This is a genomic window from Vibrio sp. 10N.261.46.A3, from assembly GCF_041472995.1.
GTDB classification, from domain to species: Bacteria; Pseudomonadota; Gammaproteobacteria; order Enterobacterales; family Vibrionaceae; genus Vibrio; species Vibrio coralliirubri.
This window is the reverse complement of sequence record NZ_JBFRRH010000122.1, coordinates 1-57,671: the sequence shown is the minus strand read 5'-3', so window position 1 is coordinate 57,671 and position 57,671 is coordinate 1. Positions and strand designations below refer to the sequence as shown.

Below are 57,671 nucleotides of genomic sequence, written 5' to 3'. Positions count from 1 at the left end.
AGTAACGGAATAACACAGTTTGTAGGGTATTTTTTATATGAATATCCAATATAACCGGCATAAATTAGCTAAATTCATGTCCGTTAAGTAAGTTTAAGTCAGTAAAGTAAATTTGAGCTAGTCACGAAAATTTATTGAGTAGCCATCAATTAGTTTGAGAGAGATTTTATGAGCAGTCGTATTCAACAGGGAAGCTTGAACATTGATAGCACCCTCTACCAATTAATTAATGAGCAGGTGATTCCTGGAACAGGCATTGTCGCTGAAGACTTTTGGCAATCATTTGCAACCATCCTTGAAGATTTGGCTCCAAAAAATCGCGCATTGCTTATCAAGCGTGAAGATCTTCAACATCAAATTGACGTCTGGCACCAAGAGCGTGCTGGGCAAACGCTAGATCCTGTGGAGTACAAACAGTTCTTACAGCAGATTGGTTATTTGGTTCCTGAAGGCGATGACTTTCAAGTGACGACAGCCAGCGTAGAGCCTGAGATCGCAACACAAGCAGGGCCGCAGCTTGTTGTACCTATTATGAATGCACGTTTTGCACTTAACGCAGCCAATGCACGTTGGGGCAGCCTATATGATGCGCTCTACGGAACGGACGTGATCAGCGAAAGTGATGGCGCGGAAAAGGGCGGAAGCTTTAATCCTGCTCGTGGCGCTAAAGTAGTGACTTATGCTCGTGAGTTCCTTGATGATGCTGCACCGCTAAACGGTGTCTCCCATAAAGACGTCACCAAATACAGCATCAGCAACGTCAGCATTGGCAATACACTGACAGCGACCTTAGATAACGGCGAAGAAGTCACTCTGATTGATCGCAACCAGTTCATTGGTTATCAAGGTGATGCGAGTGCCCCTTCAAGTATTCTGCTGAAACACAATAATTTACATATCGAAATTCAAATTGACCCAAGCGCACCGATTGGTAGCGTCGATGTAGCTGGCATTAAAGATGTGTTGGTAGAATCGGCTCTCACCACCATTATGGATTGTGAAGATTCGGTAGCAGCGGTTGATGGTGAAGACAAAGCATTGGCTTACCGTAACTGGTTAGGCTTGATGAAAGGTGACTTACAAGAGTCGCTAGAGAAAAACGGCAAAACCATCGTTCGTAACCTAAATCCCGATCGTCAATACACCAGTGTGACGGGAGGCGAGATCTCGCTGAAAGGTCGCAGCATGTTGTTCATACGCAATGTGGGCCACCTAATGACTAACCCTGCGATTATTGATGCTGAAGGTAATGAAGTGCCTGAAGGTATCATGGATGGCATGGTTACCTCGCTCATCGCGATGCACGATTTAAAGGGTAATAGCCCTTACCAAAACTCGACCGCGAACAGCATCAATATTGTAAAACCTAAAATGCATGGCCCTGAAGAAGTGGCTTTCACCAATGAGTTGTTTGGTCGCATTGAGGATGCACTAGGTTTAGAACGCTTCACCATTAAAGTCGGCATTATGGACGAAGAGCGTCGTACCTCTGTGAACTTGAAAGAGTGTATTCGCGCAGCCAAAGACCGTGTCGTGTTTATCAACACCGGTTTCCTAGATCGAACGGGTGATGAGATCCACACTAGTATGGAAGCGGGGCCTTTTGCTCCTAAAACACAGCTTAAAACCATGACTTGGATTGGCGCATACGAAGATCAAAACGTTGATCTTGGCTTAGCTTGTGGCCTGCAAGGTAAAGCCCAGATTGGTAAAGGTATGTGGCCAGAACCAGATAACATGGCGAAGATGATGGACGCGAAAATTGGACACCCACAAGCGGGTGCTAATACTGCTTGGGTTCCTTCTCCAACCGCCGCGACTTTGCATGCGCTGCACTATCACAAGGTGAGTGTACCAAGCCGTCAGAAAGAGCTTCGTGAGCGAGTGAGAGCCAATGTCGATGATATTCTTACTATCCCATTACTAGGCAACCAAAAGCTGACTGCGCAAGATATTCAAAGTGAACTGGATAACAACACCCAAGGTATTCTGGGTTACGTGGTTCGTTGGATTGACCAAGGCGTTGGTTGTTCGAAGGTACCAGATATTAACGATGTCGGCTTAATGGAAGACCGAGCGACGCTGCGTATTTCAAGTCAACACATCGCTAACTGGTTACGTCACGGTATTTGCGAGGAAGCCCAAGTAATGAAAACCATGAAGCGTATGGCCGCAGTGGTGGATGAGCAAAATGCTGGCGACCCGAGTTACCGTAACATGGCGCCTGATTTTGAAAACAGCATTGCATTTTCAGCGGCGTGTCAGTTGGTATTCGAAGGCTGTGCTCAGCCGAGCGGTTACACCGAGCCAGTACTGCACGCGATGCGTCTAAAACTGAAAGCACAGGAATAGCGAAGCAACCGAATAACAAAAACAGAGAATGTAAAATACTAAAAAAAGAAACCCCCTTTAACCGAGCCCAAGGTGCCGCGCTTTTATAGCGCGGCTTTTTTTTGATTCATTTTTGTGAAGGGAAAGGGGGATAATGGGGCAGGTTAGTGCTCACTAAGACTTAATTATTTCCGAGCCCTAATCACTGCCAGAACTTAGTTACTACCAACCTTATTTTCCGCCAAAGCAAAGATACTTAATGTCCATGTACTCATCGATGCCTTCTTTCGCACCTTCACGGCCAATACCTGATTGTTTCACACCACCGAAAGGCGCAACTTCGGTTGAGATCAGGCCATCATTAATACCGACCATACCGTACTCAAGCGCTTCTGCGATGTCCCATACTCGGTGGATGTTCTGACTGTAGAAGTAAGACGCCAAACCATAAATCGTATCGTTGGCCATCTCGATAAGCTCTTCGTCCGTGTCGAATTTCATCACAGGCGCGACTGGGCCAAAGATCTCTTGTTGAACGATGTCCATGCTGTGTTTTACATCTTTAAGAACAACAGGTTGAATGAAAAGCCCATTAAGCTCCTGAGTTGGCGTGACAGGCGCAGCACCTTGTTCAATCGCTCGGTTTATCAAAGCTTGGATGTTGTTCTTCGCATTAAGGCTGACAACAGGTCCAATCGTGACACCCTCATCTAAACCGTTACCAATCTTAAGTTGTTGAACTGCTTGATCGAATTTAGCCACAAACTCATCGTACACTTTACTGTGAACGTAGAATCGGTTTGCACAGACACAAGTTTGGCCCGCATTACGGAACTTCGAGGCCATTGCGCCTTGAACGGCCGCGTCGATGTCAGCATCGTCAAACACAATAAAAGGTGCATTGCCACCGAGCTCCATAGAGGTGCGTTTGATGCCTTTTGCAGCTTGAGCCATCAAAATACTGCCCACACGGGTCGACCCAGTGAAAGAGATTTTTTTGATCAACGGATGCGAAGTGAATAGGTTGCCCACTTGTTCAGGGCTTTCACCAAGAACGACTTGAAGTAGATCTTTAGGGATACCCGCTTGATAAGCCAGTTCAACCACAGCAAACGCAGAAAGCGGTGTCTCATCCGAAGGTTTCACGACAAAGCTACAACCCGCAGCTAAGGCAGGAGCCGCTTTACGAGTGATCATTGCAATAGGGAAGTTCCATGGCGTAATCGCACACGCCACTCCGATCGGTTGCTTGATGGTCACCAAGCGTTTGCCAGCGACTGTGCTAGGAATGGAATCACCATAAGTGCGCTTCGCTTCTTCTGCAAACCACTCAATGAAGCTCGCGCCATACATCACTTCGCCCGTAGCTTCTGCTAACGGCTTGCCCTGTTCGATTGTCATGATTCGAGCAAGGTCATCTTTGTTTTCGAGGATCAGCTGGTGCCAGCGATGAAGTAGTGCAGCACGAGATTTAGCCGGGATTTTTGCCCACTCTTTCTGCGCTACATGAGCTCGTTCAATCGCGCTCGTTAACTCTTTTTCTGATGATACCGGTGCGTGCCCGATGAGTTCACCCGTTGCTGGGTTTGTGACTGCAACTGCGTTGTTCGCTTCTGTCACCATAAAAGAGAGTAAGTGCTGGTTATCAATGTTTAGCATCGTGATTCCTTTGTCGTGATTACTTTAGACGTGTTGCTGATGTGCGGGTTGGCGAGTGTTCAGAACACTTCGACCAAATGTTGATTAGTCGCAGATTGTGGTTGTTAATTCGATAGTTTTGAAGCCCTTGTTTGCGCAAGCATTGTTTACCAAATCATTGTTTATCAAAGTAGCATTTTCGAAATCCATGATCAGCTAAGCCATGGACTTCGAAATTCTCTAAGAAAGTGCTTACTGCTGACTCCAATTATCAGCTTCGATCTTCGCTAGCGCTTTTGCTGCTTTTTGAAGTGAAGGTAAGAACTTTATTGCTTCATCCGGTTTCACTCGAATCACAGGTGCTTGTATCGCTAGGCCTAGGTTTGATTGACCTGTTGGTGAGGGGATCAGCACAGCGATACAGACTAAGCCTGGTAAAAACTCTTCATCATCAATAGCAAAACCTTGGATTTTTGCTTCTTCGATGTCTTTCTCTAGAGTCGAATAGTCGGTAATCGTGTTTACTGTGTATTGAGTCAGCGGCACATTTTCTATTAATCGTCTGCGCTGCGACTTAGTCATGTGCGCTAAAAACAGTTTGCCAGTAGCCGAGCAGTGCACGGGAACGCGAGAGCCGGGGTGCAGGTGAAAGCGAAGGGGGGCTTCAGTTTCTGCGCGATCAAGATAGATGATTTCACCACTTGAAAGAGCCGTCAGGTTACAGCTCTCGCCAACTTCTGCTCTTAGATTTTCAAGGATAGTACGTCGCGCGCTGTGCATGGTGCTATTCAAAAGTAGGTTTTCGGCAAGTTTTCTGAGTCGAATGCCAGAGCTGTAATGCTTTTCGTCACCATCTCTTTGGATAATGCCCGCAGCTTCTAATTGTTGCAGCATTCGGTGCAGCGTGGGTTTTGGCAATCCGGTCTCTTCGACTAAACCTTGCAGAGAAATAAACTCGTCTTTTTGCGCTATCACCTCTAATAGTGCAAAAAGTCGGAGGGTCGGTGTATCCCCTTGAACTTGTGGTGTTTCTGTTTGCATACAGTGATTCATCCTTGCGATATGTCTATGCCTAAGAGTGTACATACCAAATCATTATTCTTCAATTATCTGAATAAAATTTGACCTTTTTTATTATTTCAATAATATAAATGTAAATTATGGAACAATTAATCTCAATAAATGGAATTTAAAGATGAAGGCGATTGAACGGATTATTGATAAAGCTCATTTAGATCGTAAGCGTGTTGTTTTGAGTGAAGCGGAGGACCCGCGAGTGCTAGCTGCTGCAAGAATGGCAATCGACAAACAGCTCGCTCACATCACATTAGTCGGCGATGAACCGTCGATCATCGCTGCTGCAGAACTGCATCACATTAACCTCGCAGGCATTCATATTGTTTCTCCACAGGCGTCGTCACTCAAAGAGGTGCTCGCTGAGCGGCTGTATACATTACGAAAAGCCAAAGGCATGACTTATGATGACGCCCTAGAGCTGGTTCAAGATCCACTTGTTTTTGCCAATTTGATGGTCAGAGAAGGGCTGGTAGACGGCACAGTTAATGGCGCGGTTTATACCACGTCTGATGTGGTGCGAGCTGCGCTGCAGATTATAGGCCCTGCACCGGACAGCGAATTGGTGTCGAGTTTCTTCTTGATGATGTTGTGTGAGCCTTTCCATAATCTTAAAGGCGGTATGATTTTCAGCGATTGTGGTTTGGTTATTAACCCCAATGAAACCGAGCTGGCATCGATTGCCGTAGCGGCATCAAACAGCGCTCAAACGCTCCTGATGGAAGAACCTAAAGTCGCGATGCTGTCGTTTTCGACCAACGGCAGTGCCAAACACGAATCGGTCGATAAGGTTCGTAATGCCGCTCAACTTGTGAAACAACGTTGTCCCGGAGTCGCCGTCGATCAAGATGTCCAACTTGATGCGGCGATTGTCACTGAAATAGCGGCGAAAAAGTTGCCTGATTCAGAGGTGAAAGGCCAATCAAACGTGTTGATATTCCCTAACTTAGAAGCGGGGAACATAGGCTATAAGCTTGCGGAAAGGCTAGGTGGTGCGATTGCGATTGGCCCGTTGCTGCAAGGGTTAAATCAACCAGCGAATGATTTGTCCAGAGGCTGTAGTGCCGAAGATATCTTTAATGTCATTGCCGTTACCGCGGTACAAGCGCAGCAAGGGAAAGCGTCTGACTCTAAGGCTGACTTTGAAGCTGATGTTGAAGAAAGAGAAGAGTCGGAGTTTGAATTTAGGTATTAACATTAGTTGCTTAAACTAACGCTGATATGCGCTCATATTTACCCCAAACAACCTAATTAGGATAGCTAATGGAGTTACCTGTTTTACTCGCCATTCTTGCCACGATTGCGGTGGGTACCTATTTCCAAACTGTCACTGGATTTGGTCTCGGTATCATCGTGATTGGGTTAACGGTCAGCCTTAATCTGGTATCCCTACCCGTTATAGCCGCGGTGGTTAGTATTGTGACCTTGTTCAATTGCTTGGTGGCGTTGATGGGTAAGCTACTGCTTGGGGAGCTCAAGATTCTGGTGGTGTTAGTCATCGGTATTATTCCCGGCGTATCGATGGGCGTGTACTTACTGGATGAGTTGAGCGAGTCTGCAACCCAAATCCTACGAGGGCTATTGGGTGCCATGGTGTTGTTCGCAGGCTTGAGCTTTATGTTTAAACCTAAAACCAGAACGGTCCGTTCGGCAACCGTATCTTTCCTTGTCTCAGGATTTAGCTCTGGGTTAGCGGGAGGGTTGTTCGGGATGGCAGGTCCACCGATTGTTTATCATCTTTATCGGCAACCTTTTACGCTCGATTTGGTGCGAAGCACACTGCTGATGGTTTTCGCTTGTACGTCGATGTCCCGTACGGTCAATGTCTACGCTGCAGGCGACATGGAACAGAGCATGCTGTGGTTATCAGCGATCGCTGTTCCCTTGGTAGCGCTTGTCACGATGTTTGCTCGACGTTTTCCACCACCGTTATCCAATGATCAACTCAGAAAGCTAGTGTTTATTGTGCTGATGTTGATTGGTGGGTATTTAATGGCTGTCTCTGCATGGTCTTTGTTTGCAGCTTAGAACGTCTTCTTTATCAAAGTCACCTTTGAAGGAGGAGGGCTTGATTCTCGTTTGATGCTTGATGAAACCCTCCTCACTGACACGTCAGCGCTTTAGCATCTCAAAGATGCTCCTAGATAGCCCAAACAAGCAGCTCTCTTGTACGTCCAAGGTAATGTTGTTGCGGTAATATGGGCTCAAATCCACTCCCATTCCCACGCCATGAATCTCAATCCCGTTTTTGGTCGACTCACGTTCAATCACTTGTTTGAGGTGGTTATCCAAATAGAACTGATCGTTGGCGGTGCTGGTGGCGGTATCCATTGGGCAGCCGTCTGAGAACACAATCAAAACCTTTCGCTGGGCGGTGTGCTGCTGCAATCGATGGCTCGCGAACTGCACCGCTTCGCCATCAATCCCTTCTTTAAAGATGTCGGCTTTACGAAGACTCGCAATGCCAAGGCGAGAGCGTCTCCAATGCGTATCAAAATCCTTGAATACAATATGACGAACTTCGTTTAAGCGGCCCGGGTGCTTTGGTTGGCCTTGTTTAAGCCACTGCCGATAGACCTTGCCACCGTTCCAGTTATTGGTAGTAAAGCCAATGATCTCGAAAGGGATGTTGGCCAGTCCAACAGATTTGAGAATGGTATCCATCAACAAACTTAACTTGTGACTGTGCTTTTGCATTGAGCCTGAGCAGTCCATCAAAAATGTGATGGCACATTGATGAGATGCGCCAATGTCTGGTTGATAAAAGACAGTGCGATCTAATGGCGATGTGATGAGCTTGGTGATGGTAGTGGCGTTAACAATGCCTTCTTCTAAATGGTCCTGACGTCGGTTCGTTTGTGGCGTGGCAACAAAGCGAGTGAGCATCGCGGCTAAACGGCGAGTGTTGACTTGTCTCGCCATGATGTCATCGGTAAGTTTCTGCCTCAGTTCGAGTAATAGGGCGCGCCTGACGAGTTTGTCTGCCGCGATGACTTGATCAAATTTTGAATTAAAGACCTGATAATTGGCACCCGACAGTTCGAATACCTTGCTACTGCCTGTGATGTCGGTATCGACGTCTTCATCTTGAATGTCACCATCAACAATCAAGGCAAGCTGCGCGAGGATCTTGATGTCTTCTTCAACGGTTGGCGTGGGCGAGTTATCGCTCTCTTGCTCTTGGTTGATGAGCTCTTGTGCAAGGGTTGCCAACTCGTTGGCGCAGTGTGCAAACAGTTGTTGGTCGGCTCGATGTTGCTTTAAACGTTTTAGGCTGTGCCCAAAAGTAGGCACGATGCCGGCGCGAGTCGATTCGATGGTTTCAGCAATGGGTTCAGACACCGGAACGCCAGTTAAGCGTGTGTGGATGACCTGCATCAGTGTAAACAGCAACATGCCTATTCGTGATTCAGTAAAGCCATTCTGATGATATTGGTTGCTCCAATACGCAAAGTTGAATTGGATACTGGTGGTCACGCCTTTTAGATAAGGCGGGACTTGAGATTCAATTCGGACCTGTTCGCAGAAGTCGTAAAGCAGACGTTCTATTTCGTTTTGAGGGCGCAATGAATAATGGAGATCAGCGTCTGAAAGCAATAATCGCAGTGCCGATGAATCGATCTTGCCCTGCATCGATAGCTTGCTATTTTTTAGCTCGTGGCGAGACACAAAGGTGAGATCGTTGGTGTGTGCAGACTGGTAATAACAGGGGCTATTGCCTTTATAGAGACGTTCTCCCCGATAGTTCAGCTCGAGTTCACCACTGATTGCTCTGGCGACAGACACACCAATATCGAGGATCTTTTTCTGCTGAGAAGAAACATTGGCCATAGTTTACGACTCCGAGTGCGAATAATTTTGAGTATGCGCTTCCAAGGCTTCACCAAAGCAACGGAAATAGTATTCGCTAACCAGTTCTTTCTCTTCGTCTTCACAGCGATTTAAGAATGAAAGCCTAAATGCCGTCGCTACATCGTCGAATATTTGGATGTTTTCAGCCCAAGTGAGCACTGTTCGCGGAGACATCACAGTCGAAAGGTCACCAGCCCTGAATCCATTGCGTGTGAATCCTGCGGTTGCGATCATTTTCTCTACTAACTGTTGGCCACTTTCATTATTCAACTCTGGAAGTTTGGATAACACTATCTTGGTTTCATGTTGTGGGTCTAAATAGTTGAGCGTAGCGATGATGTTCCATCTATCTAACTGACTGTGGTTAAGCACTTGAGTACCCGAATACAAACCTGAAAAGTTACCCAAGCCAAGTGTGTTGCAGGTAGCAAACAGGCGGAAAGAAGGGTGAGGCGTGATCACTCGGTTTTGTTCTAAAGAGGTGTATTTCCCGTCTTGCTCTAATAGCTGCTGAATCACAAACATCACATCAGGGCGACCAGCGTCGTATTCATCTAATACCAGCGCGATGGGCTGTTGAATGCTTTGTGGAAGAATGCCTTCTTTAAACTCTGTCACCTGCATTCCATCTTTAATGGCGATGCTGTCTTTACCAATGAAATCCAATCGACTTAAGTGCCCGTCTAGGTTGATCCTCAAGCATGGCCAGTTCAATCTCGCGGCAATTTGTTCAATGTGAGAAGACTTGCCCGTCCCGTGCGTACCTTGTATCAAGGTGCGACGATTGGAAGTGAACCCCGCCAATATGGCCAGCGTCACTTCAGGATAAAAACAGTAGTTAGGATCGATTTTTGGCACATACTCTCCCGCATGCTCAAACGCCATCACCGTTAGGTTGCTGTCGATCCCAAAGCACTCTCTCACACTTACCTGTCGCGTTGGTATCAATTCCGACTCTTTCATCATTCTTCCCTCTATATAACCCATTATTTGTCGATGCTATTGCGCTATGTCGTCGATTATTAACAGCTCAACCTAAGTTAACGGCACTTTTTGTACGAAAAACTACCAATAATGTGATCCAGTTTTATTAATTAGAATGAATTGTTCCAATTTAATATAAAAAGTTGACGCGCAAAAATTCTACTACTAAGGTGAAATTGAATTCGAAAAAGAGACAATTCATTCCGAAAAATGAAATTTTGGTTAACTCAAGGAGAATGGAAGAATGAGCGAGCAAGAAAAACGTACGGTTGTTTCCGGCACAGTAACAATGACACCATCAGAAGCGTTCGTTGAAACTATGGTTGCTAATGATGTTACCGACATGTTCGGCATCATGGGGTCAGCATTTATGGACGCAATGGATATCTTTGCTCCTGCTGGCATTCGATTGGTCCCAGTAGTACACGAGCAAGGCGCGGCCCACATGGCAGATGGTTACTCTCGTGTATCGGGTCGCCACGGTGTAGTTATCGGGCAGAATGGCCCGGGTATCAGTAACTGTGTGACTGCGATTGCAGCGGCGTTCTGGGCACATAGCCCAGTCGTAATTGTGACGCCTGAGACAGGTACAAAAACAATGGGCTTAGGTGGTTTCCAAGAGTGTAACCAGCTTCCAATGTTCCAAGAGTTTACTAAGTATCAAGGACACGTAACGCACCCAGACCGTATGGCGGAATACACAGGCCGATGCTTTGACCGCGCAATGAGCGAAATGGGTCCAACTCAACTGAATATTCCACGTGACTATTTCTACGGTGAAACTCAAACTGAGATCCCTAAACCCGCGCGTTTAGATCGTGGTCCAGGTGGCGAGAAATCTCTGAATGAAGCAGCAGACCTGATTGCTGAAGCGAAATTCCCAGTCATCATCTCTGGTGGCGGCGTGGTTATGGCAGATGCCGTTCAAGAGTGTGCGGCACTGGCAGAAAGACTGGGCGCACCCGTTGTGAACAGCTACCTGCACAATGACTCGTTCCCTGCTAGTCACCCATTATGGTGTGGTCCTTTAGGCTACCAAGGTTCGAAAGCAGCAATGAAGTTGATGGCTCAAGCGGATGTGGTTATCGCTTTGGGTACACGTCTTGGTCCATTTGGTACGTTGCCTCAACATGGTATGGACTACTGGCCGAAGAACGCGAAAATCATTCAGATTGATGCCGACAACAAGATGCTAGGTCTGGTTAAGAAAATTTCAGTTGGTATCTGTGGTGATGCGAAAGCAGCTGCGGTTGCTCTATCTGAAAGATTGGAAGGCCGTGCATTGTTGTGTGATGACAATAAAGGTGCTCGCCAAGACACCGTCGCAACAGAAAAAGCGTTATGGGAAAAAGAGCTTGATGAGTGGACACACGAACGTGACTCTTTCAGCTTGGATATGATTGAAGAAAACTCACATGAGACTCCGTTCTCTGGTGGTGAATACCTACACCCGCGCCAAGTATTGCGTGAGCTAGAAAAAGCGATGCCTGAAGACGTAATGGTCTCGACCGATATCGGTAATATCAACTCGGTGGCAAACAGCTACTTACGCTTTGAAAAACCACGTAGCTTCTTTGCGGCAATGAGTTTCGGAAACTGTGGCTACGCGTTCCCAACTATCATTGGCGCGAAAGCAGCAGCACCTCATCGCCCAGCTATCTCTTATGCAGGCGACGGTGCGTGGGGCATGAGCCTGATGGAAACCATGACATGTGTTCGTCATAACATTCCAGTGACAGCAGTGGTATTCCACAACCGTCAATGGGGTGCAGAGAAGAAGAACCAAGTCGACTTCTACAACCGACGCTTTGTTGCCGGTGAGCTAGATAACCAAAGCTTTGCTGAAATCGCACGAGCAATGGGCGCTGAAGGTATCACGGTTGATAAGCTAGAAGATGTAGGTCCAACCTTGCAAAAAGCCATCGACATGCAGATGAACGAAGGCAAAACAACCATCATTGAAATCATGTGTACTCAGGAGTTGGGTGACCCGTTCCGCCGAGATGCGCTATCAACACCGGTTCGTTTCCTAGATAAATACAAAGATTACGTATAAGTCGTAGAAAGTTTGTCCGGCCACGGTATTTTCGAGAGTGTTAGAGAAAGTGCAATCGAGAATGTGGTCGGGCAATATTAACGGGTATTGGCAATGTACTTAAGTGAATACCGGCAACCCGTATTTCAATAATCCTTAGTCAAACGTTAGAACATGAATTAAATGACTGTTGTACATATAAGTGGTTTTAGTTATATAAACTTTGTCGTTCCTTATTAATCGACCCTTAGCTAATTGCTCCTTAGTTAATGGTTTTATAACTGTTAGTTATTGATGAGGATATATGGCCATTGATAAAGATATATACCTATTGTCATTTTTAAAATCATTCGTAACGATACTGATTAACCATGATAGTTAATTTTTAATTGTAATAAATTTAAATTAAGTGACCTATTACATGCATGCTGTGAACAATAAATGTTATATAAGCTCACTCGAAGAGCTGTATGAAATAATCGATTCACTTATCACGGGGTGTAGTGGAGAGCGTGGTTTAATTTATAACGTGTGTGATTATGACAACCGTAATCTGATGCCAAGCTTAGGCCGGTCAAATCGTAAAAACATTCGCCGAGTCGAACAAGAGTTGCTTTCAACCGTGAGAGTTTACGGTGGGCATTCACTGAGTTCACACGAGATAAACGATTGGTTATTGATGTGCTTAGCCAAGAAGCAGGGGTTTCCAACCCGGTTACTTGAATGGACAGATAGCCTGATTAATGCGTTGTGGTCTGTGTGCCATAGCCAAAGTAAAGACTGCATCAATATTGTTAAAGCGATTAATTATCATAGGGTTAGTGTTTTTAACTCACCCTATGAACTTGAAAGAACTCAGATCTTTAAAGTAGCCGACTGCGATAAGCAGGAGCAACGAACGGATAAGTGGTATTCCATTCATCCATTTAAGGACGGCAGTAATGATGCCATTCAGTCTTTGTACGATGAGAAAGAATATTCAAACGGTCTAGTATCCGTTCATATTCTTCCGTCAGCGAAAGTAAACCTGATAAAGGAGTTAATATCCATGAATGTTTTAAATGAACCGACTGATTATATCGAAGAGAAGCTAACCGATATAAAAAATGAAGCCCATGTAGATAACAATCAAGTTATTAATAAAGGTGAGGGTAATATTGAATTACAAGTGAATACCCATAACCGTAAACTTGAGCAGTATGGCCGAAAGTACCATCAAGATTTTGACTTCGACTAAAGGCTAATATCTATATCAATTTAAATTAGTTTTAGACTTAACGTAGTTGTTTTTCTGGTAAATAAAATTAGAACACTAATTAGTTTATAAAAAGATGAAATCTGTGAGCTTAGAGATTGTTTATAAAGCAACTCGAAGTTAGAGTGGCGAAGCTTGTTATCAAGTTGTTAAATTTCCACAGATCTAGTTTAAACACTCTAATAAAAAAGTGGCGCAAAGCCACTGAAATTTAAACCAATAACGAAAACATAAAGGATTCTGGAATATGAATATGCAAACCAATGCAGCGACATTCGTGCTGGAAAACCAAGTCGACACCGCCTTTTTACAGTCTTTCAGTGATGCGTGGAATAACCACGACATCGAAGCACTGATGTCGTTTATGACTGAAGACTGTGTCTTCCACACCGTGGCAGGAGAAGGCTTGCTTGGAAATACTATTGAAGGGTACGAAGCCGTTCGCAATAGCTTTGAATTGGTTTGGCAGAACTTTCCAGATGCAGCTTGGAGCGACCCTGTCCATTTTGTGTGTGGTGACCGTGCGGTGAGTGAATCGACGTTCTCTGCGACTAACCCTGATGGCAGCATCATCGAAGCTCGCATGGTCGACGTGTTTACCCTGAAAGATGGAAAAATCAGCGTAAAAAATGCCTTCCGTAAAACACGACCTCTTTTGACTCCCAACAATACTCCCAAGAGCTAGACACGAAACCACAACCCGTTCACGTGTTATGACTAGGAGAGTCGAATTATGAGTTTAGTAATGGAACAACCGGCAGCCGATGTGCTGCCAAAGGTGAAAAGCACCCAAGCAAAAGAAAGTACCCAAGCAAGAGATAAATACGATCCAAAATACGATCCACTTAAAGACAAGAGCCCTGGTCACGGTAAGGAATACGCACCAACGTACTGGGTAGATACGGCAGGCGCGCCACCTGAAGATGATGGTCCAATTACATCGGATATGGATGTTGATGTGGCGATAATCGGTTCAGGTTACACAGGCCTAAGTACCGCGATACACCTTGCTGAAATGTACGGCATTAAAGCGACTGTGATTGAAGCTAACCGTATGAGTTGGGGTTGCAGTACCCGAAATGGTGGTCAGGCTCAGTGTGCGTCAGGACGCTTAAAACGCTCTCAGTGGATTGAACGCTGGGGACTAGAAACTGCGCTGAAAATGCACCGCGAATGCGTCGATGGCATGAACACCTTTAAGTCTCTAATCAAAGACATTGATTGTGACCCACAACCGGGCGGCCACTTATATGTCGCTCACCGTCCAAAAGTGATGGCAACACTTGAGAAAGAAGCCAAGTTGCTGCGTGACACGTTCGATTACGATGCGCAGATCTTAGATGCGGAAACCGTAAAGCGAGATTACGTTGGTGACCAAGAAGCGGCAGGCGCAATGCATGAGCCAGAAGGGATTGGTATTCATGCAGGGAAACTGGCGTTTGGCTATCTGAGAAAGGCGAGAGCACTCGGTGTAAAAGTGCATCCAGCAAGCCCTGTAATGGGGTGGGAAACACGTAACGGTGTGCACTACTTGAAAACGCCCGGCGGCGTTGTGAAGGCACGTTCTGTGGGGGTTTGTACCGGTGGATACACTAGCCAAGGTTTGCATTCAGAGCTTAAGAATCGCTTGTTGCCGGTACTTTCTAATTCGATGGTGACACGTCCGCTAACTCAAGACGAAATTGCCGCGTGTAACTTCAAAACCAATCAGGTGATTACAGATACCCGAATCCTACGTCATTACTACCGTCTGTTACCGGATAACCGAGTACAGATTGGGACGCGCAGTGCCATCAGTGGCAAGAACGCACCTGAAAAGAAATACGAAGACATGTTGAGAGCGGATTTAACTCGAAAATTCCCGTCTCTCGATCAAATCAAAATCGACTACTCATGGTGGGGCTGGGTGGATGTTAGCCACGACATGATGCCGAGAATCTATCAGCCGAATCCCAAGCAATCCATCTTCTACGCGCTGGGCTATGGCGGTAATGGCGTGATGTATTCCGCTCAAGCAGGTAAGCGCCTCGCTCAGTGGATCGCAGGTGAAGGCCACAAGTTGGACTTGCCAATATTTGAATCAAAACTTCCGTTCCCCAACGTGAGGGAAGTGGTGGAATCAGAGATGTTTGCACCGTTTCGCAGAATGGGGCAGCGGTTCCTTTATCAGTGGTATTCGTTAAAGGATGAAAAGCTGTAATCGCGACTCGAACATTGTTTCCAAAATAGGGAAATAGAACTACGACCAGGAAAGTTGTACCAGGTCACCTTGTGAGCAAAGTACAGGCAGGAAGTCTGTACGATAGGAAAGGTTAAGACTATGAAATTTATTAAAAATAAAATTATTGCTGGTGTCACAATTGTAGCAACAGCGGTGTTATCTCATACCGCGGCAGCAGCGAATTTTAAAATGGCTATCGGCGATGCTGCTGGTGGTACGCAGTGGGAATTGGCGACATCGTTTTCTGAACTGATGGAGCAAAAAACAGACGGTAAAGTAAAAATCGATCTGTTCCCGAATGGTCAATTAGGCAATGAGCAAGACACCGTCAACGATGCGGCAATCGGTCTTCTCGACTTCTCTGTACTGGCGATCAACAACGTAACCCCTTTCTCTCCAACTGTTGGTCTATTGACCATGCCTTACGTGATTCAAAGCGCAGAAGAAGCGGTTCTACTGACTCAAGGCCAAGTCGGCCAAGACCTCGTCGATAACACGATACGTGATGCTGGCGTTCGCATCGTTGGTTGGGCTTATTCAGGCTTTAGGGTTTTGACTAACTCGAAAAAGCCAGTCGCTTCGCCAGAAGATCTTAAAGGACTGGTGATTCGTGTTCCTCGTAACGAAATCATGATTGCTTCTTACCAAGCATGGGGTGTAAACCCAACACCAATGGCATGGTCTGAGACCTTTACCGGCCTGCAACAAGGCGTGGTTGATGGTCAAGATAACCCTTACATCACTGTGCATGCGATGAAGTTCAATGAAGTACAAAAGTACGTGACCAACATTCGCTACATCTTCTCGCTTGAGCCGCTAATCGTCAGTGAAACGGTCTTCCAACAACAGACTCCAGAGATGCAAAAAATCATTCTTGAAGCGGGTCAGGAAGCGACAGAACACAGCTTTGCTTATCTAGAAAATACGGAAAATAAAATCCGTGAAGAGCTACAAGCAAAAGGCATGGTATTCACCGACCCAGCAGACAACGAACAAGAGTGGATCAACAAGGTGACTAAGTCAGTTTGGCCTAAGTTTTACTCAAGCATTGGAGGCAAAGACAAGCTAGACGACGTTCTTGAGTTACTAGGTAGAAAGTAACGATTAGATTCGCCCTATCTGCTGTTCTCCGCTACCTAATCACCTAGCGATAGAACAGTGAGATAGGGCATTTACATGGCTGTACTCGTTGAGCTGTTCTGTACCTGATCTTTTTAGGACCGTGAGCGACTGGTTGTCATGTGGAAATCAACATTGGAGGTTATATGTCAGTCGCTAAAACAATAAAAAAGCACCTAAACAACATTGAGGAATATACCTGTTGTCTGCTGCTCGCAAGCTTTGTCCTATTGCTGTTCACACAAATCATTACTCGTCAGTTCTTTGATTACTCCATACCTTGGGGTGATGAAGTAGCCACTTACATGTTCGTTTGGTTTGCTTACTTGGGAGCTGTTGTGGCAGCCAAAATGTCGGCTCATAACCGAGTGAGCTTTCACTTCAAATTCTTTCCGCCAATCGTGCAAACCGTTAGCGAAACCATCGCTGACTTCTTATGGCTCTGCTTCAACGGTTACTTTGTTTACCTCAGTTACGACTTCGTGTTTAACAAAATGAACCTGTTTTGGAAATCTCAAACCACAGGCATCCCGATGAAGTATTTCTACATGATTTTACCTATCGCGTTTTCCCTAATGATGATTCGAATTATCTGGAACAACTACGAGCGTTTATTCAAAGGCGCAACCAACGAAGATCCAGAAGTCAAAGAACTGCGAAAAATGACGGCACAAAAGTCAGCGCAGTAGTCATCACAGAGAATAGTCGTAATAGAGAGATGTAATAATGGAATCCTATTTAACTCTAATTTTATTTGGTGGCTTCTTAACCCTGTTAATTCTAGGTGCACCAATCACAGTATCACTGGCCGGCGCTTCAATGGCGGCCTATATGTTGCTCGACAAAAATCCCATCGCACTGGTACAAATTGCGTTTACTTCGGTGGGTAACTTTCCATTAATGGCGCTGCCAGCTTTTGTTCTTGCTGGCGCGTTAATGGAGGCGGCGGGGATCTCCAAACGTTTGGTGGATATCGCCGAAAGCTTAGCTGGGCCCGTAACAGGCGGCCTTGGCGCAGCAACGGTAATGGCGTGTCTTTTCTTTGGCGCTATCTCGGGTTCAGGCCCTGCAACAACCGCAGCGGTAGGCATGTTGATGGTGCCCGCGATGGTTAAGCGTGACTACGATAAGAGCTACGCGTCGGCAGTAACGGCCGCATCAGGTGGCTTGGGCATCATCATTCCTCCCTCCATTCCTTTGGTTATCTTTGGCATTTCTGCGATGGGATTAATGGCACCGCCAGAAGCTATTGCTCAGCATGGCCAGTTTGCTTCTTTGTCTATTCCAAAACTGTTTGTTGCTGGGGTTGTGCCGGGTTTCATTATGGCGTCGACGCTAGTGGTCACTAACTATTTTATTGCTAAGCGTGAAGGCTATAAAGGGTTAACCGAAACATGGTCGTTTGGTGATGTAAGGCATTACTTGCGTCGCGGTTTATGGTCGATATTAGCGCCATTCCTGATTCTTGGTGGTATCTACAGCGGTATGTTCACACCAACAGAGTCTGCGGTTGTGGCGATTTTTTATTCACTATTTGTGGGTGTGTTTATTCACCGAGAGTTGTCGTTCAAAAGCGTGATGAAATCTTTGTCGACCACCACATGGATCACCGGACGCGTATTGTTAATCCTCTTTGCTGCCACTGTGTTCGGACGCTTGTTGATTGAGCAAAAAATCCCAGTTGTTGTGGCGGAATCGCTACTCAGTTTCACCGACAACATGTACATGGTGTGGGCACTAACGATCACCTTGCTGCTGTTCATCGGCATGTTCATGGAAACCTTGGCGGCGATCATGATCATTGTGCCTGTTCTGCTGCCAATCATGTACATGCTGGGCGCCGATCCTACTCACGTTGGTATCGTGGTGGTGTGTACGCTCTCGATAGGTTTTGCTACGCCTCCACTCGGTGAAAATATCTTTGTCGCCTCGGGGATTGGTGGCTCTACGGTCGAGCAGATCACCGCGAAGATCCATCCCTTTGTACTTGCATCTGTCGTAGGCGTTTTCGTTATCGCTTTCTTCCCACAAATCACGCTTTGGCTACCGTCCTTAGTCGGCTATTAGGAGACACAACGATGAATCTATCCAGAATAATCCTTATTGGCTGCGCCTTGTTTGCTGTGGTCAGCGGCATTGGATTGCGTGCAGAGCATTCAGAAGTCGAGAAAGAGATTAAGCCAGTCAATGTGCTCGATATCTCTGAGCCACATGTGGTCAGTGACGCTGAAAGGAGAGCCAAAACCTTGTTGGCGAAAGCGGTGGTGCACGTTCAAAAAGAAGGTGACGACAGCGTGAAAGACTTCATGAGTGATGCCGAATATATAGACGGTGAGCTCTATGTATTTGCTCTTGGTATTGATGGCCAATTCCTTGCCAGTGGCGGCTCTTCTATGGTGCTGGTGGGCGACAGCGTTTTGGATACCCAAGACGTTTACGGCAATCCTTTTTTCCGTGAAATGATCACCAAAGCGGTACACAAGGGTTTTGGTCAGGTGAAGTATCACTGGACCAATCCGACTGACCGAATGGGCGAACCTAAAACCACCTTCTTCGAGCGTGTCGGCGATGTAATCGTGGCCGTGGGGTATTACCCAGAACGTTCCAGTGCTGCAGAAGCTAAGCGGTTATTGGCGAGAGCCATGACCGCGATAGTGGAATCTGAGCAAGACAGCATTACTGAATTTAATGATACCGAAGGCAGTTTTGTAGAAGGGGACCTGTATGTGTTTGTGATGGATATGAGTTCAGGAAAGCTGCTCGCACATGGCGTGTCTCCTGAGCTTGTTGGGCGTTCACACAACGAAATTCTAAGTCCTGACGATAAGCCGATTCTCACTGAGATGTTAAACCTAGCCAAAGAAAATGGTCGTGGCGTTTACACCTATCGATGGTTAAACCCGCTGTCGAGCAAAGTGGAAACTAAGCACACTTACTATCGAGTTATCGACAATAAGTTGGTTGGGGTAGGTTATTACACAAATTCAAACAACACGTAAACGCGTTTCTACGGAACCCTCAACCCAGTTAAATAAAGGGCTGAGGGCTCGAAATGCCGGTTTGTGTAAAAAAGCAATTTAGTAAAATTCACACTGTGTAATTTTTGTTGTGAAATTGTTTCAAAAATAACAGTAGTATGAAAAACATGGAAACCACACAGTAAAGAACAATTTTGAAAAGGGTCTATTGGGATGTTTGACCTAAATGAAATTTAAAGCCGTACGAGGGATAGACTATGAATATGCTGACACTAGACAAAACAGAACTTCACAGAAACCATTCAACATTTATTGCTGAAGCTGTCTTTGCCGTCGAAATGGTGAAAGCAGACAAGCAACTCGAAAAACAAAAAATGGCGAAACAGTTGCTTGATACTCTATTTCCTCTAGAGACGGGTTCACATGAAGATGTAGTGAGCTACGAGATCGATTACCGACACGTTCAGGTTTACTTCAAGAATGGCGAACATACTGGACTGAAACGCGCTAAACACTTTGTGGCTTACACAGGTGATAAATCTAAGCCTTCAGCAATCCTATTCCGTGATGAAAGCGGTACGCACGTTGAAGTGACAATCGGCGCTCGTAAAGGCACAGGCCGTCTGGAGTTGGTTGATATTCAAGATATCCAATTAGAGACGTGCACTACGTTTGGTCAAACTGAGGCGAGCCGTTCTTCTGGCATCCGTCACTGGGTGAGCTTAGTAAAAGGCGATGAAAGTGGCCGCCCGAATGCATCAAGTGAAGACAAAGAGTTCACGGCGAAAAATGGTGAAGACTATAACCTCGGTTTTTGCTTCGCAATCTAACGAACTGTCTTTGAAATGTGCAGTGCTGATCTGTAAGACGCAGCACTGACATTTGAGCACTGATTTCTCTTTTACCTTTGGTAACTTTCCCCGCCCCTATAGCGGGGCTTTTTTATTAGAGCTATAAGTAAATTGGGTGATTATTAAAATTATCTGCAAAAAGTTTGGATGTGATTTTACGGTGCGTCATTTTAATTTAAATTGTTGTATTTGAAGGTTTTTATTCTTTTATTTTATTCTGTTTTTATTGGGTTAACTATCACTATCAACGGTAGTTTGGGTGACTATTGAGCTAAAACTCAGTCAAAATGCTTTGAGCTGTGCTATAATGTGCGCCTTGGGATTGAGCCAGTAAGTCCATTTATCACTAACTATTGTGATTTTTATTGCCTTTTATTTAGGCGGTTCGGCGAGCCAATCAAGTAGTAATTGGATACGGAGAGCGTCCTTATATTCGTTGATTCGGATATGCGAACATCATAATTTATGAGTTTTAAATCAAAAAAATACAGTATTGATTCTACTGACTATCAAGTTGGTCAAGATAACGTCAGTAAATGGGGCATGGATGTCCATAACACAGTCTTCGTAGCCTCAGTAGGCTTATCTCTTCTCTTCATCATCACTCTTCTTGCTCTTCCTCCTGCAGATGCCAAAGCTGCGATTGATTCTATCAAGGGTGCTGTTTTATCAAAGTTTGACTTCCTCTTTATGTGGGGAGCCAACATCATGTTAGTTTTTGCCGTTATTCTTGCATTCTCACCTTTGGGTAAAGTTCGCTTAGGTGGCGAAGACGCGACTGCGGACTATTCAATGTCATCTTGGATTGCGATGTTATTCGCAGCAGGTATGGGTATTGGACTTATTTTCTGGGGTGTTGCAGAGCCAACCGCGTTCTTCTCGAACTGGTTCGGAACGCCACTCGATGCAGAACCTTTCACAGCAGCTGGCCGTGAACTGGCACTTGGTGCGACCGTATTCCACTGGGGCTTCCATGCTTGGGCTATCTATGGCATGACGGCACTTTGCCTTGCGTATTTTGTTTACAACAAAGGCTTACCGCTATCAATGCGTTCTGTGTTCTACCCAATTTTGGGTGAGCGAGTATGGGGCAAAACGGGTGATGTGATCGATGTACTAACGGTACTGGTTACTCTGTTTGGTCTTGCGACTTCACTAGGTTTAGGTGGTACACAAGCAGCAAGTGGTATCAGCCACGTGTTTGGCTTGGATAACAACATCTTCCTTCAGCAATCTATCATCGTTCTGATCATGGGCTTAGCGATCATCTCTGTACTACGTGGTATGGACGGTGGTGTTAAATTCCTAAGTAACCTGAACATGGTTATTGCGTTTGTATTCCTTGGTCTGATCGCTGTTCTGAACTTCACAACTGTGCTTGATTCTGTCGCGACTGCTGTGACGGGGTATGCGAAAAACATCATTGCACTGAGCCAAAGCTCTGGCCGTGAAGACACAACATGGCTGCATGGCTGGACAGTGTTCTACTGGGCATGGTGGGTTGCGTATGCACCATTCTTCGGTATGTTCGTAGCGCGTATTTCTAAGGGCCGTACGGTTCGTGAATTCCTACTTTGCGTATTGATTATCCCAACACTGGTAACGTCTGCTTGGATGTCTATCTTTGGTGGCGTGGCTATCGAGCAAGTGATCAGTCATGTGGGGCAACTTGGCCTCGACCAAGGCATCACAGACGTATCTCTAAGCTTGTTCTACATGCTAGATGCTTACCCGTTTGGTAGCATTCTATCTGTTATCGCTGTAGCGCTGATCATCGTATTCTTCGTGACTACGCTAGATTCAGGTTCTATCGTTATCGATGGCATGACGGCGGGTGGTAAGCTTGAAGTCCCTGTTAAACAGAAAGTGGTGTGGGCGGTTATCTCAGGCGCTATCGCAATGGTGATGTTGTGGATTGGTGGTACTCAATCTATCCAAGCACTGCAATCGATCACGATCATTGCTGCACTGCCGTTTACGATCATTCTTCTGATTGGTTGTTTCAGCTTGTTGAAAGGTCTGCTGACTGAAGTAGACAAAGGGCAAACAAGCGTTAGTGAAACAGCAAAATAAAGTCACTAAGCCGCTGAGTAAGTCATTAGGTAATTAACGACTTATTTCAGATGAAGCGTTATTTCAAAGCTCTCTTGCACCATGTGTAAGGGAGCTTTTTTATGCTTGAGAAGAAATGACAGGTAAGAGAAAGAGACAAAAAAAGAGCCACAAGCGAATCGTCACTTGTGGCTCTTTTTTAGTTTTAGGGCTTAGTTCTAGGTACTAGCTTACGCGTTTAGTTCGTGTTGAATTACATAATCCAAAGCACCGACTACCGCAGCAACCTGAGCGTCATTACACTCTTCGTCTGTCACTTTGTCGCTGTCCGGGTAAACCTCTGTGGTTGTACCGTACTTACAATCAGTCACACCGCCACATAAGCCAAGCTTCTTCATTGGGTAGTTAATCACACCATGTTGGGTAACTTCAGAACCAATGATCTTGCCGTCTGCATCTGCTGGCGCAATGTGCGTTACTTTTTCTACTGAAGCAATTACCGCCGCTTGGAATTCCGGCTGTGGATTTTCTGTATCGCCAACCGTGTAGAAACCGTCTGGAATCATACCTTCGATGTACTCAATGCCATCACGAGCAGCAAGTGCCGGGCGGAATTCTGTCTCATCAGAATCTGTCGTTTCATGTAGATCAACGTGAACTAAGATTTCTGGTAAAGAAGCGACTAATGCACGTAGGTTTGCGGATTCTTCTGCTGGCGTACCGTCGTAGAAAGAGCGGTTTGGATCGACAGCATTTGGGTTCCAACGGTTGATCACTTCGTAACCCCAAGGACTCACACAAGGTGCAACAACAATGTTGAAGTGCGCTGAGTATTGTTCTGCTTGAGTTGCGGCGAATTTGATCGCGCCATGCACACCACTGGTTTCGTAACCGTGAACACCACCTGTTACAAGGATCGTCGGTTTTGATGCATCCCAGTTTTTGCTTTTGATTGCAAAAAGCGGGAAACGAGCTTCATCGTAACTCAATGCGCCGTATTGCTCGATGTCAAAGCGGTCTGCCAATGCTTGGATTTTTGGTACGACTTCTTGCTGGTATTCACGCTTAACGGTTCTTTGAGCGAACCATGCTTGACGTTCTGCTTCTTGCCATTTTTGTCCTGGCTTACCGATTGGGTAGGAGTATTCACTTTTCATCTATACTTCTTCTTTTATGTTCGCGAAAGATGAAGACAGACTAGTCCTGTCTAGCTGAGACGGCAATAGAAAACACAACTTGTGACTCTATTTTTTACAGACTCATAACTTTGATGACTGGATTGATGGTGTTACATTTTATCAATTGTTTAATCCCTTAAAAGAGACCATAAAATGGCTGGAGCAAGTTTATTAACGCTACTGGATGACATTGCAACCGTGTTGGATGATGTCGCACTGATGTCCAAGGTCGCAGCGAAAAAAACCGCTGGTGTGTTGGGGGATGACTTAGCGCTGAACGCTCAGCAGGTATCCGGTGTTTCTGCTGAACGAGAGATCCCAGTGGTATGGGCGGTTGCCAAAGGCTCATTTAAAAACAAGCTGATTTTGGTGCCCGCGGCATTATTGATCAGTGCCTTTATTCCTTGGCTGATCATGCCTTTGCTTTTGATTGGTGGCTTGTTTCTTTGTTTTGAAGGTGCCGAGAAAATCTTAGAGAAGCTGTTTCCTCATGCTCATCAAGAGGCTGAAAAGGGAGAGGACACAAGTACTGGAGAATCCATAGAGGAATATGAGAAGAGAAAGGTCGCAGGCGCGATTCGTACCGATTTCATATTATCCGCGGAAATCATCGTGATAGCACTGGGCACCGTGACAGGTACAAGTATCCTTACTCAGATTCTTGTCGTGAGTTTGATTGCGGTTGTGATGACGATTGGTGTTTATGGCTTAGTGGCAGGGATCGTTAAGTTAGACGATTTAGGCTTTTATCTGCAGCGAACATCGAATGGCAGTACCATTAAAACCCAATTGGGTAATGGGCTAGTCGCGTTTGCTCCCAAGTTAATGAAGACGCTTGCTGTGGTCGGCACCGCCGCGATGTTTTTGGTTGGCGGCGGCATTGTGGTGCACAACGTTCCTGCGATTCATCATTTAATTGAGCCGATTATTATGGACTTTCGTGGACATACGATAGCGACAGCGGTTGTTCCAACGTTGTTGAACGGTGTTATTGGTGTCTTAGCTGGGCTGATCGTTGTTGCTGTTTGGACGGTGATTGGAAAAATTCGCGGTAAGTAATCGCGCATTATTGGTCTTAATAAAACCATATCTCCGCGAAACGAAAAAGGGGCACCATAATCATTATGGTGCCCCTTTTAATCTAATGGGTCGTGTTTAATTAACACCACGCTCTTATTTTTCAATATAAGCGCTTATTTACCGACCAAGCGTTTACTTTACAGACCAAGCAATCGTCTCTCCGCCACGGATTGGCACAACGATGTCTGAACCGAAAGGCATAGTTTCAGCAACGTTCCACTCTTCTTTAACAAGAGTAATGGTGTCCGTGTTACGTGGAATACCGTAGAAGTCAGGGCCGTTGTGGCTCGCGAAAGCTTCTAGGTTCTCAATCTTACCTTCTAAGTCGAACACTTCTGCGTACAGTTCAACGGCAGCGTGCGCTGTGTAAGACCCCGCACAACCACATGCTGACTCTTTTGCGCCTTTTGCGTGTGGTGCAGAGTCTGTACCCAAGAAGAACTTTTTGCTGCCGCTTGTTGCAGCTTCGATAAGCGCTAATTGGTGCGTGTTGCGCTTCAGAATAGGAAGGCAGTAGAAGTGTGGCTTAATGCCGCCAACCAACATGTGGTTGCGGTTGTAAAGCAGGTGGTGAGCGGTGATGGTTGCTGCTACGTTGTCGTTCGCGTTTTTAACGAAGTTTGCTGCATCAGCAGTTGTGATGTGCTCAAGAACAATCTTTAGGTTAGGGAAGTCGTTCACAATCGGCGCTAGCACTGTGTCTAGGAACTGCTTCTCACGGTCGAAGATATCAACATCGTGAGTGGTTACTTCACCGTGAACCAGTAGCAACATATCCACTTCTTGCATTGCTTCTAATACGTGGTAAATCTTTTGTGCTGACGTTACACCTGAATCAGAGTTAGTCGTCGCGCCTGCTGGGTAAAGCTTTGCTGCCACTACTGCACCAGAATCTTTCGCTTTGCGAATTTCTTCAGGTGTTGTGTTGTCTGTCAGGTAAAGTGCCATTAGAGGCTGGAATTGCTCGCTTGGCTGCTCTGCCATGATGCGTTCACGGTAAGCTAAAGCCATTTCGGTATCGGTTACCGGTGGGATGGTGTTTGGCATGATTAACGCTCGACCATTGTAGCGGCTGATATCGCGCACTGTATCTTTTAATACTTCGCCATCGCGTAGATGAACGTGCCAGTCGTCAGGACGAGTAATCGTAAGTTGTGTCATTGAAGGCTCCCACCATTTGAAGTGTTATGTAGTTGGAGCCTAAACTCGGCGAAATCTGTGAAAGCAATCGCTTACGTTTAGGCGACAGGATGATAGTGGAAAAGCACTTTGATTTCATCCTATTTTTAACTCTTCAGGGCTAGGAGCTTGTTTTTATGGGTTTTTAATTCGGTATTTATTTTTAGATACGGGTTAACGAGTCGCCACCCAGAGTCCGTGGATCATCCCTGGCACCCAGAAGAAGAAGGTCAGGACGATGTTAATCAGCAGATCTTTACCTGCACCACGAGCGAAGAACACACCAACAGGCGGAAGCAGTACACATAAAATGATAATGACGAGTTTGTTCATGATAAATCCTTTTTATTCAATGAAAGTTCAATGCGATAACCGTGTTCACATTATAGAACGTATGGAGAGTGTTAATGCATTGCTGTCTTAATGTATACAAGGCAGTGATTTAAACATCTCAAGATATTAGCTTAGTATCAAGTGTTTAATGCCTGCCAGTTTATCTATTTATAACCATTTGTTAGCATTGGGACAAACAACAAAACATTGGAATCGTTATGTCGCAGTCACCTATAGATCGAAAGGCTTCAGAGCAAGCTCCTTCCTTATCTCAAATCAACGTGTTTCCGGTTAAATCAGTAGGTGGGATTGCACTCTCTTCTGCTTGGGTCGAAAAACAGGGCCTTACCTTCGACAGACGTTTTATGTTGGCGTTGGCTGACGGCTCAATGGTGACGGCGCGTAAGTACCCTAAAATGGTCAAGGTGTCTTCAAGCTTCCAGCCAGACGGTTTGATTTTTACTTACGAAGGTAAAGAACCGCTGCGCCTGAAATATGCAAACTTCAAGATGCAAGAAGCGCTTGCAACAGTGTGGAAAGACAGCTTCACCGCGTATACCACCAACGACGAGGCGGATGATTGGTTCAGCGATGTGCTTGGTGTTCGCGTAGAACTGTTGTTCTGTGGTGAGCAATCCAATCGTGTTCGAGAAAAGCTTGGTCAGAATGTCAGTTTCGCTGACGGCTATCCAATGTTGGTGATTAGCCAAGCCTCTCTCGATGAGCTTAATCGCCGCAGCCCTGAAGTTCATTCAATGGATCAGTTCCGCACTAACTTTGTTGTTTCAAATACAGAAGCCTTTGCCGAAGACGGTTGGAAGCGTATCCGAATTGGTGAGGTTGAATTCGAAGCGGTGAAGCCTTGTGAGCGTTGTATTCTGACGACAGTCGATGTTGAGAGCGGCGAATTCAGAGCGACAAAAGAGCCTCTTAATACCTTCTCTACATTCAGAGCCAACGAGCGTGGTGGTGTTTTCTTTGGTCAGAACCTAGTGGCAAAAAATGAAGGTCTGGTGAAAGCGGGTGACGTTGTTGAGGTACTTGAAACCAAAGAGAAAGAGCACTACGAAGATACTTGGGTTGAGTCACTGCACTTAACTTGCGTCGAGCGTGAAGAGATCGCTCGAGACTTTACGACGTTCTGGCTAGAGCCAGCGAAAGAGAACCATTCATTACCAAGCTATCAGCCGGGGCAACATTTACCGATTGAGATGGTGATTAATGGCGAAAAAGTGTCTCGTCGTTACACGCTATCTTCTAGTCCTTCACGCGCAGGTCGTTTGGCTATTTCCGTGAAGCGAGTGGACGATGGTCAAATCTCAAACTGGCTCAATGATCACTTCCAAGTCGGTGACACGCTTGTTGCTCAAAACCCAGATGGCGCTTTCTATTTAGAACAAAACCCTAAGCACCCACTGCTGCTTTTGTCTGCGGGTAGCGGCATTACGCCAATGTTGTCGATGCTTCGTTATTTAGCCGACCATGGCCAGATTGATGATGTGGTTTTCTATCATCAATGCAGCAGCGAAGAAGATATCCCTTATCAAGCAGAGATCGATCAAATTGCCAATGAACATCCAGGCTTACATGTGATTTACTCATTAAGCCAACCAACGAAAGAGTGGGATGGTTTATCAGGACGTTTGAGTGTGTCTCATGTCGCTAAAATTGAAGAGTTGCACAAGCGTCAAGCATTCGTGTGTGGCCCTGATGGCTTTATGGATAATGCCAAGAAACTGTTGATTCAAATGGGGCTTAATCCTCAGCATTACCACCAAGAAGCGTTTGGTGTGGCTCAGTCTACCGAAGAGGCGGTGAAGCAACTGCAGTTAAGTGTCAATGGCTACCTGTTTGAAGGTAATAACCAATCAACCCTGCTAGAGCAAGCAGAGTCTGCGGGTGTGTCTATCGCTTCAAGTTGCCGTGCTGGTTTCTGTGGTGCTTGTAAAGTGACCCTTGAGTCAGGGCAAGTTCACCAACCGGATGTGCCTGCATTGCAAGAGCATGAACGCAATCTGGGTCAGATACTGGCGTGTTGCAGTGTGCCTCAAACCGATATCGAAGTTGTTGATTAACGACGCGTTCGGTCAAAAGGAAAAGCACTAAATAGAAATGCCGGAAGTTCGTTAATGAGCTTCCGGCCTTTTTGATTCTGAGACTAATTCAAAAACGAATTAATCGTAGATCGTTGGGATTGGTTGACGCTTGTGCTGTGTTGCTTTGTAGATGCTCACTAAGCGATCGGATACGTCTTGAGAAACGGCTTTGCCTTCAAGGAAATCATCGATCTGATCGTAAGAAAGGTTCAATGCTGCTTCATCGGCTTTTTGTGGGTCAAGCTCTTCTAGATCTGCAGTTGGTACTTTCTTAACCAGTAGCTCTGGAGCGCCTAGTGTTGCTGCTAGTTCACGAACTTGACGTTTGTTCAGGCCGAACAAAGGTGCTAAATCACATGCGCCGTCACCGTGCTTGGTGTAGAAGCCAGTAATGTTTTCCGCTGAGTGGTCAGTACCGATTACAAGACCGCCAACGTAACCTGCAATTTCGTATTGTGCGATCATGCGAGCGCGAGCTTTCACATTGCCTTTCACAAAGTCGATTTTTGCTGAATCTGTTGGTAGCAGGCCAGTGCCTTCTAGAGCAACGTGAGATGCAGCGTGAAGCCCATCAACACCCGCTTTAATGTTTACAGAAACAGATTGAGAAGGCTGAATGAAAGACAGCGCAAGTTGCGCTTCGTCTTCATCTTTTTGTTCACCGTAAGGCAGGCGAACCGCGATGAATTGGTAGTCGTTGCTACCAGCGTTTTCATTTAGGCTATCAACGGCCATTTGTGCTAAACGGCCACAAGTTGTCGAATCCACACCGCCACTGATACCAAGGATCAGAGACTTGCAGCCTGACTGCTGAAGTTTCGTTTTAATAAAGTCCACACGACGAGTCACTTCGAAGTGAGGGTCAATTGAAGGTAGTACGCGCATTTCGTCACGAATTAACTGTTCCATTCGTATTCCTTTCCTGCAAGCAAATTAAAAATCTAGTGTTATCATACCTAAATCATCCGATTTAAAAACCTCTTTGCACAAGCTTAGAAAGAGAAGGCAGTAATTAATAATGGAAAAAATAGCCATTTTCGGTAGTGCGTTTAATCCACCGAGCTTAGGGCACAAAAGTGTGATTGATTCGTTGGCTCACTTTGACAAAATTTTACTCGTTCCAAGTATTGCCCATGCTTGGGGAAAAGAGATGCTAGACTTTGATACGAGATGTCAGTTAGTTAACGCATTTATTAGCGATCTTTCACTGGATCAAGTGGAGCTTTCTTTGATCGAAAAGAGCCTATTTACCCCAGGTGAAAGCGTCACGACTTATGCAGTTCTCAGTGAACTTCAAAAGTTACATCGTGACGCTGAACTGACGTTTGTTATTGGCCCAGATAACTTCTTTAAGTTCTCATCTTTCTATAAATCAGATGAGATTACCGAGCAGTGGTCTGTAATGGCTTGCCCTGAAAAAGTGAAAATTCGCAGCACAGACATACGTAATGCACTGATAAGTGGAAGCGATGTGGCAAAACTGAGTACAAAGTCAGTTACAAAGATGTTGCAAGATAGTGGACTGTATCAGATAATGTAAGTTCACTAATCAAGAGGTCAGAGGACTATGCTAAAGAGCGCGATACCAGCGACGTTGATCATGGCAGCATGCAGTATGCCTGCGTATGCTGAGTGTGATTTTTTTAGCCTAGATTCAATCATGCTGACTTCTGATGAAGATGACAATTGTCTAGATTTCTCGACCAGCATCGAGTCTTTTGGCCAACGTATGATGGAAATCAGCGGACTGAGCGATGATGAACCTGAAAGTACACCGGACTATTGGTCTGATTGGGTTCTTCAAAGTAAAGACTCGCCATTGCTGACACAAAGCATTGAGTCAAACTATGTTGGCTTGGGTATGTGGTTTCCAGAAGACCTTGAAGACGAGCAGTATGATATGTCGACTGAAGAGTGGTTGATGAATCATGGTCTTCAACTCAGCATCGGTTTTGGCGAGAAAGTAGAAGGGCAGCCGCGTATGCGCTTTGATTATCGTTGGCATGACTCACGTGACGCCGACCTAATGATGCAGGTTGAGTTGCCATTCTAGACAGGTAGTGACATAGATTGATTGCTATCTACGTCTAAATAGTAAGAATTAAAAAAGCCGCAAAAACTCAGTTTTTGCGGCTTTTTAGTATCTGGCTGCTAGTTTAAATACCAGCACTCACTTACCGCCAAGCTATAAATCTTCACCAAAAACAAGCATACACAGTTGCTCGAACTCTTCTTCTTTACCTGAGAACAGGTCATCAATCACAAGTGAACGTTTCTGGCCTGACTGCATGCGTTTCTTCGCTTCTCGCATCACCATCACCAGAGTGTGCTCTTGTGGCAGGTTTGAGTCATCAATGTTCCACTGATTGAATCGCTGAGAAAGAGCACTTTCGCAAAGCAGGGGTTTAAACGACAACACTTCTTGCTTCAATACAGAAAGCATATCTTTAAACGCTTGTTCCGTATTATTGGCATTGGAAGCACGAGCTTTGGTTTGTTCTAGCTTTTCTAGTAGTGCCGAAGAGAGGTTAGTTTGCGTGATGTAACCCGCTTGTCTTGGGAATGAATCCGTCAAACGAACAGAAAAGTCGACGCGGTTAACCTGAGTGTTTGGAAAGTAGGTCAGTGACGTTAGGCAGTCGTGCGGAATCCAGACGCTTTGTCCTGGTTCAACGGCATACTCTTGTTTGCCTAACTTAATCAAAACCAAGCCACTTTGAACCGATACAAGGCTATGTTTAAGTACTTTCTTGCGTGGTGTGATCACCAAGTGTGAAAAGTAAGCCGATGTATATTCAATAGCGAAGTTCATAGATAGTACCTTAATTTTGGGGCGTCAAGATTACCGTTAATCTTAAAGAATGCCAACAATAACAGGGGATTTTCAATGTTTCTGGTCTGACCTTGTCAAAAGTATGGGCTCTGTAGCTGCGAGAAGTCAAAACAACGCGTAGAATGAGCCAGCTTTTTATTATATGAATTAAAAAATGACCTCTCCAACCGATCCATATGTTGATATTCGTCCTTACGGCGATGATGAAATTCCAGCGGCACTAAACCGTCTTATTAATGATGAAGAATTTATCAGTGCAATCTTGCACTACCGTTTTTCAAACCATGCGTCTTGGTTCAAAGCATTAATGAGCCCGATTTTGCGTGTGTACTTAAAAATGAAGTGGAGCAAGCTGACTAGCGTTGAATCCATTCAGATTGAAGTGAAAAAGTACTTACGCGACACGTTAGCGAAAACCACTAACGGTGTGACGTACACGGGTATCGAGTCACTGGATGCGAACCAAGCTTATCTGTTTGTATCAAACCATCGTGACATTGCTATGGATCCTGCGTTGGTAAATTACGCTCTGCATCAAAATAATCATCAGACTTGTCGTATCGCTATCGGTGACAACCTGTTGAAGAAGCCATGTGCGACTGAATTGATGCGTTTGAACAAGAGCTTCATCGTAAAGCGTTCTCTGAAAGGACCGCGTGAGATGATGAAAGCGCTAGGGCAGTTGTCTTCCTACATTAAGCACTCTCTAGAAACAGGCAACTCAATCTGGATCGCTCAAAAGGAAGGTCGTGCGAAAGACGGTAACGATTTTACTGAGCCAGCAATTTTGAAAATGTTCCACGTTGAAGGACGTAAGCAAAAAATTGCTTTCCCTGAATACGTGAAGTCATTGAAGATTGTTCCTGTGGCTATTTCTTACGAGAACGACCCATGTGACACAGCTAAAGCGATAGAGCTTTTCGAGAAAGATGTAAACGGCAGTTACGAAAAAGGTGAGTTTGAAGATATCGAAAGTATCATTCAAGGCATCATCGGTAATAAAGGACGCGTTCACGTTGGCTTCGGTCAGGTTATCGACCAAGATTTTGATACGCCTGAAGCGCTTGCTGAAGAGATCGATCGTCAGATCCACGATAACTACAAACTGTTCCCAGTAAACTTGCTGGCAGCAGAAAAAGAAGATGAGTCGATTACAGCGGCCGTTAAACAAGAGTTTGAAGCTAAACTATCGAACCTGCCACAAGGTGCGCGTCAGTACTTGATCGATAGCTACGCCAACCCAGTGAAGAACATTGGTTAACGAACGTTAGCTTGCTTGCTAGTTGATTAGCAACTTGATTGAATTGAAAAAGGAGCCTTGGGCTCCTTTTTTGTTTCTGAATGGCTACTTGTTGCTGCGATCGAGCATTAACTTATTAGAGCAATAGAGCAATAGAGCAATAGAGCATTAGCCTGAATTAGCGAGCGACTGCGCCACCGAGTTCTAGATTGGTTGGCCATGTGGTTACAGTGTTGCCGCCCAGATAGATGTTGCCTTTAACTGTCATAGTCTCGGGAAATGTTGTAATCCCAGAACCGCCTATATATAAGTCGCCATCAATCACGATCCCATTGGGGAGTTCGGTTAAAGGAGTGCGGATCACGCTCAGATCGCCTTTCACCCTAAAGCCATTCGGTAGCCTTTCCAGTGGAGTATCGGTGAGGTTGATAAAACCGCCCACTCTTACACCTCTTGGCCAACTGGTGATTTGGCTGCCAATCAAGTCGACGTAACCTTTTATCTTAACCCCGCTCGGGACTCGAGCGAGTTGGCTGTTAGAGCCTTTTAGGCTGCCGTTCACTTCTAACCCTTTGGGTAGGCGTGTGATCGCAGTGTTCTCTATATTGAGATTACCATCTACCACCAAGCCAGTTGGAAGTGATGTATAAGGCTTATTTCGTAGATATAAGTTTCCGTAATTATCGAGATGGTTCAATATTTGATAGTGATCGAGTGGTTCAGCACTGACATTTGTTATGGTTAAGGAACCAATAATAAGTGCAATTATTCTGAGCATAACAGGCTTCTTATTACGATAGACGCTTACACTATAATGGAAAAATTAATCTCGCATAGTGTTTTACCCATTTGGCGGTAGATTAACGAGGAATGGAACAAAGATGGCAGGTAAATCAATGATTAGAGTAAATATACGAATTGTTAAGGTCTTTCTGATAGCCGCTTCAATGTTTGGCTCAATGTCTGCGAGTGCCAACAAAGTAATTTCAACGCCCGGTAAAGCTGCGGTGGTAGTGACACAAGGCGGTCAACAGCAACGAGTTTGTTATTACGATGATAAGGCTTATAGCATTGGGGCAGTGTTAGAGGTGGGGGGCGTAGTGATTCAGTGCGCTGCAGAAAACGATTTTGAGCAAAATGGGTCACTGGCTTGGGTTCAATTAAAAAAAGACGAGTAGTTCACTCGTCTTTTAATAAGAATATAAATGCTTATATTAACGCGCTAGAGAGCGAGTCTTAAGTTCAAAAATAATCTTCTCAGCGCTAACTTCAAATTTAAAGCGAGCGTGCAACTCTGTGCTTTCTTCAGTCATCTCTGATGCTTCAAATTCAACGTTGCTAGACACTTGTTTAGCAAGTTCAACGTACTTAGCAAACTCAGCTTCAATAAGTGCTTTTGAGTTTCCGTAAACCGTTACTTCAGCAACATCGTCGCCTTCTTTAATGATGAACCCGATTTCGCCTGCACAGCCGCAAGCTTCACATACATCGTTGTTACCAATATCTTGGCTCATAATAATAATCCTCTTACAAAGTCTGAGGTTATTCTAACGAGCAATTTGAACTGTATCTACAAAAATTAAAATCTTTGAACTAATTTGTACTGGTATGCTATGTTGTTTGTTGAAGGGGTTAAATGAATGTGTACATTCGCGTCGCCAAATATGTATGTGATCTATCTCATGTTTTGTTGATAAGCAGTGTCATTAATTTGTTAGAATATCATTCAGTTAGTTGCGTCGTAACTAATTTTATAAGACTATCTATTGCTTGATAGGTATTTATACAATGAATTTATTGTTGGGTATTTGATATTCTAAGTTGTTATTTTAGATTAACCACTTAGAGAGGTAAGGTGACTTTCGAAGAATAATTAGACAAAGTGCCCAAAGAGGCAGCACTGTAAAATTGTTCGTACAAAGTATTTGTTGGTATTTAATGGAAATACTTGCGAAAAAATACCTTGCTCACATAATGCTGATAACGATTTTCATTCTGACTTCATTTGATTGAGTTAGATGGATTTACAAAGAGAAGAGCCTGAATATGCCAAAGCGTAGTAAAGAAGATACAGAAATCACGATCCAGAAAATCATGGATGCCGTTGTAGACCAGCTACTAAGATTGGGTTACGACAAGATGTCATACACGACGTTGAGTCAACAAACGGGTGTTTCTCGTACAGGTATAAGTCATCACTTTCCAAAGAAAACGGATTTTACTGCTGCTCTAGACGGTCGTATTTTCAAGATGTTCATGGAACACATTGACTTCGAAAATGGCCTTGATGCATTTTCAGCTAGCTGGGTTGCAGCACTTGAAGACGCTGAGTTCCTAGCAATCTTACGTTTACTTTTCCATCATATCGTTACTGCTGAGAGCGCGCATGAGTTCGCTGCAAACGGTATTGATCGTCTATACAAGCTGACTGAAACTCAGTTTGGCGATACTAGCGGTAAAGAACTAGAGTGGTTGATTGGTAAATCATTGATTCGTATGAGCCAATAATCAGCACTCAATAAAAGAAGCTCCTGCGGGGGCTTTTTTTGTGCCTGCAGTTTCACTTCTTTTACGTTTTTCTCTCAATCCCACATCGATGTCGCTGTCTTGTTGAGTGATGTTGATTGATGTTATTTCTTTTCTTTTTATATGCTTACGCCCGTGACTTGTTTTCCTCTTCAGTGTTAAAAGCTAAGTAACCCTAACGGGTAGTGTTCATTTCTAGAGCCTCAAATGCTCAAGGTTAGTCGTTTTGGTGCTTGCTGTTGTGGTTATTAATAAAATTGAGTTTAAGCCGAGAGAGTGGCTGTGAGCCAACAAAAAGCCCCGAACAAATCGAGGCTTAGGATTACGTCATTGTTATCAAGAACGAATACTCAAAACGAGTCGCTCTTTAATCGGACTTATTGTGCGGGGTGAACCTGAGGGAAGCTCATGGTTGGGTGTTTTTCTACGATACTTTTGTAACCATACACATCTTCTATCATCGAAGGTTTCAGCGCATCCCAAGGCTTGCCATCACACACCAAATTGCCATCTTTCAATACCACCAATCGATCGGAATACTGCGCGGCTAAGTTGAGATCATGCAAAACCACGATAACCGCGGCATTGTGGTTATCGGCTAATTCTCTCGCAATCTTTAAGGTGTTGTGCTGGTGGGCAAGATCCAGTGCAGACGTTGGTTCATCAAGCATCAAAATACATTGGTCACCAGAGTGGTGAAGCTGAGTTAATACTCGAGCCAAGTGCACTCGCTGCTTTTCACCGCCTGATAGCGAAGGATAAAGCCTTTCACTCAAGTGAGTCACATCAGCAATATCCATTTTTTGGTTAGCAATGCTGGTCAGCTTCTTGTTGGATTCTTGCAGAGGAATCCCACCAAGCTCGACAACTTCATGTGCCAAGAATGGGAAGGTCAATGTGCTGTGTTGAGGAAGCATAGCAAGGTGCTTAGCTAACTTGTGAGAAGGCCACTTATCTTTACTGTGTCCAAAATACTGGATATCGCCGTTGCTTGATATCTCTTGGCACAAAGCTTTAAGCAGCGTGCTTTTACCTGCGCCATTTGGCCCAAGCAGTGTGGTTACCTTTCCCGCTTCAATCTCAATAGAAACGCCATCTAATATCACTTTACTGCCGAACTTCACTTCGATATCGGTCGCTTTTAAAGCTGAAGGAAACATTAAAGGATTCTCCCTTTCTGTTGAAATAATAGATATAAGAAGAATGGGGCGCCGATAATCGCAGTGACAATACCTACAGGTAGCTCTGCCGGAGCAAGTACCACACGTGAGAACATGTCTGCGGCGGTTAGCAGCAGTGCGCCTAGTACCGCTGATAGTGGCAACAGAACTCGGTGGTCAGGGCCTGCTAACATGCGACCTAAATGCGGGATAACCAATCCAATAAAACCAATCATGCCAGACAGGCTAACTGTGATACCAACGCCTGCAGCCGTCAGTAGAATCAGCTTTCGTTTCAGCTTTTGAACTGGGATACCAAGGTGTTGCGCTTCTGACTCACCCAGTAACAGGGCATTTAGAGACATCGCTTGGCGGTAGAAAACAACAAACAATCCAACGAGCGTGACAGCAGCCAGCAAGATGCCTGACCACTTAGCGCCTGCCAATGAACCCATCGACCACAATGAAAGATCGCGCAGCATTTGGTCATCAGCAATGAAATTCAAGAAGCCAATACCTGCGCCAGAGAGCGCACTGATCGCCACGCCCGCTAACAACATGATGGTGACAGAGGTGCCGAATTTACCCGTGCCCAGCTTATACACCAACAGTGTGGTTAAAGCGCCGCCAAGAAAAGCGAACACAGGAACCGCAGCAAAGTTCATGAAAGCAGGGTATTGAAGCGATAGCTCAGAGAAAAGCACGATGGCCAGAGCTGCACCTAGCGCCGCACCAGCAGACACACCGATGATCCCAGGCTCAGCAAGCGGGTTTCGAAATAAGCCCTGCATAACAGCACCACATAACGCGAGAATCGCACCAATCAACATACACAAAATGGTTCTAGGTAAGCGAATCTCTTGAATCACCAAGTTGATGTGGGGGGCCAAGTCATTGTTTGGCTGGAGTAAGCTCGCTGCGCTGTCAGCCAAGCTAATGTTCATTGGCCCAACGGTGATTGAAAACAGTGCGACGAAGACTAGGGTAGCACCTAGGCCTAACATCGATGTTTTCAGCGGGACGGATCGTAACAACATAAAGGGCCTCAATGTCCGTCACTAACTTCAATATCCATCACCAACATTGTGAAAAGCACGCTGGTGATGGGCACTGAACTAGCAACAGTAAAAATAGGGTAGTTGAGTTATAGCGGGTAGATAAGTTATAGCGGATAGATAAGTGCGTTTAATCGCTTAGCTTCAGAAAGGCTCTCGAGACCAAGCCCGCCAACCAAAGCACTGCCATTTACGGTAATGATTTGCTTGTTCATACCTGCAGGAGTCGCCGCTAACATAGGTAGCGATTTCAGGATCGCATCAGCACCGCCCATTTTTTGGTAGCTACGGCCACTGACTAGAATCACATCGGGTTGCATTTCTACCAGTGACTCCATCGACAGTGGTTTGTAAGACGTTAGGCTTTGAGCGGCAGGGTTGATACCGCCAGCCAACTCAATGATCGCGTTTGGTGAAGTCTCACCACCGGCAACGTTCGCAGGGCGACCTTCATGCAACAATAGGAAAAGTACTTTCTTCGCTTCGTTGCTTGGTACTTGGTTCGCTTTCAGTGCAGCAATCTTCTGATTCACTTCAGCTTTAACTTGCTGTGAGTGTGCTTCGGTATGGGTAATCTTGGCGATTTGGTCAATACGCTTTAACAGCCCTTCAACATTTGCTTCGGTGTTGACGATCTCTACATCGACGCCTGCCGATTTTAATTGAGAAATCGCGTTGTCTGGTCCCATTTCATCTGAGCCAATCAACGTGGTCGGTTCTAGGGCAAGTAAGCCTTCCGCAGACAGGTTTCGGTGATAACCAATCTTTGGCAGGTTGTCTGCTTGAGGAAAGTGGCTGGTTACATCAATCGCGACTAGCTGCTCTTCAGCACCTAATGCCAAAACCAATTCAGTAACGGCACTGCCGGCACTGATGATTCGAGGTTGTTCAGCATCGTTGGCCATTGCGGGTGCGCTAAGTGCCAAGCTCATAGCGGCAACTGAAAGGAGATGTGTCTTAGTCTTTAATTTATTGAGCACGTTTAAGTTGTTCATAATAAGTTCTTTATATTTTCTTTTTGTATCGCGAAGATACTCAGTGAGCAGTCCGTTCGCATTGTGAGTTCGAATCGATAGAGAGGCTTAGTTCTGTCTATTTGATCTTAGCTATCAGGAGCCAAATTTCATAAACGCTAGGCCTCATAAAAATTGAGTGTTGTTCTAGCCATCGTCAGTGAGCAATTGAGTCGCTGGTATTCCGTTCTCTTGAAGGAATGAAAGCAACTTCACTAGGTTCTCCACGTTGGCGGCTTTGTCTGCACCAATGATGATCGGCTTTTTATCCGTTGAGCCAGTCTCTTCTAACAGGGCAATCTTGAAGTTTTCCCAGTCGATGTATTCTTGGCCGTTAATTGCCCAGTGGGGTTCGCGGTCTAAAATATTGACGCTAATCGAATCCTTGTGGACTTCAGAAACGTTTTTGACATCCGAGCTTGGCAGCTCAACTTCCAGTGACTCCAGCTTTACTGATGCCGTAAGCAATAGAAAAACCATCACGATAAAAATGATGTCGAGCAGCGGTGTTAAGTCCGGCGCTAGGCTCTGTGTGTGAGATGAGTGGGGCGTTTTAATCATGCTTGGCTCACATCACCGATAGAGGTTTTGTTGATAGGCTTACCTTGAGTATCATCGGACTGATTGGTTTGAATCGACATGCCTTCTAGCCAAACATTCACATAGTTCAGAGTATGTTCTAGCTGAGCTAGCACTCGATCGGCCCATAGCCCTAGTAGCTGAGCACCAGAAATAGCAGGAAGCGCAATCATCAAACCTGCTGCTGTGGTTCGCATTGCTAATCCAAGACCGTCTGCCAAATCATTAGGCGTGATGCTGCCTGTTGTGGCGGCAACGCCTTTAAACATCTCAATAAGACCAAGTACCGTACCAAGCAAGCCGATGAGTGGACTGATCACGCCGATCAAACCCAGCAGTCTTAAACCTGCATGAAGCTGGTGGCGTTTTTCTTGTAGCCAGATCCCAGCAGCATCTTCACGTAACCCTTTTGAGAAGGAATGGTGAGCAAGCAACATTGACACGCCCTTGTACAGTAGCGGGCGTTTACCTGAAATCGACTGAGCAAGCGCTTCAATCTCTTTACTGTTGGTTGGTGAAATTTGGTTAAGCTCACGACGAATGGCACGTTTGCCCACACCAATGCTGAGCATGACTTGGAAGACACGTTCAGCGATGATCATTGCTGTTAATGCTGAACAGATAAGAAGAGGCCAAGTCATTAAGCCAAGTTGATCTTGTAAGTAACTGATTTGTTGCATGATTAATCCAACCTAAAACGAACAGGTATTTGTACTCGGTGAGCAATCGCTCGACCATTGACAGTGTGAGGTGAGAATTTCCATTGTTTAATGGCATCTAATGCGGCGTTATCGAGCATTAGCGCGCCTGATGAATTTACTAATGCTTGTTTAATTTGTTTGCCTTCAGCGTCTAGCCAGATCTCATAAGTCGCGACACCTTCAACGCCACGGCGTCTTGCTTGGCGAGGGTAATTCGGTGGGGTAGGACGTGCAGAGAACGAAGGTTTAGTGACCAAAACTGGCTCTTGGTTTGATACGCCTTGATTTACTTCCTGAGGCTGGTTGGCAGATTCGTCCATATTCTTATCGACTTTTTTGTCGGCTAGCTTCTCTGGTTGTGGTGCTGGTTCTGGGCGTTCTTTCTTCACCACCTTTTTCTCAGTCACTGGTTTCTTTTGAACAGGCTTTTTCTCGACAACCTTCTTCTCAATCACTTTTTTCTCAACTTTCTTTGGTTGAGGTTTATTGGTGATCGCTTTTTTCTTTGGGGTTGGCTTAGCTTGCTTTGGCTCAACCGTTTTGGGTTCGACTGGTTTAGGTTCGGCTTGTGAGACGGTTTCTTTTATTGGCTCAGGTTCAACTGGCTCTGTGATTGTTTTTTGCTGAGCTTGTGAAGGAACGCTCTTAGGAGTGAAGTTGATCGATACCGTGTTCGATTGGCTACCTGCAGGCATCGCAAATACTTTGGATTCTTGAGCGACAAACAACAACGCGGCATGAATCACTAACGATGCACCGCCTGCAATAACATATCTAGGAACGTTCACAATCAATCCTTTACCAAATCAAAATTCTATATCGGATTATTGCTTAGAATCTAAATAAGATCAATTATCAATTGCATTATCATTTGCGTGTATTTATGATTCTCTCAGTTTTTAGCGAATAGTCTTCCAGACTTTGCTATGTAAGTGTTTAGAGAGATTATATGAGTCTTAATATTTATAAATTTGACGAATCAATCTTGGGTGTTTCTAGCCCTGATCCGCTTCGTTTTGCGTTTGCGAAAAAGCATTCTGCACACGCCGGAGGAAGTTCAATTCCGGTCGACCCCAGTAAGAAGTTAGAACTCTTTGATGAACTGATGCTGAGTGAAGGGAAAAAACAGGATAAGCGTTGCTTATATATCCACATTCCTTTTTGTCGCGTGCGTTGTACGTTCTGCAATTTCTTCCAAAATGCCGCAAGCCGTAAATTAGTGGATGAGTATTTCGATGCACTGATGGTCGAGCTAAAGCAGAAAGCCAAAACGCCTTGGGCTCAGTCTGGACTATTTCACGCCGTCTATATTGGTGGCGGAACACCCACCGATTTGTCACCTCAGCAAGTTGAACAGCTGGGTAAAGCGATTCGTCAATATTTCCCACTAGCAAACGATGTTGAGATGACATTGGAAGGGCGCATCAACCGATTTGGCGACGAGATGTTTGATCGTGCGCTTGAAGGTGGCTTCAATCGTTTCTCATTCGGTATTCAAAGTTTCAATACTCAGGTTCGACGTAGTGCTAAGCGCCTAGATGACCGAGAGGTTGTGCTAGAACGTATCAGTTCACTATGCCGCACCGAGCAAGCGCCAATCGTTCTTGATCTGTTATACGGATTACCACACCAATCTATGGAAGTGTTCCAACAAGATTTAGAAGACTACATGTCTACTGGCGCACACGGTATTGACCTCTACCAACTGATTGTTGCGAGCAATGCACCTATGCTTAATCTTGTTGAAAAAGGAAAAATCCCACCGCCTGCGAATACGCCAGATAAGGCGAGCATGTATTTGGCGGGTGTGGAGTTCATGGCAAAAAATAAGGTCAAGCAACTGAGCGTAAACCACTGGACTCGTGATAACCGCGAACGCAGCATTTACAACAGCTTAGCGAAAACTTATGCCGAAGTTCTACCCATTGGTTGTGGCGCTGGTGGCAACATCGGCGGTCATGGTGTGATGCAGCATCGAACTTTAGACAGCTACATGGAGTCTATAAAGCAAGGTCAATTACCTATCGCCATGATGACGAAACAAAGCTCATTAGAACCTATCTTCTCAACATTAAAGGCAGGTTTCGATTCTGGTGTTGTTAGAAGAAGTACGCTACCGAGCTTTATGGGACAAGACACGTTCGACTACCTAAAACCTCTGTTCGCGCATTGGGAAAAGAACGGTTTAGTTGAGCTTTCGGAAGATTATCTGAGCCTGACTATTGCTGGCAGCTTTTGGGCGGTAAGCCTAACGCAGAGTGTAATTCAAGTGCTTAACGCTGAATTCCAAGCTATGTATCCAGCGCCTAAAGCGTCAGGTTCGGGCGTACACCCGCATGCTAGTTTGAAGCACGCTTAATATCGAATTTTTAGTTTATAACTTACTCGTTTATACGGAACATATTCAATGACAGATACAACATTAGAAATGACAGAAACTCTAGAACAACGCGTAGCTCTAATTTTAGAAGAAGAGCCAAAACTACTGCCAACAGTAATTGCTGAGAAGCTAGGTGTTTCAGAAGTTGAAGTGGTTGCTGCTTTTCCAAACGACATGGCGGTAATGCTAGATGGCAGCCGTGCTCAAGAGATTCTAGAAGGTTTAGTGGGTTGGGGCCCTGTGACTACTATCGTGCACTCATTTGGTTCTATCTTTGAAGTTAAAGCGCCATTCCCGAAAGGTAAAGTAGCGCGTGGTTACTACAATCTGATGGGCAAAGAGGGCGAGCTTCATGGCCACCTTAAACTTGATAACGTTAAACATATCGGTTTGGTGAGCAAGGCGTTTATGGGTCGTGAAAGTCATTACTTCGGCTTCTTCAGTGAAACCGGCGAAAATATTTTTAAGATTTACCTAGGCCGTAACGAAAAGCGTGAGCTTATTGCCGACCAAGTAGAACGCTTCAAAGCGTTAAAAGAACAAGCTTAAGTACAGTCAATAGTAAATAATCAGCAGCAATCTGACATAGGGTTGCTAACTGGCTTAAACAAGACATCAATGCTCGAGGATCGTTTAGTTCGCTAATGATCGCTCAACCTCGGGCAAAAATAATAAATCAGAGAAAGTGAAGAAAGGAATTACCCATGGAACAGCAAGTAAAACAAGAACGTCTACAAGGTCGCTTAGGTCCAGAAATTAAAGAGTTTCGCCAAGAGCGCCGTACCCTTCAACTTGCAACGGTTGATGAAGAAGGTCGCCCGAACGTAAGTTACGCACCGTTCGTTCAGAACCAAGAAGGTTACTTTGTTCTAATTTCTGATATTGCTCGTCATGCTCGTAACTTGAAAGCGAACCCTCAAGTCTCTTTGATGATGATTGAAGACGAAGAGAGCTCGAAGCAGCTTTACGCACGTAAGCGTTTAACGTTTGATGCTCAAGCAAGTGTTATTGAGCGTGAAACAGAACTTTGGACTCAAGTTATTGGACAGATGCAAGAGCGTTTTGGTGAAATCATTGATGGTTTGAGCCAACTTCAAGACTTCTCTCTGTTCAACCTTAAAGCTGAGAACGGCCTGTTCGTTAAAGGCTTTGGTCAGGCATATCAAGTGTCAGGCGACGATCTGGTGGATTTCGTTCACCTACAAGAAGGCCACAAAAAAGTGTCTAACGAATAATTCGTTTAACCGATTTCTTCAGGAGCCCTCCAATGTGAGGGCTTTTTTATGTCTAAATCAAAGAGTTTGGTATATTGGCGTTTGATGACTATTTATGTGTAAGGATCGGTACGTGAAACCAGTAAGTCGAGATTGGGACGAGTTTTGTTATCCGTTTATCTATGAAGACAGTCCTATCTGTGATTTTGAGATTTTGTCGGATGAACTTTGTTGCCGAGTTGGATTGGTGTTGTCTTTAGAGCTAGAGCCTCAGGTTCGTGAGATCCTGCAACGCTTGCAGCCAAACATCTACCATTTGAATGGCTCTGTGCGCGGTAAGCTTGCCATCACCGAGTCTGAATTGGTCGAGCTCAAGCAAGACTATCATCGTATCCGTGAGCAGTTAGAAGGTGGTTTTAAAGGCTTTGTCTTACCCGGTGGACACCGAGTATCTAGTGAACTTCACTTGTGTCGTTGTCAGGCTAAGAAAGTTGTGCGAGCTTTGGTGAGTATTGAACATCATGAAAGCAAAAAGTCGCCAGACCCGATTCTTTTTAAATACGCCAACCTAGTCGCGAACACTCTCTATGCATTGGCCTCTTTTACCAATCATGTGAATGAAGTCGAGGAAGTGGAATTTGTGAGTAAGAGCTACTCTATGCCGAAAAAGTCTATGCCAGAAAACAAAGACTAACGGTTAGCTCTATTCTTATTAAGATTTGAAGAAAGAAGTGACTAAGAAGCTAAACCATTGAGCACTATGCTAGGTTTAGCTTCTAAACTGAGCCTAAGCAGCCGTAGAGGCGTAGCATAGCTTCGATTAATTCACCCGCATTGAACTTCTCAAGCGCTTCATGCGCCCCCACCTGATTGGCACGGTCAACACAGATCTCACTGGATAGTGAGGTATGCAAAATACAGTAAGCGTGACTTAAAGCGCTGTCGTTTTGCACTTCAAATGCAAGCTCATAACCATCTAATCCCGGCATCTCGATATCACTCACCAGAAGATCAATGGCATTGCCAGCGCTGGCTTGGCGTCGCATTAGGTCGATGGCATCTAAGCCGTTGTTACAAATGCTGTAAGGGATGTTGATGCTGTCTAAGGCATCAGATAACTGTTTACGCGCAATCAAGGAATCATCCACCAATAAGATATTCAACGCTTTGAGGCGTTCCCTTTCTACATCGGTCAGCATCGGGATGTGCGCATTCTCATAAGCTGGGTAGATCTTAGAAAGCAGCAGTTCCACGTCGAGCATTTGCACAATACGGTCTTCAAAACGTGTAATACCCGTAACAAACACATTGCGACCCACACTCGTAGGTGGAGATTCAATGCTCTTCCAGTCGCATTCAATGATTTTATCAATCGAACGAACCAAGAACGCCACAACTGTTCTCAAACAGTCAGTAACGATGAGTACACAATCTTGGTATTCAGCGGGTGTGATCGGACGGAAGCCAATCGCAGCGGACATATCAATCACTGGAACCGTAAGGTCGCGGATAGTCACTGTACCAATCACGTGATGATGGGAGTAGGGGATCTGAGTCATCGGCTGAAAAGGGACGATTTCTCTGACCTTAAGCGTGCCAATCGCAAAACTTTGAGTGAGGGATAACTTGAACATCAACATTCCCTGTGACTGACTCGCTTTACTGATCGGTTTGGCCATAAGTGGCTCCTACTTAATACGCGCTTAATTTATAAGGATTAATTTAAAGGGAAATGGAAGCCGCAGCAAGTCACGATGCGGTTTTTAATGGCCTTTAAGGCAGTTGTTTTCGGTTATAGAGTGAAGAATAGCGGTTCTTGGGTTAAAATCACGCTAAACGCTGGCTGTCGATGAATTTATGTCGATAAGCCGTTAGCGGCAAACAGATTTACAACGGTCAGTTCATTAGCGATATTCTAAGCAACCGTCGTAAGTAAACTGGCAGCAACAAACTGAGAATTATCATGGCAAGAACAGCAGCAGCGCTTCATATTTTGGTGAAGCATAAAGAACTAGCAGAAGACATCATGACGCAGCTTAAAAAGGGCGCTAAATTTCAAACGCTAGCGAAGAAACATTCAACCTGTCCATCTGGTAAAAAGGGTGGCGACCTAGGCGAGTTCAAAAAAGGTCAAATGGTGCCTCAGTTTGATAAGGTTTGTTTCTCTGGCGAGACGCTTGTACCACACCTTGTGAAAACAAAATTCGGTTGGCATGTGGTGAAAGTACTATACAGATTATAATGCACTCGTAATCTGAGAGGTTTATATGAAAGATAACAAAGGATTAGCTTATCTTTACATTCGGTTTAGTACTAAAAAACAAGAACAAGGCGATTCACTTCGGAGACAAATTGAAGTCGCAGAAAAGTGGTGTTCGGAGAATAATATTGAGCTATCCGCTCAAACTTATGAAGACCTCGGTGTCTCAGCTTTTAAAGAGGGTGGCAAGCGCCCTGCTCTAGAAGACTTGATCGCTGCTATACGAATGGGAAAAATTGTTCGTGGCAGCTATCTTCTTATTGAAGATCATGACCGTTTAAGTCGTCGAGGGTGGCGACATACTCAAGAATTAGTGCATCAGCTAGTACTTTCGGGTGTTCGTCTGGTCATGCTTAAAGATGGCAAGGTTTACGACTCTTCAAACATCGACAATATATTCGACAACATTATGTTGATGCTGTCGGCTGAGCGAGCACAAGAAGAATCTGAACGTAAGTCAAGATTGATTAAGGCGAGTCGAGAGAAGGCTCGGAGAGATAAGAAGGTTACAGGGAAGTTACCTGCATGGATATCAAGAGATGGTGACGGCTTCACTTTCAACGACAAGAAAGCGACGATTGAAGAGCTTATCAACTGCAAGCTAGCAGGCAAATCCCACCAATCAACCGCTAAACATCTAAACTCACTTAAAATGACTACTGGCAATGACTCTGCTTGGTCTGCTAGCGGTGTACGAGCAATTATTCAAAATCATGCTCTTTACGGTGCAAAAGCATACTTTGACACTGGCAAAGATGGTCGAATGAATAAAGAGCCGATTGAGATCGTTTCTGACATCTTTCCCGCTTTGATTAAGCATGAACAATATCAAGTACTAAACACAAGACAACAAGCTGGAAGAACTTCTAAGCGTGGGGCGTACTCAAGATTGCTAAAATGCGGTGCTTGTGGGGGAGCAATGACGACTCGCACGAGTAATTACAAAGGGAAACCTCGTGCTTACAAGATGTGTGTCAGAGCTACCGAAGGTAGTTGTAATCAAATTGAGCGTATCAGAGAGCCGGAAGTTTATCTAAATCAAGCTCTTCACTTCTTGAAGTATGAATCTAGTTCAACTCTGTATGTAAGTAGAACTTCAGAGTATCAACAACGACTTGAGACACTAAATGCTACAGTAGACTTGTTAACAAAAAACGGAAATGTAGAAGCATTGGCTCGTGTTTATGCTGATATCAAAGAAGTCTCGGACTTGATTGAGGAAAGTAAAGCTCAAGACCAGAATAACGTAGATGTAAAAGTGGACTTCAGTCTTATCTCAAACATTGAAGATGTTGAGCAACGTAATATTGAATTGAGAAAAGTTCTTCGTGAAATACGATTCTATTGTATTGAAAAGGTTGGTCAAACAAGTAAATGGAAAGTCGTGATTGAACAGATCAACGGCATCAAGAAGTATCTTGTCTTAGATCAGCAATACGGCTTTGGTAACACAGTCGTAGATTATGCTTCGTTATTAACTCAGGGTACAGAAGACAATCGAGAGCCGTGGGAAATTGAAGACTCTGAAGAATGTGAGTCATATAGTTACTAGAGTTAATCTAGTAAACAATAGGAGTTTATCATTGTCATTCAAAAAAAAGGCTAACATTAACATCTAATGCAGTCGCAAACGCAATCAACTCAAAATCACGTACTTGTCTAATTTCTAGCTCGACTTTTGAATAGGTCGAGCGACTCATATCAAAGCCGTTACTCTGCAAGCGGGCAATCATCATTTCTTGAGTAATTTTTTTGCTCTTTCTGACCTCACGGATCTTCGAGCCAGTCACATTTTGTTTCATTGTTAATTTGCTCTGGTTGTGGAGCAAAATAATCTCATTTAACATAGGTTAAAATGCTCTACTGATGGAGCATTTGATGATTATAGGAATGAGAATGAAAAAGAGACAAATGGTAAAAAGAAGTGGTATAGCAACATTGTTTACATCAGCGTTAGCAGTGATGGGCTGTCAATCGACGGGGCAGCAAGTAAAAGAGACTGAACAACAAAGCGTTATGACGAGAACGCAAGAGGTCGATATATCGCCAAACTACATTGAGCCGCTAAGTTTTAATTTTGTGATAAATGAGCCGATGCAGTTTGATCTAGCGCTTTCTGACATGGTGAATTGTGGCTTTTCTGGTAGCTCTCTTGATGGGAAGCGAGGGACACTCTACATCACGAAAGTTAGAAGTTATGCAAAGAACTTTAAGCCGCTTGATGAAGTACTTGGTTATGTGAGTAGCGATAGCGTTGATGTTTCGCAATGTACGGCAAATGTTGAGCGTACGAACATCTTTGGCAAAACGGTTGGCTTTACTGAGGGTTACGCTACTACAGTGATACCGAAATTCAAAGAGCTGGTGGCTTATCACAAAGATGAACAGCGACGAAATAAAGAACAGAAAAAGCTTGAATCTGAGAAGAAAGCAAGAGCGGATCAACTAGCGCAGTGGCACATACGGGAGCTATCAGATACAGCGCAAGGGATCGCAACAATCAAAGTCTGCATGGAAAAGGGAACGTTTTTCTTGCCGGGTGATAAGCGTACTCAAAAGGTGTTAAGAGAATCAGAAAGCTATGCTCGAAATGACATTAAATCAAAGGTCGATGGAAAGCACTACTGGGATCAGCAAGCATACGCTCAAGCTCATCAAAAGGGATTAAACAAAGCTCGCTATCTTTGGCAGCATGACTACTTAACTTTTTCAAATCAGTGCGCAGCAATGCGCAATACAGTCGATTCACTCACTAACAAGTAAATCAATTTAAAGGCGGTCATTAAATTGGATTTTTGATCGTCTTTTCAATCACTTCAACAAGTTCATGCACATTCATATATTGCGAAGCAAGGCAGGATTTCTGCGTACAAGGTGAGCGTTTTTTGCTTGCAAAAAAATGCTTGTCTTTAGACGCTTAGATCTTTAGTTGATTAGATTATTAGTCAATTCGATGATTAGTCAATTCGATGATTAGTAATTGAAAAATAATGTTTAACACACTCTATCTGGCGTTTAACATAATTGTATTGCAACGAAGGGGACAGCATGAAAACAACATTACTTGAAATCAACAATTACACATATGAACTTCCGAATACAACACACTTAAAAGCAAGTGACTTCAATTCTATATCGCATAGCTTTATCGAAAACACGAGTGATAAGCTCATCAAGAAATACGGCAATTTCGCTTCAGATTTAAACTTCTCACACGACAACACAGTACACAAAGTTAACGGGCGTAACATGCTCGGCGGTGTTGATACAAAGCTGACATGTATCATCAATTTTCATCGTAATTCTAAGTCACTTTCTAACTTGAAAGATGCGATCAATCGAATAGAGAACGACTATCAAAGACAAGCACAGCTAGACTGGTTTGAAGATACAAAGTCGCACTTTAAATCTCTGCTTACTGAGCGTATGACTAATCGCAAAAGGCCGTCGTTCTATACGGGTGCGTTGAAACATAAAAAGAGTCGTCGTTATGTTGCAAATGCAGCATTTTTAGTGATTGAGCAACACGATATACTACATTTATACGCTCGCATCGGTCAGACAGAATATGATTTTCAAATTGACTTTGAAGAAATCAAAGTGAAATCAGGCAAACAAATTCGATGTGATTACAGCGTCTATGACGCAACAACAATCGGCGAAGTTGATGAACTGCTTGATGACGATATCGTTGATTCGTCACGTGCGATGAACTCACGCTTCAAAGTAACATCGAATCTAGAAATAAAGTTCGAAGTTAACAAGCAGCACAGTGTTAGAGAGCATCATATTGAGCACGAGCTGCAAGCGATGCTTGATAGCTTAGACTTCGATGCAGACTTTCAATAACAACAATAAATCATCTCTTTTACGACTTCATTCGAGGTCGTTTTTTTGCTCTGAATACATCTATGACGCACTTTTTGACGAGATTCGCACGGTATAAATACTAGTGAATCAACAACTAACGGTGAAAAAATGAAAAGAGCAAATCGACACTATTTAAGCTTTCGCTTGAAAGAAATCACGGAAACGACTTGGCTTGAATTGCATCTGGGTAACAACGTTGTGATGCGTGAAGAGCTGACAAAGTGCGTTGATATTCAGCAACGGGAAATGATCGAACGCTTAGATCATATCGTCAATGAAGAGCAACGAAAATGTAAGTACAAGCTGCTTGATGACACGGTGCTGAAATGTAACGACTTAAAGAGATTTTTCGCATGATCATCAACGATATTAATCTCTCACACATTCAGCAAAACAGCCGTCATGAATACTACTTAAATGAAATATTGGAAGCGATTCACGTACAAAGAGAAGATGCATATCAAGCGGCATTTTTAGAATCTCAGCAACTGCATCACTGGTTATCACACGAGGAAGTCAATCGACTGACATCGGCATTTGATAAACAACAAGAAAAGCAAGCACTGCAAGAGCAACGGCAAAAAGAAGCACAAGAGCGGCATCGTAATAAATTGCTCTCTGTACAGTTTGGTGAACGCACGATGGCGCTTTTCACATTCGATCAAGCAATGAATCAAATGATGTCTGTTAGTGAGTTTAAAGCGTTTATCGAATCAATTCGGCACTTACTTGGCGTGTACGACTTAGAGCAGACTCAGGCGGTGTTGTATCAAATCGCTCTCAACAAAAGCAATCAAATCAAGGTATTCAATCATGTTTAACGAACTATATCACTCATTACTGGCATTGACAGATAAATCGTGTCACGCCACTAGAACAGTACGCAAACTGGCTGAAATCGAAGCTCAGCGGCGATTAAGCACAGAGCTTACAGCGCAAGAAATGGACGAGATAAGAGATTGCTTTACTCGATTTATCAACAATGACATTGAAGCATTGCATCAGCTTATCGCAGTAAAAGATCGTCTTGCTCAAGAGAACGAACAAGACATCAAAGCCGATATAGATTGGCTACTTAGAGGCAAGACGTTTAAGCAGTTCAATCATGAACTTAACAACAAACTGACTCGGCAAACGGTGCATGATGTTGCTAAGGGCGCATCAATCAGAAGTAAATCAGTCACGATTAAAGATTTTTTGAGGTAACAAAATGAGAACATTTGCAGAGCACAGCACATTAATAGACAGCGAGATTGAAGAAAGTCACTTTCTCACTAACGCAGTGACACAAGCGAAGAGCGAGTTAAAGCGTTGGTATCTCGATAAAGAAACGGAAGATAACAGGCTTCGGTTTGAGCACCGTATTATGATAGCGAAAGCAAGAGAGTACAACGCTCAGCGCATCAATACGCTCGCTTTTGAAATTGCTAATCTACAGACAAGCTTTGATGCTGATAGAGCCGCTCAAGTGGCTGCATTTAATGCGATCGATACACTGTTGCAGTTGAATCAAGAGTATGAAGACGATGCTATTACCGAAATGATGGATGTCGTTGAAGCGGTGTCTACACCGAAATTGCTTGTGGTGTTATTTCGTGATGAGCATTCGATTAACGGCAATATGCGGTTAATCAAAGGGATACGAGAAGCAAAGCTAACAGGTGACATTGATAACATTGTATCGGTATTACTGGCGGCTAAAGCGTTACGAGCAGTAAAACAAAAATAATAACGAAAAAATAACGGAAACAATATGAGTCAATTTAATTCAGAACGTGGCAGTGAAGCAGGAAAGCGCAGTAAACGGGGCAAAGCTGCAATCATTGATATTGAAACACTTGATGCTGATGAGCTACTAAAGCAAAGCTTGCTCGGTGAACATGGCGCAGTAATTCAGAAAAAAGTGTTACTGGCATACATTGAGAGTCATTTAAGGCAGCGAGAACGCATACACAAGCAAGTGATTGATGAACAGAATATGGTGAGCAGCAACTATCTTAAATGGCTTAATCGAAGTGAGTTAGAGTCGATCATGGAGCACGCCAATGCTGAAAGTAGTCAAGCAAACACAAGTCATTGAAATGGATTCATGGGAAGGCACGCCGCTTGATTTACTTCGGATGGTCGGCTCTCTTGATGAAGCATTAAGACAGCGCAAAGTTGATGAATCAGCTATGAATGCCATCAGACAAAAAGTGATGGCGGAAGAAAAGATAAGAGCGCAATCAAACAAAGAGTTATTGCTGTCTTCGTCAATCAAGCACAATATTCAAGAGAGCTAACATTGCTCTCTTTTTTTGTGTCTGCTGTGCGGTTGTTTGAGCATGCATACGTACATGTACGAAAGGTACAGGTTGAGGCATTCGTACGGTGGAGCCTAAGATGTTCGAAACTACAAACAACCGTACAGGGTAATAAAATGGCGTTAATCGGATATGCACGCGTTTCAACGAAAGATCAAAATTTAGAAGCACAACTTGAAGCACTAACAGCAGTTGGGTGTCAAAAAATATTCTACGGCAAACAAAGCGGAAAATCAGACGACAACAGAAAAAAGCTTGATGATTTGCTTGGTTATGTTCGTGAAGGGGACGTTGTTGTATTGACGAAACTTGACCGAATGGGACGCAGCTTGAATATTATTCTGGCAACAATTCAGCGACTACAAGAGCAAGGTGTGCAAGTAAAAACGCTTGACGGACAAGTTGATACAACGAGCGATAACGCTATGCAGAGAGCGATGACACAACTATTAGGTGTGTTTGCTGAGTTGGAGCATTCAATCATAGTTGATCGTCTTCAAAGTGGCAGAGAAAGAACAGGTAACAAAGGCGGTCGGAAGTCTGCTATTAACGAGACTCTACGCGAAGAAATAAAGCAAAAACTTGCAGATGGAACGTCGATTTCGTCTTTGGCAAGAGAATATTTGACTAGCAGAGCAACAATATATCGAATAAAGGCGTTGTTATCTCAGAGTGGTTAGAGTTTAAATAAGAGCTAAGTTAATCAATGCCTTGTGGCAAAACTAGCTTCTTGGTAGCATATGAACTTCAGTTGAGTGAGGTTTATGATGGAAGACTTTAGTATTGGCTCGATTTTATCGGGTATTGTTGCTTCAGTAATATTTAGTTTCTGTTCTTACATCTTTGTTAAGAAGCAGCTTAAAAAAAAGCAAAGTATCAACATCATAGATGCAGAAGTTCGTGGTAATGTTGAGCAAGATATTGATGACAATGATCTTCAAGCTGAATCAGCTCAATCGCTCAAACTTAAACGTAGTACGGTGTTGGGTAGTGTTAAGCAAACGAATAAAAAAAAACAGTAAATGATACAGATAATATTGAAGAAGCTTCAATTTATGAAAATTCGCAACAAGTAAGTTTAGTTAATTCTGAAGTAGAAAATATTTTTTTGTTTAACGGTAGAGATGAAAAATATTTTACTGAAAAATCAAGGGTTTCTTCAAAGCAAATAAAAGAAACCTCAAAATCTCTCTTAGATATATTCAAACCAAACGACATCCAATTAGAGCTACTTTCAGATAAAAATAGATTTGATGATGCTTATTCAAGTATCCAACCTATTAATCGTTTACTGTCTAAAAGTACTGAACAAGAAACTATAACTTTGGAAGCTAGGTGCTTGCCGTTCAACAACAATGAAATAGAACTGATTGTTGCAAATGGTGGTGCGGGTAAATCTTCTGTACTGTGGGCCTTAGGTAGTTATTTGTTACAAGAAACAGAATATATTCCAATATATATTGCAATTAGAGATTTTTCATCAATAGAAGAAGTTAATAATTTTGTTAAACAGTCATATGATGGTTGCAGTTTAAAAGAAATTTCTAAATTTGAAAATATTGTTTTTTTATTTGATGGTGTCAGTGAATTATCTGGTGGAATTAAACAAGATTCTGAGATAAGGAAGCTACTCAGCTTAGTTAATGAATCTAAAGTTGTTATGACATCAAGGCCGATAAATTTCATTAATGATGTGAATTATTGGAAACTCAATCTGTTAACTTCCGAGCAAGTGTCAGACTTTATGGGGTTATATGGGTTGCCTACAAACATTGACCTCTCCTTAGGTGAGTTGTTAAGCTACCCACTAATGCTCATACTTTATATTTCGTCAGATGAAAGCTTGAAAATAAAGGCAGAGCTCCTTCAAGAATACTTTTATCGAATAACATCTGATTTCAACTCTACTAGTGATTTGCTTTTTTCGCTATCAACTACTTCATTGGATTTTCAACTAAATTCAAAGAAAAATAGTTGGTCCTCTTTTGAATTGTCTTTTAAAAGTAATTTTCAAAAAAATACAAACGAAAAATTTACTTATACTATAAATAATCTTGGAATTTTCTGCAAACGAAATGGTGCTTTAGAGCCTATACATGATTTATATTGGGAGTGGTTGGTTGGTTGTGGTTTATTCTTCAAATGGAATGAAATTAAAAATGAATTTGTAAGAGACTTCAAACTTAGACATAGTGCATATGTTTCGTTAGGTAGTTCTCTTATTGATATTCCTGATGAAAACGAACTTATTGAAATAATTGATTATGACATTACTATTGCGTCAAATTTTATTCCGTTTGTAAAAAATAACCGAAGATATAATAAGTTCTTAAACAGGTTTGACTCTGTTGTTAATGATAATTTAAAATCTGAAGTTAATTCTGACATTTATAGAGCAATAGAAAGCGTGTATCTTTCTAAACGAAATGATAAATTTGATGATGTTCTAACTGCTACCAAAAAACTAATATCTCATCGATTTAATATACATGGTTTCTATAATGTAATTTCTATTGATTTTCTTTGGGCTAATCGAAGGTTGATAGAAGAAAGATTAAAGTTTAATGATGATATATTTATAATCATGAATGTAATCTGTAGCTCTGGTCAGTTACGTTGGGCAACCTGGATTGAAGAACTATATTTAAAAGGGCATGTTCAGTTTAATGAGGCTTTGAGAGTTTATTTTTCATGTTCAGATCAGTTACCGAAGTGGATATCAAATAATTTAACTTCTTTTTTGAGTGATCGTAATTTTTACTTCATCAGGAGTGCTGCGGATAGAGGGAGAAACAAAAAACTAGCATATTGGCTTTATAATAATTTTGAAAAAATCATTATTGAATTTGATAAGTATAGTGGTTTTTGGGATGTTACTAATGTATTGATTAAATGCGGTGATAGAAAACTATTTGAATTAATCGCATTAGATTTCTACAACATGTCTGAAAAAAATAAACAACATTTTACCTATGCTTTTGAAAAGATAGACAGTAAATGGATTTCTTCAATTAAATACGGTCTCTTAACTTCTGACGTTGAACGCTATATTAAGTCTAGATTATTTTGTATTCTTGTTAACGAATTTTCGGATGAAGAATTAGAATGTTGGGTAAATTCAGAAGATGTCGATTGTGCTGATTTAGGCTGGAAGGCATTGGCTGAAAGAAAGGGAATAACTTTGCTCTCTCGTATAGTAAGAAATATGCCAGAAAGCTTTGCAGGTTTGCATATGATTCCGACACTTCGAGCATTAACTCATATTGAAAATCTACCAGAATCCGTAGCTCCTGAGTTAATGAGTCGCATAGGGTCTCCGATGCAACCTATGGCTACTGAAAGCTTTATTCTTGCTATGGCTAATATTAAACCTCATGGAATTCTTAATGTTTTTCGAATGGTAAAAAATCAACCATATATCTTTGGTACTTATCATTTTGAGTGCTTTTTGAAAGAGTTTTTAAAGTGGTCGAAGTTATCAGGTATTAGAATTATGGCTGATTTTGATAATCAACAAATCAATATTATAGATTACTTTATTTACTTGCAGCTAATAAAAGAGAATAATGATGAAATAAATGAATGGATACGAATATCATTAGAATACTCTGAAAGTGATCTTGTAATGAAGGAAGTTTCAAATGTTTTTATTTGTCATCCAGATATAAAATTAAATAGAGTTAAAGCTCATCAATTTGATGAGGTACTATATAATGCTGTTATTGATAGATTTGGGATAGAAGGTGTGTACAAACTATATAAAGAAAATCTATCATTGATACCTTGTGATGATATTGTTAAAATTTTCAGAATCCTCTCTGAAAAAAGTAAAAGTGAATTTAATTCATTTATTTATGATTTATCGAGAAACCCAAGAGTTGAAAATAGATCATACTTTAATATATTGATTGAATCTTCATTGTTAAATAAATTAATCGATAATGATAATTTAAATTATTATTGTGAAATAATGTCAGTTCTTGAAGAGGAGAAAATTTTAGATATTTTAGCTCCTCATCAAGATACACCAATTGTGATTGATTTAATTAGATGTATGGAAAGTAAGTTAGGTAGACTTCTAATCACGGAATCCGCAAACAGACTCTCCTGAGTTGAAAAACACGTTTGATTTTGTGCGGTTCTACTTTGTTCAGAACAGTAACAAATAAAACGGCTTTACAAGTATCGGCTTTGTAGGTGTTTTCAGGGGCTTGAATTTAACGTTTCGAATTTAATTACTTAACAAGTTTACTAGCAGTTAATGAAGCAGCCTTACTAACGTTTTAAGCATCACTTTCAGTAAACTTTCAGAACGGTGTATTGCAATGAGTATGTTACTAAGGTGTTTTACAGGACATGATGGTTTAAAGTCTGCTTAGACATCGTAAGCTGAGAATCAGAGCTGTTAAACACAATTTTCACTGCTTAGCTTTAATAACTACATTGCAATGAATATGTTACTAAGGTTCTTTACAGAACTTAGTCATAAATATGTGTTAGATTGAATAAAAGGAGCGTATATACGCTCCTTTTTTGTCACTTTTTGGTGCATTTAAAAGCACAATGGTTGAGTGTTCATCCCAGACGTTATGCGATAATTGGCGCTACGCCCTTAACCATCCGCCGTGACTAATCGGTGGGAGGATGAGGGGTTTTAATGAGTAACTCATATAATAAATACCATTCTTAAGGAAATTTATGCAGCTTTGCCTTTTAGCCTTTGTATTTATCTAGAAAGCTGTAAACGAGTTTGGTAGGAGAACAACATGGAGAGTTCAGCTATGTTAAGCAACCCAGCGACAGATGTCATATTGCATGCCTTTGACTGGTGCTACGCTGACGTAATGAAGAACGCCCCACTGATCCAAGAGTTGGGTTATAAATCTGTTTTAGTATCACCGGCGATGAAATCGCTGCGCGGCCCTAAAGGTTGCGACCGAAATTCTGGCACCCAATGGTGGCAGCGCTATCAACCCCAAGATTATCGTGTGATCGATAATCAACTTGGTGACACGCAAGACTTCACTGCGATGGTGAACACGTTAAAGCAACACGGGCTTCGTACCTATGTAGACGTCGTGTTTAACCATATGGCCAACGAATCGGGTATCCGCGGTGATCTAACGTATCCCAATCAGCAAGACATGGCGTCTTATCAAAAAGATGCTGACTATTATGAATCCATACGTTTGTTTGGTGATCTTTCTGAGCCTTTATTCGATGAAAACGACTTCGTGGAAGCGTTTGGTATCAAGAACTGGAAAGACACGTGGGAAGTGCAAAACGGGCGTATTACCGGTGGCGCGAGCGATCCTGGTCTGCCAACGCTGCTAGATAACGATAATGTGGTGGCACAACAAAGAGCCTACCTAAAAGCACTGAAAGACATTGGTGTGAAAGGATTTCGTATTGACGCGGCAAAGCACATGACACTGGCACACCTACGCAAGGTGTGGACTGATGACATCTGCGAAGAAATGCACATCTTCGGTGAGATCATTACCGATGGCGGTGCGACAGAAGAAGAGTATGAGCTGTTCCTTGAGCCATATCTCAAACACACTCGCTTAGGGGCGTACGATTTCCCGTTGTTCAACACTATCTTCAAAGCATTTGAAGAACAGGGCAGCTTTAAGTCTTTGATTAACCCTTACTGTTTTGGTCAAGCTCTGTCGAATATGCGAGCCATCACGTTTGCGGTAACTCATGATATTCCAAACAACGAGGTGTTTTTGGAGCATGTGATGGATGAAGTGGATGAGCGATTGGCTCATGCTTTCATTCTTGGTCGAGACGGCGGTGTGCCGCTTGTTTACAGTGAACTGAGCACCAGCGGTATTCTGGACAAGAGCGGTCAGCCTCGTTGGCTCAACGACTGGCAAGCGCCTTACATGAAAAACATGATTCAATTCCATAACCATGTTCATGGCGAAGCGATGCGTGTGGTTGAAGCGAATGATGATTTGTTGGTGTTTGTCCGTGGTGATAAAGGCATTGTGGTGATTAACAAGTCGAAACGAAGCAAGACAGCCTCATTAAATTGGACTGGTGCAGTGACCGACTTGTTGTCTGGAGAAGTGTTTGACTGTGTTGGTAAGGAGTTAACCATCAAGGTTGAGCCTAACCAGTGCATGATGCTGACGACCAACTCGACCGAATCTGTTATGAGTTACGTCTAATCGTTTAGAAAGATAAGATTGAAAAGAAAGCCCCGCTACTGGCAATCAGTAAGCGGGGCTTTTTATTTGAAGCTGTTTATTAGTTACGCGGATTTCAGTCGC

57 protein-coding genes and 1 pseudogene (1 of these 58 running past the window's edge) are annotated in these 57,671 nt (G+C 43.6%); 39 read left to right on the top strand and 19 right to left on the bottom strand.

Features of this window, described 5'->3' with window-relative positions:
* Together AB4484_RS23980 and AB4484_RS23975 are read left to right on the top strand one after the other, a co-directional pair.
* A pseudogene (locus AB4484_RS23980) lies at positions 1-13 on the top strand (LysR family transcriptional regulator); its annotated part reaches 240 nt to the left of the window's first position; the annotation flags it as partial.
* Positions 14-168: 155 nt separating this feature from the next.
* A complete protein-coding gene (locus AB4484_RS23975; protein ID WP_372080695.1) occupies positions 169-2,352 on the top strand; it encodes a malate synthase G in 2,184 nt (727 codons plus the stop codon).
* A 210-nt stretch (positions 2,353-2,562) separates the two neighbouring features.
* Here the strand turns inward: AB4484_RS23975 and AB4484_RS23970 are convergent, their stop codons facing one another.
* Together AB4484_RS23970 and AB4484_RS23965 are read right to left on the bottom strand one after the other, a co-directional pair.
* Positions 2,563-3,990 carry an NAD-dependent succinate-semialdehyde dehydrogenase gene (locus AB4484_RS23970; RefSeq protein WP_372080693.1) on the bottom strand — a complete coding sequence of 476 codons (1,428 nt, stop codon included), beginning with the start codon at positions 3,988-3,990 and terminating at the stop codon, positions 2,563-2,565.
* A 231-nt stretch (positions 3,991-4,221) separates the two neighbouring features.
* Positions 4,222-5,010 (bottom strand): IclR family transcriptional regulator, encoded by a 789-nt coding sequence (locus AB4484_RS23965; RefSeq protein ID WP_372080691.1) that lies wholly within the window; start codon positions 5,008-5,010, stop codon positions 4,222-4,224.
* 154 nt (positions 5,011-5,164) lie between these two features.
* Between AB4484_RS23965 and pta the strand changes: the two genes are divergently transcribed.
* Together pta and AB4484_RS23955 are read left to right on the top strand one after the other, a co-directional pair.
* Positions 5,165-6,238, top strand: coding sequence for a phosphate acetyltransferase (gene pta / locus AB4484_RS23960; protein ID WP_372080689.1), 1,074 nt, complete (start codon positions 5,165-5,167; stop codon positions 6,236-6,238).
* 68 nt (positions 6,239-6,306) lie between these two features.
* Positions 6,307-7,071, top strand: coding sequence for a TSUP family transporter (locus AB4484_RS23955; RefSeq protein WP_372080687.1), 765 nt, complete (start codon positions 6,307-6,309; stop codon positions 7,069-7,071).
* An 84-nt stretch (positions 7,072-7,155) separates the two neighbouring features.
* Here the strand turns inward: AB4484_RS23955 and AB4484_RS23950 are convergent, their stop codons facing one another.
* Both AB4484_RS23950 and AB4484_RS23945 read right to left on the bottom strand, forming a co-directional pair.
* Positions 7,156-8,874, bottom strand: coding sequence for a cobaltochelatase CobT-related protein (locus tag AB4484_RS23950; protein WP_372080685.1), 1,719 nt, complete (start codon positions 8,872-8,874; stop codon positions 7,156-7,158).
* A 3-nt stretch (positions 8,875-8,877) separates the two neighbouring features.
* Complete coding sequence (locus tag AB4484_RS23945; protein ID WP_372080683.1) at positions 8,878-9,861, bottom strand: AAA family ATPase; 984 nt, start codon at positions 9,859-9,861, stop codon at positions 8,878-8,880.
* Positions 9,862-10,123: 262 nt separating this feature from the next.
* Here AB4484_RS23945 and xsc point away from each other — a divergent pair, with 262 nt between their 5' ends.
* The 10 genes from xsc (at position 10,124) to AB4484_RS23895 (ending at position 22,411) form a co-directional block, all read left to right on the top strand.
* On the top strand, positions 10,124-11,935 hold the full coding sequence (gene xsc / locus AB4484_RS23940) for a sulfoacetaldehyde acetyltransferase (protein WP_017057935.1): 1,812 nt from the start codon (positions 10,124-10,126) through the stop codon (positions 11,933-11,935).
* Between the two features lie 400 nt (positions 11,936-12,335).
* Positions 12,336-13,151, top strand: coding sequence for an FRG domain-containing protein (locus tag AB4484_RS23935; RefSeq protein WP_372080681.1), 816 nt, complete (start codon positions 12,336-12,338; stop codon positions 13,149-13,151).
* Positions 13,152-13,416: 265 nt separating this feature from the next.
* Positions 13,417-13,854 (top strand): nuclear transport factor 2 family protein, encoded by a 438-nt coding sequence (locus AB4484_RS23930; protein ID WP_050643310.1) that lies wholly within the window; start codon positions 13,417-13,419, stop codon positions 13,852-13,854.
* Positions 13,855-13,902: 48 nt separating this feature from the next.
* Entirely contained in the window at positions 13,903-15,369 is a 1,467-nt protein-coding gene (locus AB4484_RS23925; RefSeq protein WP_372080679.1) for an NAD(P)/FAD-dependent oxidoreductase, read from the top strand.
* Between the two features lie 120 nt (positions 15,370-15,489).
* Positions 15,490-16,491 carry a TRAP transporter substrate-binding protein gene (locus AB4484_RS23920; RefSeq protein WP_048610683.1) on the top strand — a complete coding sequence of 334 codons (1,002 nt, stop codon included), beginning with the start codon at positions 15,490-15,492 and terminating at the stop codon, positions 16,489-16,491.
* Between the two features lie 164 nt (positions 16,492-16,655).
* Positions 16,656-17,198, top strand: a complete 543-nt coding sequence (locus AB4484_RS23915) for a TRAP transporter small permease (protein ID WP_017097758.1) — start codon at positions 16,656-16,658, stop codon at positions 17,196-17,198.
* A 37-nt stretch (positions 17,199-17,235) separates the two neighbouring features.
* On the top strand, positions 17,236-18,576 hold the full coding sequence (locus AB4484_RS23910) for a TRAP transporter large permease (protein ID WP_017064290.1): 1,341 nt from the start codon (positions 17,236-17,238) through the stop codon (positions 18,574-18,576).
* Between the two features lie 11 nt (positions 18,577-18,587).
* Positions 18,588-19,508 carry a cache domain-containing protein gene (locus AB4484_RS23905; protein WP_050652791.1) on the top strand — a complete coding sequence of 307 codons (921 nt, stop codon included), beginning with the start codon at positions 18,588-18,590 and terminating at the stop codon, positions 19,506-19,508.
* Positions 19,509-19,744: 236 nt separating this feature from the next.
* Entirely contained in the window at positions 19,745-20,317 is a 573-nt protein-coding gene (locus AB4484_RS23900) for a malate synthase (RefSeq protein WP_017064292.1), read from the top strand.
* Between the two features lie 486 nt (positions 20,318-20,803).
* Positions 20,804-22,411 (top strand): BCCT family transporter, encoded by a 1,608-nt coding sequence (locus AB4484_RS23895; RefSeq protein WP_048610685.1) that lies wholly within the window; start codon positions 20,804-20,806, stop codon positions 22,409-22,411.
* Between the two features lie 209 nt (positions 22,412-22,620).
* On the opposite strand, the gene AB4484_RS23890 is transcribed toward AB4484_RS23895, so the two are convergent.
* Positions 22,621-23,547 carry a M14 family metallocarboxypeptidase gene (locus tag AB4484_RS23890; protein WP_372080676.1) on the bottom strand — a complete coding sequence of 309 codons (927 nt, stop codon included), beginning with the start codon at positions 23,545-23,547 and terminating at the stop codon, positions 22,621-22,623.
* Positions 23,548-23,721: 174 nt separating this feature from the next.
* Here AB4484_RS23890 and AB4484_RS23885 point away from each other — a divergent pair, with 174 nt between their 5' ends.
* Positions 23,722-24,627 (top strand): DUF808 domain-containing protein, encoded by a 906-nt coding sequence (locus AB4484_RS23885; protein ID WP_372080674.1) that lies wholly within the window; start codon positions 23,722-23,724, stop codon positions 24,625-24,627.
* Between the two features lie 153 nt (positions 24,628-24,780).
* Here AB4484_RS23885 and pyrC read toward each other — a convergent pair whose 3' ends face one another.
* Together pyrC and AB4484_RS23875 are read right to left on the bottom strand one after the other, a co-directional pair.
* On the bottom strand, positions 24,781-25,809 hold the full coding sequence (gene pyrC / locus AB4484_RS23880) for a dihydroorotase (RefSeq protein ID WP_372080672.1): 1,029 nt from the start codon (positions 25,807-25,809) through the stop codon (positions 24,781-24,783).
* 192 nt (positions 25,810-26,001) lie between these two features.
* A complete protein-coding gene (locus AB4484_RS23875) occupies positions 26,002-26,160 on the bottom strand; it encodes a YqaE/Pmp3 family membrane protein (protein ID WP_008215717.1) in 159 nt (52 codons plus the stop codon).
* Positions 26,161-26,378: 218 nt separating this feature from the next.
* On the opposite strand from AB4484_RS23875, the gene AB4484_RS23870 reads away from it, so the two are divergent.
* The gene (locus AB4484_RS23870; protein ID WP_372080670.1) at positions 26,379-28,235 is read left to right on the top strand and encodes an MOSC N-terminal beta barrel domain-containing protein; all 1,857 of its coding nucleotides are present in this window, start codon (positions 26,379-26,381) and stop codon (positions 28,233-28,235) included.
* 99 nt (positions 28,236-28,334) lie between these two features.
* Here AB4484_RS23870 and nadE read toward each other — a convergent pair whose 3' ends face one another.
* Positions 28,335-29,165, bottom strand: coding sequence for an ammonia-dependent NAD(+) synthetase (gene nadE / locus AB4484_RS23865; protein ID WP_050650923.1), 831 nt, complete (start codon positions 29,163-29,165; stop codon positions 28,335-28,337).
* A 109-nt stretch (positions 29,166-29,274) separates the two neighbouring features.
* On the opposite strand from nadE, the gene AB4484_RS23860 reads away from it, so the two are divergent.
* Positions 29,275-29,796 (top strand): nicotinate-nicotinamide nucleotide adenylyltransferase, encoded by a 522-nt coding sequence (locus AB4484_RS23860; protein WP_017067428.1) that lies wholly within the window; start codon positions 29,275-29,277, stop codon positions 29,794-29,796.
* A 27-nt stretch (positions 29,797-29,823) separates the two neighbouring features.
* Complete coding sequence (locus AB4484_RS23855) at positions 29,824-30,309, top strand: hypothetical protein (protein ID WP_048609737.1); 486 nt, start codon at positions 29,824-29,826, stop codon at positions 30,307-30,309.
* 132 nt (positions 30,310-30,441) lie between these two features.
* Here AB4484_RS23855 and AB4484_RS23850 read toward each other — a convergent pair whose 3' ends face one another.
* Complete coding sequence (locus tag AB4484_RS23850) at positions 30,442-31,068, bottom strand: hypothetical protein (RefSeq protein ID WP_017067957.1); 627 nt, start codon at positions 31,066-31,068, stop codon at positions 30,442-30,444.
* A 175-nt stretch (positions 31,069-31,243) separates the two neighbouring features.
* Here AB4484_RS23850 and AB4484_RS23845 point away from each other — a divergent pair, with 175 nt between their 5' ends.
* Positions 31,244-32,350, top strand: a complete 1,107-nt coding sequence (locus AB4484_RS23845) for a 1-acyl-sn-glycerol-3-phosphate acyltransferase (protein ID WP_372080668.1) — start codon at positions 31,244-31,246, stop codon at positions 32,348-32,350.
* Between the two features lie 157 nt (positions 32,351-32,507).
* Here the strand turns inward: AB4484_RS23845 and AB4484_RS23840 are convergent, their stop codons facing one another.
* Positions 32,508-33,107, bottom strand: coding sequence for a hypothetical protein (locus AB4484_RS23840; protein ID WP_048614727.1), 600 nt, complete (start codon positions 33,105-33,107; stop codon positions 32,508-32,510).
* 103 nt (positions 33,108-33,210) lie between these two features.
* On the opposite strand from AB4484_RS23840, the gene AB4484_RS23835 reads away from it, so the two are divergent.
* Positions 33,211-33,507, top strand: a complete 297-nt coding sequence (locus AB4484_RS23835; RefSeq protein WP_050643300.1) for a YnjH family protein — start codon at positions 33,211-33,213, stop codon at positions 33,505-33,507.
* Positions 33,508-33,543: 36 nt separating this feature from the next.
* Here the strand turns inward: AB4484_RS23835 and AB4484_RS23830 are convergent, their stop codons facing one another.
* A complete protein-coding gene (locus tag AB4484_RS23830; protein WP_017062761.1) occupies positions 33,544-33,843 on the bottom strand; it encodes a YfcZ/YiiS family protein in 300 nt (99 codons plus the stop codon).
* A gap of 532 nt (positions 33,844-34,375) precedes the next feature.
* Between AB4484_RS23830 and AB4484_RS23825 the strand changes: the two genes are divergently transcribed.
* Positions 34,376-34,837 (top strand): TetR/AcrR family transcriptional regulator, encoded by a 462-nt coding sequence (locus tag AB4484_RS23825; protein ID WP_004731875.1) that lies wholly within the window; start codon positions 34,376-34,378, stop codon positions 34,835-34,837.
* A gap of 395 nt (positions 34,838-35,232) precedes the next feature.
* On the opposite strand, the gene AB4484_RS23820 is transcribed toward AB4484_RS23825, so the two are convergent.
* The 6 genes from AB4484_RS23820 to AB4484_RS23795 form a co-directional block, all read right to left on the bottom strand.
* Positions 35,233-36,015, bottom strand: a complete 783-nt coding sequence (locus tag AB4484_RS23820; protein ID WP_372080665.1) for a heme ABC transporter ATP-binding protein — start codon at positions 36,013-36,015, stop codon at positions 35,233-35,235.
* The gene (locus tag AB4484_RS23815) at positions 36,015-37,052 is read right to left on the bottom strand and encodes an iron ABC transporter permease (RefSeq protein WP_048609731.1); all 1,038 of its coding nucleotides are present in this window, start codon (positions 37,050-37,052) and stop codon (positions 36,015-36,017) included. The genes AB4484_RS23820 and AB4484_RS23815 overlap by 1 nt, the downstream gene beginning before the upstream one ends.
* Positions 37,053-37,177: 125 nt before the next feature.
* The gene (locus tag AB4484_RS23810; protein WP_048614733.1) at positions 37,178-38,065 is read right to left on the bottom strand and encodes a hemin ABC transporter substrate-binding protein; all 888 of its coding nucleotides are present in this window, start codon (positions 38,063-38,065) and stop codon (positions 37,178-37,180) included.
* A 165-nt stretch (positions 38,066-38,230) separates the two neighbouring features.
* Positions 38,231-38,644 (bottom strand): ExbD/TolR family protein, encoded by a 414-nt coding sequence (locus AB4484_RS23805; RefSeq protein ID WP_372080663.1) that lies wholly within the window; start codon positions 38,642-38,644, stop codon positions 38,231-38,233.
* Positions 38,641-39,342, bottom strand: a complete 702-nt coding sequence (locus AB4484_RS23800; RefSeq protein ID WP_017064315.1) for a MotA/TolQ/ExbB proton channel family protein — start codon at positions 39,340-39,342, stop codon at positions 38,641-38,643. The genes AB4484_RS23805 and AB4484_RS23800 overlap by 4 nt, the downstream gene beginning before the upstream one ends.
* Positions 39,343-39,344: 2 nt before the next feature.
* Positions 39,345-40,151: a TonB family protein gene (locus AB4484_RS23795; protein WP_372080661.1), complete on the bottom strand. Its 807-nt coding sequence runs from the start codon at positions 40,149-40,151 to the stop codon at positions 39,345-39,347.
* Between the two features lie 161 nt (positions 40,152-40,312).
* On the opposite strand from AB4484_RS23795, the gene hutW reads away from it, so the two are divergent.
* From hutW to AB4484_RS23775, 4 genes are all read left to right on the top strand, one after another.
* Entirely contained in the window at positions 40,313-41,722 is a 1,410-nt protein-coding gene (gene hutW / locus AB4484_RS23790) for a heme anaerobic degradation radical SAM methyltransferase ChuW/HutW (protein ID WP_372080659.1), read from the top strand.
* 48 nt (positions 41,723-41,770) lie between these two features.
* Entirely contained in the window at positions 41,771-42,292 is a 522-nt protein-coding gene (gene hutX / locus AB4484_RS23785; protein WP_172378735.1) for a heme utilization cystosolic carrier protein HutX, read from the top strand.
* 155 nt (positions 42,293-42,447) lie between these two features.
* Complete coding sequence (hutZ, locus tag AB4484_RS23780) at positions 42,448-42,978, top strand: heme utilization protein HutZ (protein ID WP_019826823.1); 531 nt, start codon at positions 42,448-42,450, stop codon at positions 42,976-42,978.
* A 112-nt stretch (positions 42,979-43,090) separates the two neighbouring features.
* Positions 43,091-43,651 (top strand): ATP--cob(I)alamin adenosyltransferase, encoded by a 561-nt coding sequence (locus AB4484_RS23775; protein ID WP_048610703.1) that lies wholly within the window; start codon positions 43,091-43,093, stop codon positions 43,649-43,651.
* A gap of 82 nt (positions 43,652-43,733) precedes the next feature.
* On the opposite strand, the gene AB4484_RS23770 is transcribed toward AB4484_RS23775, so the two are convergent.
* Positions 43,734-44,636, bottom strand: a complete 903-nt coding sequence (locus AB4484_RS23770) for a chemotaxis protein (RefSeq protein WP_372080657.1) — start codon at positions 44,634-44,636, stop codon at positions 43,734-43,736.
* 281 nt (positions 44,637-44,917) lie between these two features.
* On the opposite strand from AB4484_RS23770, the gene ppiC reads away from it, so the two are divergent.
* Together ppiC and AB4484_RS23760 are read left to right on the top strand one after the other, a co-directional pair.
* Complete coding sequence (gene ppiC / locus AB4484_RS23765; RefSeq protein WP_277815073.1) at positions 44,918-45,199, top strand: peptidylprolyl isomerase PpiC; 282 nt, start codon at positions 44,918-44,920, stop codon at positions 45,197-45,199.
* Between the two features lie 25 nt (positions 45,200-45,224).
* The gene (locus AB4484_RS23760) at positions 45,225-46,769 is read left to right on the top strand and encodes a recombinase family protein (protein ID WP_372080655.1); all 1,545 of its coding nucleotides are present in this window, start codon (positions 45,225-45,227) and stop codon (positions 46,767-46,769) included.
* 34 nt (positions 46,770-46,803) lie between these two features.
* Here the strand turns inward: AB4484_RS23760 and AB4484_RS23755 are convergent, their stop codons facing one another.
* Complete coding sequence (locus AB4484_RS23755; RefSeq protein ID WP_102328413.1) at positions 46,804-47,019, bottom strand: helix-turn-helix domain-containing protein; 216 nt, start codon at positions 47,017-47,019, stop codon at positions 46,804-46,806.
* A gap of 94 nt (positions 47,020-47,113) precedes the next feature.
* Here AB4484_RS23755 and AB4484_RS23750 point away from each other — a divergent pair, with 94 nt between their 5' ends.
* From AB4484_RS23750 to AB4484_RS23695, 12 genes are all read left to right on the top strand, one after another.
* Positions 47,114-47,980 carry a hypothetical protein gene (locus AB4484_RS23750; RefSeq protein ID WP_372080653.1) on the top strand — a complete coding sequence of 289 codons (867 nt, stop codon included), beginning with the start codon at positions 47,114-47,116 and terminating at the stop codon, positions 47,978-47,980.
* Between the two features lie 285 nt (positions 47,981-48,265).
* Positions 48,266-49,066: a hypothetical protein gene (locus tag AB4484_RS23745; RefSeq protein ID WP_372080651.1), complete on the top strand. Its 801-nt coding sequence runs from the start codon at positions 48,266-48,268 to the stop codon at positions 49,064-49,066.
* 129 nt (positions 49,067-49,195) lie between these two features.
* On the top strand, positions 49,196-49,444 hold the full coding sequence (locus tag AB4484_RS23740; RefSeq protein ID WP_372080649.1) for a hypothetical protein: 249 nt from the start codon (positions 49,196-49,198) through the stop codon (positions 49,442-49,444).
* Positions 49,441-49,908 carry a hypothetical protein gene (locus AB4484_RS23735; protein ID WP_372080647.1) on the top strand — a complete coding sequence of 156 codons (468 nt, stop codon included), beginning with the start codon at positions 49,441-49,443 and terminating at the stop codon, positions 49,906-49,908. The genes AB4484_RS23740 and AB4484_RS23735 overlap by 4 nt, the downstream gene beginning before the upstream one ends.
* Positions 49,901-50,293, top strand: a complete 393-nt coding sequence (locus AB4484_RS23730) for a hypothetical protein (protein ID WP_372080645.1) — start codon at positions 49,901-49,903, stop codon at positions 50,291-50,293. The genes AB4484_RS23735 and AB4484_RS23730 overlap by 8 nt, the downstream gene beginning before the upstream one ends.
* Positions 50,294-50,297: 4 nt before the next feature.
* Positions 50,298-50,816, top strand: a complete 519-nt coding sequence (locus AB4484_RS23725; RefSeq protein WP_372080643.1) for a hypothetical protein — start codon at positions 50,298-50,300, stop codon at positions 50,814-50,816.
* Between the two features lie 24 nt (positions 50,817-50,840).
* Positions 50,841-51,167 (top strand): hypothetical protein, encoded by a 327-nt coding sequence (locus tag AB4484_RS23720; RefSeq protein WP_372080641.1) that lies wholly within the window; start codon positions 50,841-50,843, stop codon positions 51,165-51,167.
* Positions 51,133-51,369 (top strand): hypothetical protein, encoded by a 237-nt coding sequence (locus AB4484_RS23715; protein WP_372080639.1) that lies wholly within the window; start codon positions 51,133-51,135, stop codon positions 51,367-51,369. The genes AB4484_RS23720 and AB4484_RS23715 overlap by 35 nt, the downstream gene beginning before the upstream one ends.
* 137 nt (positions 51,370-51,506) lie before the next feature.
* Complete coding sequence (locus AB4484_RS23710) at positions 51,507-52,070, top strand: recombinase family protein (protein WP_372080638.1); 564 nt, start codon at positions 51,507-51,509, stop codon at positions 52,068-52,070.
* Between the two features lie 84 nt (positions 52,071-52,154).
* A complete protein-coding gene (locus AB4484_RS23705) occupies positions 52,155-52,412 on the top strand; it encodes a hypothetical protein (RefSeq protein ID WP_372080636.1) in 258 nt (85 codons plus the stop codon).
* Between the two features lie 86 nt (positions 52,413-52,498).
* Complete coding sequence (locus AB4484_RS23700; protein ID WP_372080634.1) at positions 52,499-55,501, top strand: hypothetical protein; 3,003 nt, start codon at positions 52,499-52,501, stop codon at positions 55,499-55,501.
* Between the two features lie 655 nt (positions 55,502-56,156).
* Positions 56,157-57,569 (top strand): alpha-amylase family glycosyl hydrolase, encoded by a 1,413-nt coding sequence (locus AB4484_RS23695; RefSeq protein WP_372080632.1) that lies wholly within the window; start codon positions 56,157-56,159, stop codon positions 57,567-57,569.
* The last annotated feature ends 102 nt before the right edge of the window (positions 57,570-57,671 follow it).

Bases quoted from the DNA above. Each gene is read 5' to 3' on its own strand.
- AB4484_RS23735 (WP_372080647.1), top strand. From the start codon at position 49,441: ATGATCATCAACGATATTAATCTCTCACACATTCAGCAAAACAGCCGT.
- AB4484_RS23835 (WP_050643300.1), top strand. From the start codon at position 33,211: ATGGCAGGTAAATCAATGATTAGAGTAAATATACGAATTGTTAAGGTC.
- AB4484_RS23905 (WP_050652791.1), top strand. From the start codon at position 18,588: ATGAATCTATCCAGAATAATCCTTATTGGCTGCGCCTTGTTTGCTGTG.
- AB4484_RS23755 (WP_102328413.1), bottom strand. From the start codon at position 47,019: ATGAAACAAAATGTGACTGGCTCGAAGATCCGTGAGGTCAGAAAGAGC.
- AB4484_RS23820 (WP_372080665.1), bottom strand. From the start codon at position 36,015: ATGTTTCCTTCAGCTTTAAAAGCGACCGATATCGAAGTGAAGTTCGGC.
- AB4484_RS23750 (WP_372080653.1), top strand. From the start codon at position 47,114: ATGAAAAAGAGACAAATGGTAAAAAGAAGTGGTATAGCAACATTGTTT.
- hutZ (WP_019826823.1), top strand. From the start codon at position 42,448: ATGGAACAGCAAGTAAAACAAGAACGTCTACAAGGTCGCTTAGGTCCA.
- AB4484_RS23860 (WP_017067428.1), top strand. From the start codon at position 29,275: ATGGAAAAAATAGCCATTTTCGGTAGTGCGTTTAATCCACCGAGCTTA.
- AB4484_RS23915 (WP_017097758.1), top strand. From the start codon at position 16,656: ATGTCAGTCGCTAAAACAATAAAAAAGCACCTAAACAACATTGAGGAA.
- AB4484_RS23875 (WP_008215717.1), bottom strand. From the start codon at position 26,160: ATGAACAAACTCGTCATTATCATTTTATGTGTACTGCTTCCGCCTGTT.
- AB4484_RS23890 (WP_372080676.1), bottom strand. From the start codon at position 23,547: ATGAAAAGTGAATACTCCTACCCAATCGGTAAGCCAGGACAAAAATGG.
- AB4484_RS23955 (WP_372080687.1), top strand. From the start codon at position 6,307: ATGGAGTTACCTGTTTTACTCGCCATTCTTGCCACGATTGCGGTGGGT.
- pyrC (WP_372080672.1), bottom strand. From the start codon at position 25,809: ATGACACAACTTACGATTACTCGTCCTGACGACTGGCACGTTCATCTA.
- AB4484_RS23870 (WP_372080670.1), top strand. From the start codon at position 26,379: ATGTCGCAGTCACCTATAGATCGAAAGGCTTCAGAGCAAGCTCCTTCC.
- AB4484_RS23850 (WP_017067957.1), bottom strand. From the start codon at position 31,068: ATGAACTTCGCTATTGAATATACATCGGCTTACTTTTCACACTTGGTG.
- AB4484_RS23715 (WP_372080639.1), top strand. From the start codon at position 51,133: ATGCTGAAAGTAGTCAAGCAAACACAAGTCATTGAAATGGATTCATGG.
- AB4484_RS23800 (WP_017064315.1), bottom strand. From the start codon at position 39,342: ATGCAACAAATCAGTTACTTACAAGATCAACTTGGCTTAATGACTTGG.
- AB4484_RS23885 (WP_372080674.1), top strand. From the start codon at position 23,722: ATGGCTGGAGCAAGTTTATTAACGCTACTGGATGACATTGCAACCGTG.
- AB4484_RS23815 (WP_048609731.1), bottom strand. From the start codon at position 37,052: ATGTTGTTACGATCCGTCCCGCTGAAAACATCGATGTTAGGCCTAGGT.
- AB4484_RS23830 (WP_017062761.1), bottom strand. From the start codon at position 33,843: ATGAGCCAAGATATTGGTAACAACGATGTATGTGAAGCTTGCGGCTGT.
- AB4484_RS23720 (WP_372080641.1), top strand. From the start codon at position 50,841: ATGAGTCAATTTAATTCAGAACGTGGCAGTGAAGCAGGAAAGCGCAGT.
- AB4484_RS23920 (WP_048610683.1), top strand. From the start codon at position 15,490: ATGAAATTTATTAAAAATAAAATTATTGCTGGTGTCACAATTGTAGCA.
- AB4484_RS23825 (WP_004731875.1), top strand. From the start codon at position 34,376: ATGCCAAAGCGTAGTAAAGAAGATACAGAAATCACGATCCAGAAAATC.
- AB4484_RS23965 (WP_372080691.1), bottom strand. From the start codon at position 5,010: ATGCAAACAGAAACACCACAAGTTCAAGGGGATACACCGACCCTCCGA.
- AB4484_RS23975 (WP_372080695.1), top strand. From the start codon at position 169: ATGAGCAGTCGTATTCAACAGGGAAGCTTGAACATTGATAGCACCCTC.
- AB4484_RS23725 (WP_372080643.1), top strand. From the start codon at position 50,298: ATGAGAACATTTGCAGAGCACAGCACATTAATAGACAGCGAGATTGAA.
- AB4484_RS23730 (WP_372080645.1), top strand. From the start codon at position 49,901: ATGTTTAACGAACTATATCACTCATTACTGGCATTGACAGATAAATCG.
- nadE (WP_050650923.1), bottom strand. From the start codon at position 29,165: ATGGAACAGTTAATTCGTGACGAAATGCGCGTACTACCTTCAATTGAC.
- AB4484_RS23950 (WP_372080685.1), bottom strand. From the start codon at position 8,874: ATGGCCAATGTTTCTTCTCAGCAGAAAAAGATCCTCGATATTGGTGTG.
- AB4484_RS23910 (WP_017064290.1), top strand. From the start codon at position 17,236: ATGGAATCCTATTTAACTCTAATTTTATTTGGTGGCTTCTTAACCCTG.
- AB4484_RS23840 (WP_048614727.1), bottom strand. From the start codon at position 33,107: ATGCTCAGAATAATTGCACTTATTATTGGTTCCTTAACCATAACAAAT.
- AB4484_RS23900 (WP_017064292.1), top strand. From the start codon at position 19,745: ATGAATATGCTGACACTAGACAAAACAGAACTTCACAGAAACCATTCA.
- AB4484_RS23895 (WP_048610685.1), top strand. From the start codon at position 20,804: ATGAGTTTTAAATCAAAAAAATACAGTATTGATTCTACTGACTATCAA.
- AB4484_RS23710 (WP_372080638.1), top strand. From the start codon at position 51,507: ATGGCGTTAATCGGATATGCACGCGTTTCAACGAAAGATCAAAATTTA.
- AB4484_RS23925 (WP_372080679.1), top strand. From the start codon at position 13,903: ATGAGTTTAGTAATGGAACAACCGGCAGCCGATGTGCTGCCAAAGGTG.
- AB4484_RS23930 (WP_050643310.1), top strand. From the start codon at position 13,417: ATGAATATGCAAACCAATGCAGCGACATTCGTGCTGGAAAACCAAGTC.
- xsc (WP_017057935.1), top strand. From the start codon at position 10,124: ATGAGCGAGCAAGAAAAACGTACGGTTGTTTCCGGCACAGTAACAATG.
- AB4484_RS23695 (WP_372080632.1), top strand. From the start codon at position 56,157: ATGGAGAGTTCAGCTATGTTAAGCAACCCAGCGACAGATGTCATATTG.
- AB4484_RS23770 (WP_372080657.1), bottom strand. From the start codon at position 44,636: ATGGCCAAACCGATCAGTAAAGCGAGTCAGTCACAGGGAATGTTGATG.
- AB4484_RS23760 (WP_372080655.1), top strand. From the start codon at position 45,225: ATGAAAGATAACAAAGGATTAGCTTATCTTTACATTCGGTTTAGTACT.
- AB4484_RS23935 (WP_372080681.1), top strand. From the start codon at position 12,336: ATGCATGCTGTGAACAATAAATGTTATATAAGCTCACTCGAAGAGCTG.
- AB4484_RS23705 (WP_372080636.1), top strand. From the start codon at position 52,155: ATGATGGAAGACTTTAGTATTGGCTCGATTTTATCGGGTATTGTTGCT.
- hutW (WP_372080659.1), top strand. From the start codon at position 40,313: ATGAGTCTTAATATTTATAAATTTGACGAATCAATCTTGGGTGTTTCT.
- AB4484_RS23740 (WP_372080649.1), top strand. From the start codon at position 49,196: ATGAAAAGAGCAAATCGACACTATTTAAGCTTTCGCTTGAAAGAAATC.
- AB4484_RS23970 (WP_372080693.1), bottom strand. From the start codon at position 3,990: ATGCTAAACATTGATAACCAGCACTTACTCTCTTTTATGGTGACAGAA.
- AB4484_RS23945 (WP_372080683.1), bottom strand. From the start codon at position 9,861: ATGATGAAAGAGTCGGAATTGATACCAACGCGACAGGTAAGTGTGAGA.
- AB4484_RS23855 (WP_048609737.1), top strand. From the start codon at position 29,824: ATGCTAAAGAGCGCGATACCAGCGACGTTGATCATGGCAGCATGCAGT.
- AB4484_RS23845 (WP_372080668.1), top strand. From the start codon at position 31,244: ATGACCTCTCCAACCGATCCATATGTTGATATTCGTCCTTACGGCGAT.
- AB4484_RS23805 (WP_372080663.1), bottom strand. From the start codon at position 38,644: ATGATTAAAACGCCCCACTCATCTCACACACAGAGCCTAGCGCCGGAC.
- AB4484_RS23745 (WP_372080651.1), top strand. From the start codon at position 48,266: ATGAAAACAACATTACTTGAAATCAACAATTACACATATGAACTTCCG.
- pta (WP_372080689.1), top strand. From the start codon at position 5,165: ATGAAGGCGATTGAACGGATTATTGATAAAGCTCATTTAGATCGTAAG.
- AB4484_RS23810 (WP_048614733.1), bottom strand. From the start codon at position 38,065: ATGAACAACTTAAACGTGCTCAATAAATTAAAGACTAAGACACATCTC.
- hutX (WP_172378735.1), top strand. From the start codon at position 41,771: ATGACAGATACAACATTAGAAATGACAGAAACTCTAGAACAACGCGTA.